41 protein-coding genes (1 of these 41 running past the window's edge) are annotated in these 49,408 nt (G+C 32.7%); 26 read left to right on the forward strand and 15 right to left on the reverse strand.

Annotation, left to right across the window (positions count from 1 at the left end; translation table 11 throughout):
• The 12 genes from VDP25_RS14825 to VDP25_RS14880 form a co-directional block, all read left to right on the forward strand.
• Window positions 1-374: the 3' portion of an acyltransferase gene (locus VDP25_RS14825; RefSeq protein ID WP_334471093.1), read on the forward strand. It extends 229 nt beyond the left edge of the window; the window shows 374 of its 603 coding nt (coding positions 230-603); its start codon lies beyond the left edge, outside the window; it ends in the stop codon at window positions 372-374.
• Window positions 375-518: 144 nt separating this feature from the next.
• A complete protein-coding gene (locus VDP25_RS14830) occupies window positions 519-782 on the forward strand; it encodes an acyl carrier protein (protein WP_334471095.1) in 264 nt (87 codons plus the stop codon).
• Between the two features lie 24 nt (window positions 783-806).
• Window positions 807-2,804 (forward strand): asparagine synthase (glutamine-hydrolyzing), encoded by a 1,998-nt coding sequence (asnB, locus tag VDP25_RS14835; RefSeq protein ID WP_334471097.1) that lies wholly within the window; start codon window positions 807-809, stop codon window positions 2,802-2,804.
• 2 nt (window positions 2,805-2,806) lie between these two features.
• The gene (gene nadE, locus VDP25_RS14840) at window positions 2,807-3,787 is read left to right on the forward strand and encodes an NAD(+) synthase (RefSeq protein ID WP_334471099.1); all 981 of its coding nucleotides are present in this window, start codon (window positions 2,807-2,809) and stop codon (window positions 3,785-3,787) included.
• 12 nt (window positions 3,788-3,799) lie between these two features.
• Complete coding sequence (locus tag VDP25_RS14845) at window positions 3,800-5,257, forward strand: AMP-binding protein (protein WP_334471101.1); 1,458 nt, start codon at window positions 3,800-3,802, stop codon at window positions 5,255-5,257.
• Window positions 5,258-5,449: 192 nt separating this feature from the next.
• Entirely contained in the window at window positions 5,450-7,552 is a 2,103-nt protein-coding gene (gene recG / locus VDP25_RS14850; RefSeq protein WP_334471103.1) for an ATP-dependent DNA helicase RecG, read from the forward strand.
• Window positions 7,553-7,788: 236 nt separating this feature from the next.
• On the forward strand, window positions 7,789-8,265 hold the full coding sequence (locus VDP25_RS14855) for a TlpA family protein disulfide reductase (RefSeq protein WP_334471105.1): 477 nt from the start codon (window positions 7,789-7,791) through the stop codon (window positions 8,263-8,265).
• A 7-nt stretch (window positions 8,266-8,272) separates the two neighbouring features.
• On the forward strand, window positions 8,273-9,016 hold the full coding sequence (locus VDP25_RS14860) for a thioredoxin family protein (RefSeq protein ID WP_334471110.1): 744 nt from the start codon (window positions 8,273-8,275) through the stop codon (window positions 9,014-9,016).
• A 149-nt stretch (window positions 9,017-9,165) separates the two neighbouring features.
• Window positions 9,166-10,029, forward strand: a complete 864-nt coding sequence (locus VDP25_RS14865) for a helix-turn-helix domain-containing protein (protein WP_334471112.1) — start codon at window positions 9,166-9,168, stop codon at window positions 10,027-10,029.
• An 87-nt stretch (window positions 10,030-10,116) separates the two neighbouring features.
• Entirely contained in the window at window positions 10,117-10,317 is a 201-nt protein-coding gene (locus tag VDP25_RS14870; protein WP_215925022.1) for a hypothetical protein, read from the forward strand.
• A gap of 13 nt (window positions 10,318-10,330) precedes the next feature.
• The gene (locus VDP25_RS14875) at window positions 10,331-11,191 is read left to right on the forward strand and encodes an SDR family oxidoreductase (protein ID WP_334471115.1); all 861 of its coding nucleotides are present in this window, start codon (window positions 10,331-10,333) and stop codon (window positions 11,189-11,191) included.
• Between the two features lie 11 nt (window positions 11,192-11,202).
• Entirely contained in the window at window positions 11,203-11,931 is a 729-nt protein-coding gene (locus VDP25_RS14880; RefSeq protein ID WP_334471117.1) for a siderophore-interacting protein, read from the forward strand.
• A gap of 121 nt (window positions 11,932-12,052) precedes the next feature.
• Here VDP25_RS14880 and guaB read toward each other — a convergent pair whose 3' ends face one another.
• The 5 genes from guaB to VDP25_RS14905 form a co-directional block, all read right to left on the reverse strand.
• Complete coding sequence (gene guaB, locus VDP25_RS14885; RefSeq protein WP_334471119.1) at window positions 12,053-13,525, reverse strand: IMP dehydrogenase; 1,473 nt, start codon at window positions 13,523-13,525, stop codon at window positions 12,053-12,055.
• A 97-nt stretch (window positions 13,526-13,622) separates the two neighbouring features.
• Window positions 13,623-15,821 carry a PepSY domain-containing protein gene (locus tag VDP25_RS14890; protein WP_334471121.1) on the reverse strand — a complete coding sequence of 733 codons (2,199 nt, stop codon included), beginning with the start codon at window positions 15,819-15,821 and terminating at the stop codon, window positions 13,623-13,625.
• 10 nt (window positions 15,822-15,831) lie between these two features.
• Window positions 15,832-16,317: a DUF2271 domain-containing protein gene (locus VDP25_RS14895; RefSeq protein ID WP_334471123.1), complete on the reverse strand. Its 486-nt coding sequence runs from the start codon at window positions 16,315-16,317 to the stop codon at window positions 15,832-15,834.
• A gap of 13 nt (window positions 16,318-16,330) precedes the next feature.
• Window positions 16,331-17,803: an ankyrin repeat domain-containing protein gene (locus tag VDP25_RS14900; protein WP_334471124.1), complete on the reverse strand. Its 1,473-nt coding sequence runs from the start codon at window positions 17,801-17,803 to the stop codon at window positions 16,331-16,333.
• Between the two features lie 37 nt (window positions 17,804-17,840).
• Window positions 17,841-18,743, reverse strand: coding sequence for a DUF6607 family protein (locus VDP25_RS14905; RefSeq protein ID WP_334471125.1), 903 nt, complete (start codon window positions 18,741-18,743; stop codon window positions 17,841-17,843).
• A gap of 102 nt (window positions 18,744-18,845) precedes the next feature.
• On the opposite strand from VDP25_RS14905, the gene VDP25_RS14910 reads away from it, so the two are divergent.
• Together VDP25_RS14910 and VDP25_RS14915 are read left to right on the forward strand one after the other, a co-directional pair.
• Window positions 18,846-20,984, forward strand: a complete 2,139-nt coding sequence (locus VDP25_RS14910; protein WP_334471126.1) for a TonB-dependent receptor plug domain-containing protein — start codon at window positions 18,846-18,848, stop codon at window positions 20,982-20,984.
• Between the two features lie 12 nt (window positions 20,985-20,996).
• Window positions 20,997-22,094, forward strand: coding sequence for an HmuY family protein (locus VDP25_RS14915; protein WP_334471127.1), 1,098 nt, complete (start codon window positions 20,997-20,999; stop codon window positions 22,092-22,094).
• Between the two features lie 52 nt (window positions 22,095-22,146).
• On the opposite strand, the gene VDP25_RS14920 is transcribed toward VDP25_RS14915, so the two are convergent.
• The 4 genes from VDP25_RS14920 to VDP25_RS14935 all read right to left on the reverse strand — a co-directional run bounded on the left by VDP25_RS14920 (window position 22,147) and on the right by VDP25_RS14935 (window position 25,594).
• Window positions 22,147-23,010, reverse strand: a complete 864-nt coding sequence (locus tag VDP25_RS14920) for a hydroxymethylglutaryl-CoA lyase (protein ID WP_215925032.1) — start codon at window positions 23,008-23,010, stop codon at window positions 22,147-22,149.
• Window positions 23,011-23,147: 137 nt separating this feature from the next.
• Window positions 23,148-23,897: a hypothetical protein gene (locus VDP25_RS14925; RefSeq protein ID WP_334471129.1), complete on the reverse strand. Its 750-nt coding sequence runs from the start codon at window positions 23,895-23,897 to the stop codon at window positions 23,148-23,150.
• A gap of 4 nt (window positions 23,898-23,901) precedes the next feature.
• On the reverse strand, window positions 23,902-24,519 hold the full coding sequence (locus VDP25_RS14930; RefSeq protein WP_334471163.1) for a LysE family translocator: 618 nt from the start codon (window positions 24,517-24,519) through the stop codon (window positions 23,902-23,904).
• A 46-nt stretch (window positions 24,520-24,565) separates the two neighbouring features.
• Entirely contained in the window at window positions 24,566-25,594 is a 1,029-nt protein-coding gene (locus tag VDP25_RS14935) for a quinone-dependent dihydroorotate dehydrogenase (RefSeq protein WP_334471131.1), read from the reverse strand.
• Window positions 25,595-25,742: 148 nt separating this feature from the next.
• Between VDP25_RS14935 and VDP25_RS14940 the strand changes: the two genes are divergently transcribed.
• The 5 genes from VDP25_RS14940 (at window position 25,743) to pheT (ending at window position 31,366) form a co-directional block, all read left to right on the forward strand.
• Window positions 25,743-26,573 (forward strand): universal stress protein, encoded by an 831-nt coding sequence (locus VDP25_RS14940; RefSeq protein WP_334471133.1) that lies wholly within the window; start codon window positions 25,743-25,745, stop codon window positions 26,571-26,573.
• Window positions 26,574-26,591: 18 nt separating this feature from the next.
• Entirely contained in the window at window positions 26,592-27,821 is a 1,230-nt protein-coding gene (gene pepT, locus VDP25_RS14945; RefSeq protein ID WP_334471135.1) for a peptidase T, read from the forward strand.
• Between the two features lie 98 nt (window positions 27,822-27,919).
• Window positions 27,920-28,375 (forward strand): hypothetical protein, encoded by a 456-nt coding sequence (locus tag VDP25_RS14950; protein WP_215925037.1) that lies wholly within the window; start codon window positions 27,920-27,922, stop codon window positions 28,373-28,375.
• Window positions 28,376-28,422: 47 nt separating this feature from the next.
• Window positions 28,423-28,791: a DUF2200 domain-containing protein gene (locus tag VDP25_RS14955; protein ID WP_334471137.1), complete on the forward strand. Its 369-nt coding sequence runs from the start codon at window positions 28,423-28,425 to the stop codon at window positions 28,789-28,791.
• Between the two features lie 148 nt (window positions 28,792-28,939).
• Complete coding sequence (gene pheT, locus VDP25_RS14960) at window positions 28,940-31,366, forward strand: phenylalanine--tRNA ligase subunit beta (RefSeq protein WP_334471138.1); 2,427 nt, start codon at window positions 28,940-28,942, stop codon at window positions 31,364-31,366.
• A gap of 74 nt (window positions 31,367-31,440) precedes the next feature.
• On the opposite strand, the gene VDP25_RS14965 is transcribed toward pheT, so the two are convergent.
• A complete protein-coding gene (locus tag VDP25_RS14965) occupies window positions 31,441-32,172 on the reverse strand; it encodes a hypothetical protein (protein WP_334471139.1) in 732 nt (243 codons plus the stop codon).
• A 268-nt stretch (window positions 32,173-32,440) separates the two neighbouring features.
• On the opposite strand from VDP25_RS14965, the gene tpx reads away from it, so the two are divergent.
• The 7 genes from tpx (at window position 32,441) to ribB (ending at window position 40,677) form a co-directional block, all read left to right on the forward strand.
• On the forward strand, window positions 32,441-32,941 hold the full coding sequence (gene tpx / locus VDP25_RS14970) for a thiol peroxidase (protein WP_215925041.1): 501 nt from the start codon (window positions 32,441-32,443) through the stop codon (window positions 32,939-32,941).
• Between the two features lie 106 nt (window positions 32,942-33,047).
• Window positions 33,048-33,416 (forward strand): diacylglycerol kinase family protein, encoded by a 369-nt coding sequence (locus tag VDP25_RS14975; protein ID WP_334471141.1) that lies wholly within the window; start codon window positions 33,048-33,050, stop codon window positions 33,414-33,416.
• A 156-nt stretch (window positions 33,417-33,572) separates the two neighbouring features.
• Window positions 33,573-34,346 carry a M15 family metallopeptidase gene (locus VDP25_RS14980; RefSeq protein ID WP_334471143.1) on the forward strand — a complete coding sequence of 258 codons (774 nt, stop codon included), beginning with the start codon at window positions 33,573-33,575 and terminating at the stop codon, window positions 34,344-34,346.
• A 33-nt stretch (window positions 34,347-34,379) separates the two neighbouring features.
• Window positions 34,380-36,833 (forward strand): FtsK/SpoIIIE family DNA translocase, encoded by a 2,454-nt coding sequence (locus tag VDP25_RS14985; protein WP_334471145.1) that lies wholly within the window; start codon window positions 34,380-34,382, stop codon window positions 36,831-36,833.
• 30 nt (window positions 36,834-36,863) lie between these two features.
• A complete protein-coding gene (locus tag VDP25_RS14990) occupies window positions 36,864-37,505 on the forward strand; it encodes a LolA family protein (protein WP_215925045.1) in 642 nt (213 codons plus the stop codon).
• 6 nt (window positions 37,506-37,511) lie between these two features.
• The gene (locus tag VDP25_RS14995) at window positions 37,512-39,497 is read left to right on the forward strand and encodes an LptF/LptG family permease (protein ID WP_334471149.1); all 1,986 of its coding nucleotides are present in this window, start codon (window positions 37,512-37,514) and stop codon (window positions 39,495-39,497) included.
• Window positions 39,498-39,528: 31 nt separating this feature from the next.
• The gene (gene ribB, locus VDP25_RS15000) at window positions 39,529-40,677 is read left to right on the forward strand and encodes a 3,4-dihydroxy-2-butanone-4-phosphate synthase (RefSeq protein ID WP_418637543.1); all 1,149 of its coding nucleotides are present in this window, start codon (window positions 39,529-39,531) and stop codon (window positions 40,675-40,677) included.
• A gap of 87 nt (window positions 40,678-40,764) precedes the next feature.
• Here ribB and VDP25_RS15005 read toward each other — a convergent pair whose 3' ends face one another.
• The 5 genes from VDP25_RS15005 to VDP25_RS15025 form a co-directional block, all read right to left on the reverse strand.
• Window positions 40,765-42,303: a tail fiber domain-containing protein gene (locus VDP25_RS15005; RefSeq protein WP_334471153.1), complete on the reverse strand. Its 1,539-nt coding sequence runs from the start codon at window positions 42,301-42,303 to the stop codon at window positions 40,765-40,767.
• 370 nt (window positions 42,304-42,673) lie between these two features.
• The gene (locus VDP25_RS15010) at window positions 42,674-45,328 is read right to left on the reverse strand and encodes a response regulator (protein WP_334471155.1); all 2,655 of its coding nucleotides are present in this window, start codon (window positions 45,326-45,328) and stop codon (window positions 42,674-42,676) included.
• 626 nt (window positions 45,329-45,954) lie between these two features.
• Window positions 45,955-47,148, reverse strand: coding sequence for a DegT/DnrJ/EryC1/StrS family aminotransferase (locus tag VDP25_RS15015; protein WP_334471157.1), 1,194 nt, complete (start codon window positions 47,146-47,148; stop codon window positions 45,955-45,957).
• 76 nt (window positions 47,149-47,224) lie between these two features.
• Window positions 47,225-47,854 (reverse strand): NAD(P)H-dependent oxidoreductase, encoded by a 630-nt coding sequence (locus tag VDP25_RS15020; protein ID WP_334471159.1) that lies wholly within the window; start codon window positions 47,852-47,854, stop codon window positions 47,225-47,227.
• Window positions 47,855-47,989: 135 nt separating this feature from the next.
• Window positions 47,990-49,408, reverse strand: a 1,419-nt coding sequence (locus VDP25_RS15025) for a T9SS type B sorting domain-containing protein (RefSeq protein ID WP_334471161.1), incomplete at its 5' end; no start/stop codon positions are given.

Genomic DNA, 49,408 nt, shown 5'->3' on the forward strand with positions numbered 1-49,408 from the left:
ACTTACTAGCCTCTGAAGGCATTGACATAAAAGATTTTAGCGGATTATCTCAAGGAGTTAAGATTTACAGTAAAACAGATGATTATTCTGGTAATTCGTTAACAAACCCAACAATTCCTAATACATATAAATCCATGAAAAAAGGAAGAGTTATCATTAACGAGCATTCTATTATTGGTGCCGGCTGTGTTATTCTTCCAAACGTTAGCGTTGGCGAAGGTGCTTCAATTGGTGCTTTATCGCTTATTGTATCAAACTTAGACTCTTGGACCATATATACAGGAAACCCTCTAAAAAAACTCACAAAGCGCTCTAAAAACTTATTGCAAAAAAAAGAGGCTTTTCTTATGCAACTAGAACAAAACAAAAAATAGCTTACGTTTTTAAAAAAATTGATTGCCGAATTTACACTTCAACGTTTAAATCTATTAATTAATCAAAATTAATACCTAAAAACAACTTTGATTACAACATTTATTTACCTTTAATGTACTTTATTTTTTGATTACTAACAACATATGAATCATCACACAATGCATGTAGAAATAGATATTAAAAGCAAGATAAAAGACTACATTATTGAATCTACATTAGACGATGTAGAAAAAATAAAAGACAATACACTTATTTTTGAAGAAGGCATACTTGACTCAATGGGCTTGCTCTTTTTAATTGAATTCTTAAAAGAAGAATTCAACATTGAAACTAGCGACGAAGAGCTTGTTGTTGAAAATTTCGAATCCATTAATAGTATTTTGACTTTTGTAGAAAAAAAGATATAATCTCTAACTTATTATTCACCAATTATGTGTGGAATATCTGGCTTTTACAACTGTAATTTAAGCCCAGACAACAAAGCTGATACATTAAGGCGAATGCTTACAAGAATTAAGCATAGAGGACCTGATGAAAGTGGAATTTACGTGTCTAACAACATTGGACTCGGTAGCGTTCGCTTAAGTATTATTGACTTAGCCACAGGCACAATGCCATTACCTAACGCCAACAATTCTTTATGGATTGTGTTTAATGGTGAAATCTTTAACCACATAGAGCTAAGAGAAGAACTATTAGCAAAAAACCACACCTTTAAAACACAAAGCGACACAGAAGTTATTGTGCATTTATACGAAGAATACGGTCCGGAGTTTCTTAATAAATTAAATGGCCAGTTCGCTATTGCTATTTGGGATAAAACTAAACAAGAATTATTTTTAGCAAGAGACAGAGTTGGTATTAGACCACTGTTTTACACCACTATTGGAAACACTTTTGTATTTGCTTCTGAAATTAAATCCTTTTTAGAATTCCCTGAGTTTCATCCAAAGATTTCCGAAAAAACATTATCAGAATATTTCACATTTTGGACATCATTATCCGCTGACACAATTTTTGAAGGAGTCTCTGAGTTGCCACCAGGAAGCTATATGACCATAAATGCACGTTCAAAATCTATTAAGACGTATTGGACGCTTCCCATCACTAAGCCAAACGCTTACGAATTTAATACCGTCAAAGAAGCTGCAGAAACGTTTGAAACTATATTTACGGATGCTGTAAAATTAAGATTAAGAGCAGATGTTCCTGTTGCAGCCTATTTGAGTGGCGGCTTAGACTCTAGTATTACTACGGCTTTTATAAAAAAAATATCACCAAATAATCTTCGTACTTTTTCAATCGGTTTTACCGAAAAAGATTTTGACGAGTCATCGTATCAAAACATTGCTAGAGATTATTTTGAAACACAACATTCTAGTGTCACCTGCAGCCCTAAAGACATTTCAGATAGCTTTAAAGCTGTCGTTTGGCATGCAGAAGCGCCACTACTGCGTACAGCTCCTACTCCAATGAATTTATTAGCTAAAAGCGTAAGAGCTCAGAATATCAAAGTGGTGATTACTGGAGAAGGCGCAGACGAACTTTTTGGAGGTTATAACATATTTAAAGAAACCAAGATTAAACACTTTTGGGCTAAAGATCCGCAATCTAAGTATCGTCCATTATTGCTAAAAAAACTATATCCATATATTCCACAAATTAGCAAAGCAAATAACAACATATTAAAACTCTTTTTTGGATATAAACTGAGCGAGACGTCCTCACCTATTTATTCGCATTTATTGCGATGGAATAACACCTCTCGCATCAATAATTATTTATCTAAACCCTACCAAGAAGTCATTTCTAATTACCATCCAATTTCTAAAATTGAAGACCAATTAAAAGACCAACTAAACGACTATGACTACCTTACAAAAGCCCAGTGGATTGAAATTAACTTTTTCATGTCTAAATACCTATTGTCATCGCAAGGAGACCGCATGGGAATGGCAAACTCTATAGAAGGTCGCTATCCATTTTTAGACCACAGAGTGATTGAGTTTTGTATGACATTAAATCCAGATCTAAAACTTAAAGGCTTAAATGAAAAATACCTTTTAAAATATATGATGAAAGATAGAATCCCAGAATCCATATTAAACAGATCTAAACAAGCCTATAGAGCACCAATAAGAAGTACTTTCTTTTCTGAAGAGATGCCTCCCTATTTAAGCAGCATGTTATCTGAAGAAAACATTACAGGTTATGGAATTTTTAATCTAGACTTTGTAAATCAGCTCATAAACAAAATGAAACTCAACAAACAAGTTTCTGAAATTGATAATATGGCAATTACAGCTGTTTTATCAACTCAAATATTATATGATCTATTTATTAATAAATCAATTCCAAAACTACAAGAACATGAACTTGTAGTGCTGAATAAAACAATAATAGATTCATCAACGATAACAATAAACTAATTATGAAAACACCAAATAAATCTTTTTCTAAAGACATATTGCATATTGAAAATATTGAAACCGTTTGCAATGACATCATAAAAAAACTAAAAACCGATGTTGCCAAAAAACTGCAACGTAGAGGTGCTGTGATTGGCATTAGCGGAGGCATTGACTCATCTGTTTGTTTGGCATTATCAGCTAAAGCTTTTGGACCAAATAAGGTTACAGCCATCATGCTGCCTGAACAAGACTCAAGTGATGACAGCAGAATACTTGCCGAAAAATTAGCAGCAAAATTTGATGTTACTGACACCTTAGTAGAGGATATTACACAAGCTTTAAATGGTTTTGGCTGCTACCAAAGACGAGATGAAGCTATCGCTAGAGTTATTACTGATTTTAACCCAACTGTTGATAAAGCAAAAATTGAAATAAAACAAGAGGCTGCCTCTAATTTACCACCAGCCTTTTCTGTAACGGTTATAAAACCAAATGGAGAAGTGATAAGTAAATTATTACCCGTTAGAGAATACCTTCAAATTGTAGCATCTACAAACTTTAAACAACGTAGCCGAATGAGCATGCTTTATTATCATGCCGAACGGCTGCATTATGCCGTTATTGGCACTCCAAACAAACACGAAGTAGAACAAGGCTTCTTTGTTAAACATGGTGACGGAGCGGCAGATGTGATGCCTATCGGTCATTTATACAAAACGCAAGTTTATCAAATCGCAAAACACTTGGGAGTGCCTCAAGAAATTATAGACAGAACACCGACCACAGATACCTATACAGCAGAACAAACCCAAGAAGATTTCTTTTATCAAATGCCATTTGAACAAATGGATCTCATGTGGTATGGTTGGGAGAACAACTATTCAGCTGAAGAAGTTAGTAAAGTGATGAACAAAACTAAAGAAGAGATCGAAAGTATCTATAAAAACTTTGAGCGCAAAAAAAAGACTACAGAATACTTAAGAATGCGACCAATATTTTAAAAACCTATTCTTATGAATGTTTTTGATTATCTGTTTGAAACGTCCAAAAATCTTGATAAAGACTTCTTATTAGGCACAAAAGAAACAGCCTCTTTTAAAAAATTATATAACGATAGCCTAAATATTGCATCCTATTTAAACGAAACTATTGGAGAAGGCAAAAACATTCTATTAATAAGCTCTAATTCTTCTTTTTTCATAACCGCTTACTTAGGAATTTTAAAATCCGGAAACACATGTATTCCTATTGATTTCTCTATTGAACAAAGCAATTTAGATTACATTATTGACACCACAGAAAGCAAAACTATTTTTGTAGATAAAATTGCGCAACGCAAATTAGAATGCTCTTCAACGATTAATCTTATAGACGAAACAACACACACACAACTAACTAACAACAAAAAACATACAACAAACACTTCTACAAATTATTTAAACCCAATTGCAGAAATAATATTCACTTCTGGTTCCACAGGAAAACCAAAAGGAGTTATGATTAGTCATCACAATATTATATCTAACACCAATTCTATTATTGAATATCTTAAACTCACCTCTAAAGATATTATGGAAGTTGTATTACCATTTTATTATTGCTATGGCTTATCATTATTACATACACATTTAAAAGTTGGAGGTTCAATTGTTTTAAACAATAATTTCATGTTTTTAGGAACCGTTATCAACGATTTAAAGAATTATAACTGCACTGGCTTTGCAGGAGTACCTAGCCACTTTCAGATTCTACTAAAAAAATCACAATCCTTTAAAACTGAAACGTTCCCAAGTTTACGATACGCAACACAAGCAGGCGGAAAACTACATTCCGTTTTTATTGATGAATTCACCACAGCATTCCCATCTAAGGAATTCTACATCATGTACGGACAAACTGAAGCTACCGCACGCTTATCTTATTTACCTCCAGAATTCATTAAAACAAAAACAGACTCCATAGGAAAAGCCATTCCAAATGTTGAATTAAAAATTGTTAATGAAAAAGGTGAAATTACCAAAACCAATGAAGAAGGCGAATTATTAGCGCGTGGCGAAAACATCATGCTGGGTTATTACAAAGACGAAACAGCAACAAACTTAACTATAGAAAACGGTTGGCTCCACACAGGCGACTTGGCCAAAACCGACAAAGACGGATTTATCTACATCGTCGCTCGAAAAAAAGAAATCCTAAAAGTTCGTGGCAAAAGAGTAAGCCCTAAGGAAATTGAAGAAGTAATTCTATCTACACCTGAAGTCATAGACTGTACAATCTCTGGTTTTGACGACAATCTTTTAGGCGAAGCCATACAAGCCACAATTACACTAAACACACACCATAATGAAGACCAAATAAAAGAAAACATACTTCAAAAATGTGCTAAACATTTAGCAGCTCATAAAATTCCTCAAAAATTTGTTTTTAAAAACACTATACAAATGAGTGCCACTGGTAAGAAAAAGTGTTAAGAAAATCACTAAAACTACAAATATTCAATTTGACAACGTTTTGAGATAAAGCACCTTATTAACGAAAACATTTTCCTGTAATATCAAATTAAAATCTTTGAGCCTTTTCACACCATTAATTTATTTCAATAAAATAATCAAAGAGCCGTTTTGAACTTTTACTTTATAACGAAATAGTTTAATTTCGTTCTTATGAGCGTGAATTTACAAACTCCCATTGATTATCTCAAAGGTGTCGGTCCAAACCGAGCGGATTTGTTGCGCTCAGAGCTGGGCATTCAAACGTATCAAGACCTCATAAATCTTTTTCCTAATCGTTATATAGATCGTACTAGATATTATAAAATAAATGAATTACAGCGTAACAATGCTGAAGTTCAAATCGTTGGTGTCATAACTGGATTTAAAGAAGTGGCCCAAAAACGAGGCAAACGCCTAGTTGCTAACTTTAGAGACGACAGCGGAATAATGGAACTCGTTTGGTTTAGAGGACAGAAATGGATACGAGAAAACCTAAAAACAGGTCAACCTTACGTGATTTTCGGAAAAACCAATTGGTTTAATGGAAAATACAGCATGCCACATCCCGAAATTGAATTACAAGCTGAGCATGAGAGCAACTTGCGTTCTGCCATGCAAGCCATATACCCCTCAACCGAAAAATTATCAAATAAAGGCATCACAAACAAAGTCGTTACCAAAATTATGCAGCAATTGTTTTTGGAATCAAAAGGACGCTTTGTTGAAACCTTGCCTGATTCAGTGATGACTGAATTAAAATTAATTCCAAAATCAGAGGCACTATTTAATATTCATTTTCCGAAGACTCCAGAGCTTCTTGCAAGAGCTCAATTTCGATTAAAATTTGAAGAATTATTTTACATTCAGCTGCAATTAATTATTAAAAATCTCATTCATAAATCAAAAATCAAAGGCTTCTCCTTTGATAAAGTTGGCGACTATTTTAACACCTTTTACAAAAACCATTTACCCTTTGAATTAACCAATGCACAGAAGCGTGTTTTAAAAGAAATTAGACTCGATTTAGGTAGCAATGCACAGATGAATCGACTTTTACAGGGAGATGTAGGCTCTGGTAAAACCATCGTAGCCTTTATGTCAATGCTCATGGGGCTTGACAATGATTTTCAATGCTGCCTAATGGCCCCAACTGCTATTTTGTCAGCTCAGCACTACCAAGGAATAAGTGAACTATGTAAACCACTTAACATCAGTGTTTCATTATTAACGGGTTCAACTAAAACTTCAGATAGAAAGATAATTCATGAAAATCTAGAAAATGGGAATTTACAGATCTTAATTGGCACACACGCACTGCTTGAAGACAAGGTGAAATTCAAAAATTTAGGCCTTGCGATTATAGATGAACAGCACCGATTTGGAGTCGCCCAACGGAGTAAGTTATGGCATAAAAATGAATTACCTCCCAACGTTTTGGTGATGACCGCTACTCCAATTCCAAGAACCTTAGCCATGTCTGTATATGGTGACTTAGACATCTCTGTAATTGATGAATTACCAGCAGGTCGAAAACCTATAAAAACAGTACATCGCTACGACAATAATCGCCTAAAAGTTTTTAAATTCATGAAAGATGAAATCGCTTTAGGAAGACAAATATATATTGTCTACCCCTTAATTCAAGAGAGCGAAAAAATGGATTATAAGGATTTGATGGATGGCTACGAAAGTGTCTCTAGAGAATTTCCTATGCCAGATTATCAAATTTCGATTGTGCATGGTAAAATGAAACCAGCCGACAAAGATTACGAAATGGAACGTTTTGTTAAAGGTGAAACCCAAATTATGGTAGCTACAACCGTCATTGAAGTTGGCGTAAACGTCCCAAATGCATCGGTAATGATTATTGAAAGTGCAGAACGTTTTGGCTTATCGCAATTGCACCAATTACGTGGTCGTGTTGGTCGTGGTGCCGAACAGAGCTACTGTATTTTAATGACGAGCCATAAACTGAGCCAGGATAGTAAAACCAGACTAGAAACCATGGTACGTAGCAGTGATGGCTTTGAAATTGCTGAAGTGGATTTAAAACTGCGTGGACCAGGTGATATTATGGGCACGCAACAAAGCGGTATTTTAAATTTACGTATAGCTGACATTGTTAAAGACAAAGACATCTTAGAACAATCGCGCTATTACGCTAAAAGTATTCTAAAACAAGATCCTAGCCTGGCTGCGCCTGAGCATAAAGTTATTTTGAACACTTACCGACAAATGAGTAAGTATCGTAATATATGGAATTATATAAGTTAAAAAGTGTCAAAACAAACATTTACAACCACTTACTAACACCTTAGTTTTAGAATAAGTAAATTCCATTTTCATATCAATAACTTACCTCAGAAAAACATAAGAAAAATCACTTTTAAATTAAACCTTTTGTAACTGATGGAGTCTAACCAAAAATAATAGAATACATCATTTTGAAGTTATTAAAGTTAAAGCTCCTAAAATCATCACTATATCTCGTTTTAGCACTCAGTTTTTTTATGAGTTGCAATAATACAAACACAGATAAATCATTAAAATCTAACACAACTACGAATCTTAATCAAGACATTCCTGTTTATGATTTTAATCAATTTGAACCCTTAATTTATACGGAATCCGATAAAACCTATCTCATTAATTTTTGGGCGATGTGGTGTGCTCCTTGCGTCAAAGAATTACCATACATTGAGCAATTTGCAGCAAAACATCCTGACGTTGAAGTTATTTTAGTAAGCTTAGATTTCCCAAAAGATATTGAAACAAAGCTTAAGCCATTTTTAAAGAAAAAAAAGATAAGCTCTAAAGTCGTGTTATTAGATGATCCAGATTCTAACACTTGGATAGACAAAATTGACCCTAATTGGTCTGGAGCCATTCCATTTACCATTATGTTCAACAAAGATGAACGCTTATTTTATGAACGTTCATTCGAAAATTTAGAAGACCTAGAAAACCAAATAAACAAACTTAATTAAAACAAACATGAAAAGAATCAGTGTTCTAATTGCCATTATTGGCTTATCTGCAAGTGTACTTGTATCTTGTAAAAATGAAGGAAATACAACAGGAGAACCTTCTGCTGAAAACCAACATAAAGATCATAAAGGAGAACGCCCTCCACATGACGGAGACCGAAAAGGGCCACCAAAAGGAGGTGGTAGTCCAGAACAAACTAAAACTTTAGAAGAAATTGGAGGTTACAACATTGGAGATGTTGCTACGGATTTCAATCTTAAGAACGTAGATGGTTCAATGGTTTCTTTAGCTAGCTTTGAAAACGCAAAAGGTTATATTGTGACATTTACCTGTAACGAATGTCCATTTTCGGTATTATATGAAGACCGTTTAATTGCATTAAACAATAAATATGCACCAAAAGGGTATCCTGTAATTGCCATTAACCCAAATAGTCCTGAAAACGAAAAAGAAGGTTATGAAGCGATGCAAAAACGTTCAGAAGACAAAGGGTTTACATTTCCTTACTTAGTAGATGAAGGTCAAAAAATATATCCTCAATATGGTGCTGTAAGAACACCTCATGTGTTTTTATTAGATGCAGAACGTAAAGTACAATATATTGGTACTATAGATGACAATGCAAAATCACCTGAAGATGTTAAGGTTAACTACGTAAAAGATGCCATTGATGCTTTAGAAAAAGGAGAACAACCAAATCCAAATTACACAAAAGCGATAGGATGTCCTGTAAAAGCTAGCAGAGCCTAAAAGACACACTAAAACAACAGTTATAAAACAGCATCTTCTCGATGCTGTTTTTGTTTTTATAGTACTTATTAAGGGTTCGTTAACTTACATTACTCAACACAATCCATATTAATTACTATTTTTATTCAAAATTCACAAGCAATTCATTAATGAATCATTTCCCTAATATAGCTTTCAAAAGTAGCGAAGGAGCTACAGATATTGAATGCATTCCATTAGCTGAATTATTCTCTCGTATAAAAAAAGACCCTAGTCACAATCCACATCAGCCTCACCGAATTTCCTTTTTTGCCTTATTGATTGTCACAGAAGGTAAAGGTGAACATCAAATTGATTTAAAGACTTACAACATCCAAAAAGGCTCTGTACTTAAAATTGCAAAAGGTCAAGTACATGCTTTTCAAGATAATTTACAGTACGATGGTTATCTGGTCATATTTACAGAGGATTTTATTTTAAAATACTTCTCAAAGTCTTCTATTGAATTTATTTCGCATTTATACAACTATCATATTTCGGATCCATTAGTTGAAAACAGCTCCTTAACCGATTTTTTTTTAGAACAATTAACCCAAGAAATTCAAAGTAAATACACTTATGCTCAAAAAGAAATAGTAGCTAAAATATTAGAACTATTTCTATTAAAACTAGAGCGCGAAACTCATAAAATCTCTGATAAAACGTTTAATAAAAAACATCAAAGCCTTTTTATGAACTTCAAAACTTTAGTTGAAAAACATTATACCAAAACACGAAACGTCAAAGATTACGCACAGTTACTCAACATATCTACAAAACACCTCAACTCTATAGTTAGAGCAAGCACCTTAAATACTGCCAAACATTTTATTGATAATTACGTGATTTTAGAAATTAAGCGTGTTATTTTCAGTAGCTCTTTAAGCCTGAAAGAAGTGGCTTATCAAAATGGATTTGATGAAGTCACCAATTTCTCTAAGTTTTTCAAAAAACACACAGGCCTTTCTCCCAAGGAATTCAAATCCTCACTTTAATCATAAGGTTTCAGATTTACCATTTTTAATAATAGATTTACCTTTTACAACCGTAGTTATATGAAGACCTTTGCTATAAAACATATTATGAGCGACGTTGCAAAATGCCCTACTTGTGGGAGCTATTCTAAAATAAAAGTAAAAGAAGGAGAAACTACATATCAAGCTGTTCAGGATGAAGAAGCTTTTAAAAAAATTCAGCAATTAAAAAAGGCCATGGATAAATTTAAAATGAAAGCCGATCAACTTGAAAAAGAATTAGACCTATTAAAATCTAAACATTCATAAATAAACACCTATTATGAAAATTGCAGTAACATCAGCAAGCGGTCATTTAGGATCTGCCATTGTAAAAGCACTTTTAAAAGCCACTAAAAAAGAAAATGTCATAGCCATAGCTCGAACCACAAAAAAAGCAGAACACTTAGGTGTAGAAGTTAGAAAAGGAGACTACAACAGTCGTGAAGATTTTAATACCGCTTTAAAAGGTATAGATATCATATTGTTAGTTTCGGGTATGGATGAGCCACAAAAACGAATACAACAACACCGCAATGTCATTGAAGCAGCCAAACAAAACGGTGTGCAAAAAATAGTATATACGAGTATTGTAGGTGCTGAAGAAAACAATGCTTTTAGTCCTGTAGTACAAAGCAATCGTCAAACAGAAGAAGACATTCGCAATTCCGGTTTACAATGGGTTATTGGTAGAAATGGCATTTATATTGAACCCGATTTAGAATATATAGATACTTATATAAAAGACGGTGAGATAAGAAATTGTGCAGATCAAGGTAAATGTACGTATACGAGTCGAGAAGAATTAGGATATGCCTATGCTAAAATGTTATTAGAGGACAAGCATAATGGTAATACCTATAATTTAGTTGGTGAAGCGATTTCTCAAAAGCAACTAGCCGATTTTATTAATCAGGTTTATAATACAAATCTTATCTATCATGCTGTTTCTGTAGAAGCTTATAAGACAGATAGAATAGCAGAGCTTGGTGAGTTTCTAGGTACAGTCATAGCAGGAATTTACGAAGGCATTAAAAATGGTGCTAACGATGTGCATTCTGATTATGAAAAAGCTGCTGATAGGCCTCACAAATCGGCTTTAGAATTAATAGAACATCACTATAAAAATCACGTTCAAAACTAAATTTAAGAGTATTGCGTATTTTAGAAAACTTCATAAAAACGGTAATTTTAGAAGAAGCTACTATTACAGAAAAGGTTACACTTTCTAACAAAGCTTATAGAATTCGTCTGCAAGGAGACAGTATTCGTAATGCAACGTTTACACCTGGTGCTTTCTTAAGAATGGCTGTAGGTATAGGCAAAGAAGAACTGTCAATGAAAGACAAAATAAGAAGCTACAGCGTTTGGGATATTGATAAAGAAAAAGGCACATTAGATTTAGCAATTGCCACACATAGTAATGGTGTAGGCTCACAATGGGCAAAGCATTGCAAAGAAGGTGATAGCATTTATTACAAATGGAAGAAAGGTAATTTCATTGCAGATGATTCAGCCGAAAGCTATATCATGATAGGAGATCTTTCTGCTTTGTCTCATTTATACATGATTAACCGAAATATTGGTAAGGATAAGCAAATCATTAGTGTTATCTATAATTCTAATAAAAGTGAATTATTTCCAGATATAGATGGGCATTTTCCTTTTCATTTTTATGAATTACCTGAAAACCCATACCATGAAATCATCACTAAATTAAAGAACATCATCCCTACTCTAAAAGGCAGAACGCTAGTTTATATTGCTGGTGATAGCAGAACCTGTATTGCTTTAAATCATTTTTTTAAAAAAGAATTGCATTGGGACACCAAACGAATAAAAACAAAACCTTTTTGGAACCCTGAAAAACAAGGTCTAGAATAATTCCCAATAAAAAGACGTTAAAACAACCCCTAGATTATTATAGGCACAAAAAAAAACAGCACCTTTAAAGATGCTGTTTTTTTTTGCTAATATATAGATTCCTACTGTCGCAGGAATTTGGTTATCTAGAATAATTTGGTGCTTCCTTAGTAATGGTAACATCATGTGGGTGACTTTCATTAATACCAGAACTTGTGATTTTCACAAAACGTCCGGTTTCTTTTAAAGTGGCAATATCTTTAGCACCACAATAGCCCATTCCTGCTCTAAGTCCACCAATAAACTGATGAATACTTTCTACCAACTCACCTTTATATGGTACACGACCAACAATACCTTCAGGAACTAATTTTTTAATATCATCTTCAACATCCTGGAAATAACGGTCTTTACTTCCTTGTTTCATGGCTTCTACAGATCCCATGCCTCGGTAAGATTTAAATTTACGTCCTTCGTAGATAATCGTTTCTCCTGGACTTTCTTTTGTTCCTGCTAAAAGCGATCCTAACATTACGGTATCTGCACCAGCGGCAATCGCTTTAGGGATATCTCCTGTATAACGAATTCCACCATCAGCAATCACAGGAACTCCTGAACCTTTAATAGCCGCAGCCACTTCTAAAACCGCAGAGAACTGAGGAAAACCGACTCCTGCTACTACTCTAGTGGTACAAATTGAACCTGGTCCAATACCAACTTTCACTGCATCAGCTCCAGCTTCAACTAAATATTTTGCAGCAGCACCAGTAGCGATGTTACCAACTATGACTTCCAATTTTGGAAATTTCTTTTTAATCTCTTTTAACACTGCTACAACACCTTTGGTATGACCATGAGCGGTATCAATAATCACAGCATCAACACCAGCATTTACTAATGCCGAAGCACGTTCTACAGCATCACCTGTAACTCCAATAGCTGCTGCTACACGTAAACGACCGAAAGAATCTTTATTGGCATTTGGCTTTTGCGTCACCTTAGTGATATCTCTAAAGGTAATTAGTCCCTTTAGTTTATAATTATCATCAACAATTAATAATTTTTCAATTTTGTTTTGTTGAAGAATTTTTTCAGCATCTTTTAAAGACGTACCTACAGCTGCAGTGACTAAATTGTCTTTAGTCATAACATCAACAATAGGCTTCTTACTATCGTGTTCAAAACGTAAATCTCTGTTGGTAACAATACCTTTTAATTCGCCATTATCGCCTACAATTGGAATACCTCCAATACCATGCTCTGCCATATTAGACTTCGCATCAAAAACGGTTGCTGTTAATGGTAAGGTCACAGGATCGATAATCATTCCGCTTTCTGCACGCTTTACACGACGAACCTTATCGGCTTGCTGATCAATCGTCATGTTTTTATGCAACACACCTATTCCACCTTCTTGCGCCATGGCAATTGCCATTTTACTTTCGGTAACCGTATCCATTGCTGCAGAAATCACAGGAATGTTAATGGTTATGTTTTTTGTAAATTTAGTTTGAATACTAACTTCGCGAGGAAGAACTTCTGAAAATGCTGGAACTAAGAGTACGTCATCATAAGTAAGACCTTCTCCAACAATTTTATTTTCGTGTGCTGTCATGGCAATTAAAATTTAATTGCACGCAAAAGTACAATTAATATTGACAAATTATAAGATATTTAAAGGCTATTTGCAACACTTAACAATCTATTAATAATCAATAACAATCCATTTTAAGCTGATCATTGTTTTCAAATGTACTTAACGGTTTGTCTAAGTGTGTTGTAGTGATGGTATGCAACACCTCTAAAACGCGATTTTGCATGGCTACAGAACCACAAATCATTACCACTCCACCTGTATTTAAAACACGGCTTAATAAGTCTTGATGCTCTAAAATTAAATCTTGAACGTAAATTTTATCTTTCTGCTCTTGTGAATAGGCAATATGAAAACTAGATAAGTTTTTCTTACTAAATGCCGAATCGATAATGTTTTCGTAAATATTTAGAGAATCTTGTGTGCGTCCTCCCCAAAATAAATGGTTCTTTGTTTTAATATGATTCTCATTAATCATTCCTAAAAACGGTGCAATTCCGGTACCGTTGGCTATCATTACCACTTCTTTTACATCGGTTGGAAAATGAAAATCTAAGTTTCGTTTAACTTGCGCTTTAACGATTTCATTGACTTTTAAGTTGTTGAAATAATTAGAACAGACCCCAAATTCGTGTTTTTTAATACTTAAAATGATATCATTTTCTATTTTACCAATAGAATATTGACGTTCAATAAAATCGGCTTCCGGATATAAAGACAACAAATCACCAGACTCAAATTTCACCTTTTTATGAGGTCGTAATTGCACTAAAAACGAATCGTCCTTATTGGGTTCTGATTTATTAATAACCTTAAACTCCTTTAATTTTCTCAAATTGATTTGAGGTTTTTGAAACTTAATCTTTAAATCGTGATTTGTACGCTCATTCCATTGCTTAATCCATATTTTATAAGCTTCAAAGGATTGATTGTTAATTTTGAAAAGCGGAAGGTATTCCTCAAAATTGTCTTGCTTTTGAAACATCTCATCCACTTCTATGGCATATTTACAATAGTCAGGATACATAAGCGATCCAAAACCAACAACAGCATAGTGAACCGTTTGCTTCTGCTGCAGTTTTTGAAATAATTTTTCAAAATTTGAAGCACTTGTTGGTGCTTCACCTTCCCCGTAAGTCGATGCAAAAACAATGATATATTTCGCGTTTTTATATTCTGAATACGCGTTTAAAGCTGTAATAAAAACCGAATGACCTTCTGCGATTAAAGCGTCATAAAATAGCTTGGCAGAATTAAAGGTATTGCCGGTTTCAGAACCAACTAAAATGATATAGTCTGCCTCATCTTTTTTGAATTTATTCTTAATTTTCGCTGTTTCTTTTCGTCGTTTTAACGTCATGGCAAAGCCAGAATACATAAAGAATAAAATGGCCAAACTCGCTAAGAACAATACCACTGACCAAAGGATAGTCCCTTGACCTGTATGTAAAATTAAGCTCCAATTAGACGCTAATGCTACAAATGACGTGTTTTGGTTACTGACGATAGCTCCTGTATATTGATTAACTAAAATTTCCTTATCCGATAATTTAACGGTGAAATAATCTTCAATATCATCAGAAAATGGAAACTCAACATAGCTTACATCTTCAAGTTTTATGTTTTGAAATGTTTGAAACTCTAAGATGTCTAATTTGTTTTCAACATCATCTTGCTCAGGATAGTTGTGTGATATTTTAGAATCTGGAAGTAAATCAAATTTTTCAAGCGATAGAAATACACCTGTCAGTGTAATAATTACAATAGGAATTAAAGCATATCGACCTATAACAACATGGTAATATTGATCAAAGTTTTCTCTAACCACTTTAGAAAAGAAACGTTTGATACCACCTTGACGTTTTAATATGAGTTGAATTCCTGTTACTGAAATCAGCAATAACAAAAAGGACACGACACCTATTAAAACACGACCTGTTGTTTTTAGAAACAGTGAACGATGAAGGTTAGTGGCGAATTCATAAATGGGTGCTTTCTTTATAATATCACCTAATTTTTCGCCTGTAATGGGATTAATATAAAAGGTTTCACTGTCTCCTTCTTTGGTAATGACTGAGGCACTTACAAAATCATTTTTATCGACTTCGAGTGTAAATACCTCATCATATTCTTGCTGTAACACATTTAAGGTTTCAGCAAGAGACCTATCGTTTGCCCCAGAAACAGCATACGGTTGCAACTGATTTGTAATGGGTTCAAACGCTAAAATAGCACCTGTTACCGATGCTATTAAAATAAACAAAGAAGACATAACAGCCAATACTAGATGACTGTATCTCCAGATGGAAATGGTCATAGTATCGGTTTTATTGAGGCATCATTCGGATGTAACGAATAAATCCTTTTCCTTCTACTTTAGATTTTACGGTTTCTGAAGTCAACTCAAATTCTACATCACTTTCGTAATACTCTTGGTCTTCAACAGCGGTTTCAAATCTTAACTTGTAACCTTTATCTAATTTGTCATTATCAATTTCAATGACACTTATAGCACGTTCGCCTCCGCTAATAGTTGCTCCTGTAATGGCATCGATATCTGGCCTTCTTTTCCCATAATAGTCCCACCACGATTCAATGGTATTGTACCACTCATCATCATCTCCTTTAACGTTTAAGGTTTCTACATAGTCGCCTTCAGGATTTAATAATGAAATGACAATATAGGCTCCTTCTCCTGTATAATTTGTCATTTGAATCATACATTTATACTTTGCTGATTCTGTAAAATTAGTAAACGATACTAAACTAAAAGCTACAATACCTAATAATGCTATAATACGTATATTCTTCATCTTAAAAATTCTATTACTTTAAAAATTCTATTGAAATATTGTTTTTCTTTAACAACTCATTTTCTTTTGCCAAATCATAAGCAGATTCCTCAAAATCTGTAACAATTTGCTTTTTTGCACCGTGTTTTAGTAAAAATTTTAGAACTGAATTGTCCTGTGCTTTCATTGCTGCGATATGTAACGCGGTATTACCTTCATTATTTTTCGCATTAATATCTTGATCCATTGTTATTGCAATTTCTAAAAGCTCAATACTATTCTTTTCTACAGCCAAATGATACCATGTATTGCCATTTTTCTGAACCGTAGTTAAATCGACTTTATTCTTTTTAAGTACTTCCATCTTTTGAATAAACTGCTCTTTATTTCGCTTAGAGTATGACTCTACTAAATAATATACAAGGTTATTACCATCAGCATCAATAATAGTCGTATCATATCCTTTTTCAATTAAATATGTAACCATATCTGGGGAATTTCCTTTTAACGCTAATGATAATGCTGATTGGCCATGTTTATTAATTGTATTAATAGTTTTCAATTTCTCGACTAAGGCTTTAACGACGATTAAATCATTTCTAGAAGCCGCATTCATAACCGCATTATTTCCTTTAAGGTCTTTAGTACTTACATCTAACCCTTTTTCTAATAAGAAATTTATAATTTCTAAGTCTTTACTTCTAGAAGCTAAAACGTGTAAAGGAGTAATTCCTTCTTCATTAGATACATTTGGGTTTAAACCAATACGTTCTAAATACTTATAGACTTCAATACCATTAGCTGATCCTCTAGTACCATTTGCTGCAAATATAAAGGCTTCATCAGTACCTTTAATTCCTTTCTTTAAAAGAGAATTCATTAACGCTATATGACCCGTTTTAGCTGCATAATTAAAAATACCATTCCCTGCTTTGTCAACACTATTAATATCTAAACCTTTAGATTGGAAATAGGTCATTAATTTAAAATCCTTATCATATGGTGCTGCAAGTAATAAAGCATTAGCTCCATTAGGGTTTGTTTTCTTTATTAATTCTGCATCATACTTTGTTAATATGTCATAGACTGCCGTATTTGCTTGTCCTGAAGCTGCTGCAAAATTAATAATGGTATTCCCTTTATCGTCTGTTATATTAGTTTTTGCCCCATTTTCTAATAGATATTCCACCAATTTAGCATTGCCTTTATAAGCTGCCCAAAACGCATAGGTTCTACCATCGTGAGTTAGTTTATTGACATCATTTCCCTTTTGAGAAATCATATAAGTAATGGTCTCTAAAGGTGCGTCTTGCAAGGTTGCATAAACCACACCATCAAAATTGTTAGCATTAGCTTCAGCAGGATTATTGCCTTCTTTTATTTTTTGCTTTACAGTTTCTACCGTTGGCTGAGTTCCCCAAAATTCACGATCTAAAAAGATATTCTTACTCTGTGCAAAAGTGGATAACGACAATGCTAAAAAAAGCATAACTACTATCGATTTCATTGTTTTCATATATATGATTGATTTATTTTAAACTTATTTATTTTACAAAAGATTCTATAATACGATTAATTTCTTTTTTAGCTGTTATTTCATCATCTAATAAGTATTTAAACAACACTTTATTATCCACTTTTTCAGCCAAGGTTAAATCTTTATTTCTGCCATAAACTGCATCCCATTTTGTTCTTACCAAAGCCCATTTATCTTGTTGTGCTTTCCACCAATCTTGTGACGCTTGACATCTACTATCGTCTACTTTTTTATAGGTATTATACCCTTTTTCCTTAGCAATAATCACGTCTTCTTTTCCTGCTTCTCGTAACACTTTCTCATTATCTTGATCGTGTACCCAACCAAAATCTGTAATCTCGTGACGGTTACCTCTTAATGTAATATTGTAATCGTTACGTTTGGTGTATTCACGTCTTGGCAATGGTGCTGTTGTCTTATTTTCCCAATAGTGCTTACCATCGACATGAACCCAAGTTCCTGAACCTTCATAACGTGGACTATCATCTACCTGAAACACTTTCTGCGTCCACTGCCCTTTTACATCATCCTTGGATTTTTTTTCAAAGGTCCAATTATTATCTCCATTATACATATAAAACTCTTGATTTTGAAATAACCAATCTTGTCTCCAGTGTTTTACAATATGTGGACTATCAGGTCGTCCGACTTGCAATAAATGTTGAATTGAAATTTTATCATCTTCATCTTCTATAGCAAAAGCGTACTCTAAGCCTTTATCAACTTTGGTTTCTGAAGGTCTATAAAGCGAATCATTACTATAGTTGAAGGTCTCCGTAAAATTGAACGTTACTTCAAAACAACCACACATCGCTTTAATGGCTTCTTGATCTAGAGTTTTCTTCTTTTGTGCATTACTACTTAAAGTAAATGCTAATACAATGGCTAAAACGGGTACTACTTTTTTCATATTTAAAAGATAAATGATGTGTTTAAAAATTATTTAAAAAAAACTATTCTTATTTAGAATGAATTAAAATAAGATTTTATATTTGCGACAAATTTATCAAGAATGAGTCTAAATAAAAATAAAATCACAATTTATTTTTCAATAATTTTCTTTTCATGGGCTTTCTCCCAAAAAAGAGAAACCACAGTTGATAGTACCAAAACAGAATCTTTAGATGAAGTTGTTGTAACAGGCCAATATAATCCCACCTCAATAAAAAAATCTGTACATAATGTCATTGTGATTAATAGAAAGCAGATAGAACAAGTTGCGGCTAACAATCTGGCCGATTTATTAAATTTCAATCTTAACCTTACTATTATTCCTAATGCACAAACAGGACGCTCTACGATTTCGTTCTTTGGCTTAGATTCACAATATTTCAACATTTTAGTAGATAACATTCCACTAGTTAGTGACAATGGCTTAGGAAATGATATTGATTTAACCCAAATTAATCTTGACGACATTGAACGTATTGAGATTGTTGAAGGCGCCATGGGTGTTGAATATGGTGCGAATGCTGTTTCAGGAGTAATTAATATCATTACCAAAAAATCTATAACTAACGATTGGCGTATTCAAGCCTATATACAAGAAGAAACCGTAAGTGACGAGTATGCTTGGTTTGATGAAGGCAGACATATACAATCTTTTAGTGTGGCTCATAACATAAATGAGAAATGGATGGCTAAAATTGGAGCTAACCGAAATGATTTTGCCGGATTTTTCAACCAACGTCAAGGGCAAGATTACTACCAAAATGATGGGCTTAGAGGCTACGAATGGTTACCAAAACAGCAATTAAACACCAATGCTTTAATTAATTATAAAGGCAATAATTTTAGAGTACTATACAAGTTTGAATACTTTAACGAGCAAATTAATTACTATGATGCCGCCGTAAGAGCGAATATAGATACTCAAAATCAAACTAGTAATCCATCGGCTACAGATCGCATATTTACCACCAACCGCTTTGTAAACAACTTAAATATTGATGGTAACCTCAACTCTGGAGCTAACTATAACGTAGCACTCTCCTATCAGCAGCAAGAACGCGACTTAAACGAATTTAACTATTTTATATTAAGTAAAGAACGTAGTAATGAAAGTGACGAAACCTACCAATCTAGTAAAGTCGTATTTTCTAAAGGTACTATAGACAACTTAGTAAAAAGTGATTTTTATAATTTCCAACTCGGTTATGAAGCGCGTTATATAGAAGGCTTTGACACGCAAGCTACAGGCGATGTCACCCAACAAGATAAAACCAACACACAGACTAATTCTGCCATTTTTGGATCTTCAGAATTAAGCTTTTCAAATAAATTCTCTTTACGTCCTGGTGTACGCTATGAATATAATTCCCTTTTTAAATCGAAATTAATGGGCTCTTTAAGTGCGCGTTATTTAATGGATCATGGTTTTGAACTTAGAGCCAACGTTGGTACCTCTTATAGAACTCCTAATTTTGAAGAATTATACTACTACTTTGTAGATTCCAATCATGATGTTCAAGGGAATGAAAATTTAAATCCTGAAAATGGTTTTTCTGCCTTTGTGAATCTAAAAAAGCGAAGTTGGCTTAATGAGCTTTCTTTAGTTAACAACCTAAAGTTAAGCTATGTCGATGTTTCAGATAGAATTGATTTGGCTGTGGTTAATACCACTCCTTTACAGTATCAATTTATAAATATTGATAAATTCAAACTGTGGAGTCTTTCATTAGAAAACACATTGAAAGTCGACAATTTAGCATTCAATTTAGGTGCCACGTTTCAAGGTATTTCTAGAATAAATAACAATGAGGTCAATGGCAATGATGATTTTCTGTACAATTTTCAAATCAACACTAGTGCATCCTATTTTGTAGAACCTTGGAATACCTCATTCAGCTTACTATTAAAATACAACGGAGAACAAGAGCAATACATTGCATCTGGTTCTGATACGGATGGAAACTCGACCTTCTCAAAAGTAACAACAGACGCATATAGTTGGCTAGACGCCTCTGTAAAAAAATCCTTTTTAAACAACAAAATCAATATAACACTTGGTGGACGCAACTTATTAGATGTCACTAGTGTAAACGTAAGTAATACTGCTACTGGTGGCACACACACAACTAACAGCAATGCCTTATTATTAGGCTACGGAAGATCTTTTTATTTAAAACTATTGTATAACCTAAATTTTTAAACACTACATATTATGACAAATAAATTTTTAAAATTGGCTTTATGCCTATGTATTATTGCATTTTCTAGCTGTAGTAGCGACGACGACGTTTCTGGTCCACTTACTATTGTGATTGACGGTGCTTCTATCGCTCCAGAAGTTGGAGGTCCTAATCAACAAAACCAAGTTTATATTGACTTAAGTACAAATACAAAGACAGCTGTTCAACGTGATTCTTGGGACTTAGGATTTTATACAGGTTCAGATTTCAGAGTTACCATAAACGGTTCAATTGAAATGGCAGCTGCTAAACTTAGTACAACAGATATTAATGCTATTAGTTCCACCACACAAGAAGTAATTGACTTACAGCCTGCAGTCGCAGTTGGTACATTTGACAGTACTAATATAACTTATGTAGATGGGTTTGATGGTAATATCAATGATACCGCTATAGCGCCAATCTCTTCTACTGATTCTGAAAACTATGTCTATTTAATAAATCTTGGTAATGAAGTTGGTACAACAACACCTGAAACTGGTTCTGTTGCTTTAAAAGGAGAAGAGAGAGGTTGGAAAAAAATACGTATTCTGCAAGATGCCAATAATTACGTACTTCAATATGCAGATTTGGACGCCACTACACACGAGGAAATCACAATTTCTAAAGACAGCAACTTTAACTTTACATTTTTTAGTTTTAATACAGAGAGTATTGTTAGCGTTGAACCAGCATCTTCAAATTGGGATTTAAACTTTACAACCTTTACCGATGAAGTTTTCGCCGGAGCAGATAGTTATGGTGCGTATTTCTATGGAGATTTTGTAGCTTCAAATAACTTAGCTAACGTAGATGTTTATATGATAGATACTGAAGAAAATACGGAACTATCTTATGACAATTTTACGTTAAGTGATGTTACGACTTCTAATTTCTCTAACGACCAAAGAAGCATTGGGAGTAGTTGGAGAAATGGTGGTGGACCAGGTTCATTACCTTCTCTTAAAGATAACGTCTTTTATATAATTAACGATACAGATGGTAATCTTTACAAATTAAAATTCTTAGCCTTAACTAATGCAGAAGGTGAGCGTGGTCATCCTGAATTTGTATATAGTTTATTACAGTAAACTTTTAAAATAGATATTAAAAAAGCCTTCATTTAAAAATGAAGGCTTTTTTTTAATGATACATGCTAAAAATCTTAGTTGCTTCATTATAAGAACTCTCAAAACACATCGCATTGAGGTCGTGAGCTTTTTTCTGAGTAAAATACGATAACATTTTTTCGGTTGGCATATTCCCTGTAAGATCATCTTTTGCCATTGGGCAACCACCAAACCCTTGTATGGCGCCATCAAAACGTCGGCAACCAGCATTATATGCAGCATCTACCTTTTCGAACCAAGTTGTTGGTGTGGTATGCAAATGTGCACCAAATTCTATATTTGAATATTCGGGGATTAAATTTGAAAATAAATAGTTGATATTCTCTGGATCTGAACTTCCAATAGTATCACTCAAAGATAAAATACCAACTCCCATTTTAGATAAGCGTTCCGTCCACTCCCCTACGATATCTACATTCCAAGGATCACCATAAGGGTTTCCAAAACCCATTGAAATATAAACCACAACTTGCTTATTGCTTTTGTCTGCAACCTCTAAAATTTCAGACAAGGTCACTACAGATTGTGCTATGGTTTTATGAGTATTACGCATCTGAAAGTTCTCTGATATTGAAAATGGAAATCCTAAATAGTCGATTTCAGAATGCACCGAAGCATCATTTGCTCCCCTTGTATTTGCTATAATAGCGAGCAATTTACTTTCCGTTTTACTCAGATCTAATTGTGCTAAAACTTCGGCCGTATCAACCATTTGCGGAATCGCTTTGGGCGATACAAAACTTCCGAAATCAATAGTATCAAAACCAACACGAAGTAAAGATTGAATGTATTGTACCTTCTTTTCTGTAGGTATAAAAGCCTTAATGCCTTGCATGGCATCTCTTGGACATTCTATTATTTTAACCGTTTTATTCATTGGTTCAAATATACATTAATTGAAATTGAAATTGAACTCGAAATAAAATTTGAAGTTAAAACTTTAAAGCTTTGATTATAATATAAATGGTATTTATCAGTATTGATAAGAGGTTTCGTTTCTGTCTATTATTTTTATTAATTGAATAGCATTTCTCCTAAAAAGCCAAACCATATTGCAAAACCTAAAATTCCGCCAACTAATCCTGATACTATAAACGAAAAACGATATTTAATAGGAATAATTTTAAAAATAACATAAAACGAAATTGTTAAACCTATTATTAAACTTATCGTTGGAATGACCCATTCATTACACCCCAAATATCTTGATATTTTAAATTCATCTGCATGAAAACTCGACTTAGAAAGACATATTACACTATAAGATGCTTGCGCATAATTAAACACTTCTCGAAGTGCAAATAATGACATAAAAACAGCTAACCAATCCATAAGTTTAAATTGGTCTTTCCTTTTTTTTCGCCTAAAAAATAAAATCAATAAACCAATAAAACTAGTAAGTAAGGTTTGTAAAGGTCCTCCTAAAGCTACATACAAAGCATGAGTATCTGGTATAGAAGGATACTTTTTATCTAAAACCAAACTAAGGGCTTCAACTTTTGACTTTATATCTGTTGGCCAAGACCCGTAAGTATCATAGTCATATTCGGCGACTATATTATTGAGCTCTTTTAATGCAGGATCTTTCAAATAACCTTTCTGAAAATAATTCATACTTCCGTAATCTAAAGCTATATCATAACCAAAGTATTTAGCTACAGCAATATGACCAAACTCATGAGAAAGTGTTCCGATAATGGTAAATAGAATAAATGAACAAAAAACAACAAGCGAAAACTTAGGAAGAAAATGGAATCTTAGCATGACACTAAGTTAAAATAAAAACCGCAATTCCTACAAAAACTACAATCTGAAGCCATTTTAAAACGAAACCTGAGTTTTTATGTTTTAAGGTATAGGTTTTAATTTTTCCGGCTAGCAAAGCAATTATTGAAAATATAAGAAATGACACCAACATAAAAAGGCCTCCCAAAATATAAAATTGCCAAATGGTATTCATTGAATCACTAAATAAAAACCCAGGAAAAAAGGCTAAAAAGAAAATAGTCACTTTGGGGTTGAGGACATTCATAAAAAAACCTTGAACAAATAATTGTTTTAAGCTCTTCTTAGGCACATGTTCGGAATTAAGATTAAGACTAGTATCAGATTTATAAACTTTGTAAGCGAGATACAATAGGTAAAGCGAGCCTAAAATTTTAATCCCTAAAAATAGGTTTTCATTTGCTGCGATTATGGCTGAAACACCAAATGCTAATAAGGTGGTATGGATAATGCAACCTGTAATTAGACCGCAAACGGTTGCCATTCCATAAGATTTACCATGACTAATACTTTGCACTAAAACATAGATATTATCTGGTCCTGGCGAAATTGCCAATACTGATGACGCTAATGCGAATGATATGAGAATGTCGTAATTCAGAATATCTTGATTATGGTTTTAAATTACGCTAGTTCTAACAAACAGTCTACTTCAATAAAGCTTTATTAATCCGTTTTATTAAACTCGGCCCTTCATAAATAAAACCCGTATACACCTGAACCAAATCGGCTCCTGCCGCTATTTTTTCTAAAGCATCTTCTGCAGTATGAATACCTCCTACTCCAATAATTGGAAATGCTTTGTTGCTTTTTTTTGCTAAATACTGAATGACTTTAGTCGATTTATCTTTAATTGGTTGTCCGCTTAAACCACCATTACCAATTTCTGTAAGACGAGCATCGCTTGCTTTTAAACCTGTTCTGTCAACAGATGTATTGCTAGCAATTACACCATCGAGGTTGGTTTCTGCAATCAACTCTATAATTTCATCCAGTTGCACATTGTTTAAGTCTGGTGCTATTTTAAGAAGAATAGGCTTCTGTTTACTAAATGTAGCATTGGCCTTTTGTACGGTAGAAATTAGTTCTAACAAATAATCTTTATCGTTAAGTTTTGCATGGCTTCCAACGTTTGGACAACTGACGTTAAGTACAAAATAATCGACATAAGGATGTAAGGCATTAAAGCATTCTAAATAATCTTTGGTATAATCATCCGGAAGTGTTTGGGTGTTTTTTCCAATATTTCCACCGATTATAAGTTGTCCTTTATTCTTTTTAAGTTGTGTTATTGCTGCTTCTAAACCTTCATTATTAAAACCCATTCGGTTAATAATGCCTTTATCATCTTTTAGTCTGAATAAGCGTTTTTTAGGATTTCCTTCTTGTGCTTTTGGAGTTACCGTTCCTATTTCAATAAAACCGAATCCAAAATTGGCCAATTCATTATATAAAACCGCATTTTTATCAAAACCTGCAGCTAAACCAACGGGGTTTTTAAATTTCAGACCAAACAACTCTCGTTCTAATCGTTTATCTTCAATTAGGTATAAAGATCTGAATAGGCTTTTAATTCCTGGTAGTTTTGATACATTTCGAATTAACGAAAAGGTAAAATAATGCACTTTTTCAGGATCAAAAAGGAATAAAATAGGTCTGACTAAAACTTTGTACATGAGAACGATTTTGCTTTACAAAAATAAACAACTCCACGTTAAAACAAACCATAATTTAAGCTATTAATTTTAACAGAAACTGTTATATATCATTATTTATGCTTAAGTTTTTTACTAACTTTGAAATCCAAACAAAAATCAAATTATCATGAAAAAAATTATAGTTCCAGTCGATTTTTCTAAACACTCAGAATACGCATTAGAAACAGGTGCTGCATTAGCAAAACAAAACAATTCAGAATTAATTGTTATGCACATGCTAGAAATGTCAGAATCTATTTTTTCTGCCTCAAGTGACGAACGCGGTGAAGAGAATGCATTTATGCTAATGGTTGCTAACAAAAATTTTGAAGCATTTTTAGACCAACCATATCTCGAAGGCGTTGAAGTAACACCAATGGTTAAATATCATAAAGTTTTAAAAGAAGTTGCAGCTGTTGCAGCCGATGTTAATGCCGATTTAATTGTTATGGGTTCTAGAGGACACAGTGACCATGATGGTATTTTTACAGGTTCTAATACAGAAAAAGTAGTACGTTACAGTAACACACCTGTACTAGTTGTAAAATCTAAGCCATCAACTGTAAGTTTTGAAAATATTGTTTTAGCTACTGATTTTTCTGAAGAAAGTGTTCCGGCAGTTAAAAAAGCACAAGAATTACTATCTAAATTAGGTAAAAAAACAGCTTTATTACACATTAATACTCCTAATTTAGGATTCTTAAGCACAGATGAAATTGACGCTAAAATTGCTGCATTTTTCAACAAAGCCAATCTAAAAGAAACAGATGTGACTGTGGCTCGTATTTCAGATCATAACGTTGAAGACGGTATATTAAGTTTTTCTAAAAGAAACAAAACAGATGCTGTAGCAATGATTACACATGGCAGAAAAGGATTAAGTCATTTCTTTGGAGGTAGTATTTCTGAAGACGTAGTTAATCACAGTAAACTTCCTGTTATCACCTTTAAACTTTAATTCTATAATAAAAACTTCATGCAGCATATTATAAACCGTTTTATTAGTTATGTAACTATAGACACGGAATCCGACCCAAATTCTGAAACTACGCCAAGTACCGAAAAGCAGTGGAATTTAGCCAATAAATTGGTTGAAGAATTAAAAGAAATTGGCCTAAGCGATGTAACCATTGATGAGAATGCATACATTATGGCAACCTTACCAAGCAATGTAGATCATCAGGTACCAACTATTGGATTTATTTCACATTTTGATACCTCTCCAGATTTTACAGGAGCAAATGTAAAACCTCAAATTATTGAAGATTATGATGGTAAAGACATTGTTCTCAACGCCGAGGAAAATATCATTTTATCTCCAGATTATTTTGAAGATTTACTAATGTATAAAGGTCAGACCTTAATTACAACAGATGGTACAACACTTTTAGGAGCAGATGATAAAGCCGGAATTACAGAGATTGTTTCTGCAATGGAATACCTTATTAATCATCCTGAGATTAAGCATGGAAAAATAAGAATTGGGTTTACACCAGATGAAGAAATTGGTAGAGGAGCACATAAATTTGATGTTGAAAAATTCGGCGCAGATTGGGCTTATACCATGGATGGTAGCCAAGTTGGTGAATTAGAATATGAAAATTTTAATGCTGCTGGAGCAAAAATCACTGTAAAAGGTAAGATTGTTCATCCTGGATATGCTAAAGGCAAAATGATCAATTCTATGTATTATGCTTCAGAATTTATTAATACTTTACCAAGATTAGAAACGCCAGAACATACAGAAGGTTACGAAGGTTTTTTCCATTTACATAACATGGAAGGCGAAGTTGAAGAAACAATTCTTCAATATATTATTAGAGATCACGACAAAGATAAATTTGAAGCACGAAAAGCTTTATTAGAAAAAATTGTTTTTGATTTAAATACAAAATACGAAAGTGAGGTTTTTAAAATTGAAATTAAAGACCAGTACTTCAACATGAAAGAGAAAGTAGAGCCTGTAATGCATATTGTAGATATTGCAGAAGAAGCTATGAAAGCTGTTGGAGTGACTCCGTTAATAAAAGCAATACGTGGCGGAACTGATGGTTCTCAACTCTCTTATATGGGATTACCTTGCCCAAATATTTTTGCTGGAGGTCATAATTTCCATGGTCGTTATGAATATGTTCCTGTAGAAAGTATTCAAAAAGCAGTAGACGTTATTTGCAAAATTGCTGAACTTACAGCTAAACAAAACTAGTCTCCGCTTTAACCTTTTATATTAGTTAGTAGTATTGACTTAATTTTTTATTAAGTTTACTACTAACTTTTTTATTGTAATACTTTCTGTTATCTCTTATGAAAAAAATAGCATTCGTCATATTCTTCTGCTTTCTGCTAATCGGTTGTAGCAAACTATTAGGTGAGGAAGTCGCCAGACTAGAAATAAACAAAACAAGTAATACCGAACTTTACCCAAAAGAAGCCGCTCTTAGCCTTTCAAAAGGTGAAAAAATTTCATTTTGGACAGATACAGATGTTGTATATGAAGATGATGTTGCTCTTATATATACCGTTGAAATATGGAAAGATTCTGTCAACATAGGAGGATTAAAATTAGATGCTTTAAAAACAAACCCAACAGTAATGGAACTTAGAAAAACAATAGGAAATAAAACATCTTGGAGTTTTTCTGGTAAGATGAAACATATAACTATAAAGGAAACAGGCAACTATACGTTTAAAGCTATTTTGAACTCCTCTGATAATCCATCCTTAAAAATTAACAAAGCAGAACTCGTATTAAAAAAATAACTATTGAATTTACTATTAGCTTTCTTTTCTTTATAAAAGTAAATATTATGAGTATAACAACACCAGAACACGATGCGCGTGTAGCAAAATTAACATTTGCATCTGTTTACCCACACTACATCACAAAAGTTGAGAAGAAAGGCAGAACAATTGAAGAATTGCACCAAGTAATAGAATGGTTAACTGGTTTTGACAACAAAAAACTACAAGAGCTTATTGAAAAAAAAGTCACTTTTAAAACCTTCTTCGAAAAAGCAAAACTAAACCCAAATGCACATCTAATTAAAGGTGTAATCTGCGGCTACAGAATTGAAAACATAGACACTCAATTAACACGAGAAGTAAGGTATTTAGACAAACTTGTAGATGAATTAGCCAAAGGACGTAAGATGGAAAAGATTTTGCGTAGCGCTTAAATGGCTTTGCTATACTTGAAAAAATTGCTATAACCCTAAATGCTCGCTTACAAAACCATTCTATCTTCATTTTTTGATTAAATTTTAATAAGGGATGTTTCATTACAAATCAACTATTACTATCTTTGCACCCTGATTAAATAGACACATGAAAATTTCTTACAACTGGCTTAAACAGTTTATAAAAACCGATTGGGACGCTGAAAAAACAGGCGAATTACTTACTGATCTAGGTTTAGAAATAGAAGGTATTGATACCTTCGAATCTGTAAAAGGCGGATTAAAAGGTATTGTTGTTGGTGAGGTATTAACCTGCGAACAACATCCAAATGCAGACCGACTAAAAGTAACAACTGTAAATATTGGTACAGATACTCCCTTACAAATTGTTTGTGGTGCACCAAATGTAGCAGCAGGACAAAAAGTCCCTGTAGCAACTATAGGTACTACATTATACACTGAAGAAGGAGAAGCTTGGAAAATTAAAAAAGGTAAAATTCGTGGTGAAGAAAGTCATGGAATGATTTGTGCTGAAGACGAATTAGGCCTTGGCAAATCTCACGACGGCATAATGGTTTTGGATGCCGATATAAAAGTTGGAACTCCTGCCGCTGAAATCTTTAAAGTAGAAAATGATCAAGTTTTTGAAATTGGCTTAACACCAAATAGAGCTGATGCTATGAGTCATTATGGTGTGGCACGAGACCTAAAAGCTGGTTTGTTACAAAAAGAAATTTCTTTAGAGCTCATTACTCCTTCAGTAAGCTCATATCATGTTGATGCTAGAGCACTTAAAATAGATGTAGACGTAAAAGATTACGTAAAAGCACCTCGTTATTGCGGTGTTACTATTTCTGGTTTAAAAGTTGAAACATCACCTGCTTGGTTGCAAAATCGTTTAAAATCTATTGGCTTATCTCCTATTAATAACATAGTAGATATTACAAATTACGTATTACACGAACTTGGTCAACCATTACACGCATTTGATGCAGATAAAATTGCAGATAAAAAAATTGAAGTTAGAACCTGTAAAGCTGGTACAAAATTTACAACCTTAGATGGTGTTGAGCGCGAATTACACGAAGACGATTTAATGATTTGCGATTCTAACAAACCAATGTGTATTGCTGGTGTTTTTGGAGGTATTGATTCTGGTGTTACAGAAAACACAACACGTATCTTCCTAGAAAGCGCTTATTTTAATCCTATTAGTGTTCGTAAAACGGCGAAGCGCCACGGTTTAAATACAGATTCGTCTTTTAGATTTGAACGCGGAATAGATCCTAATCTTACTGAATATGCACTTAAACGTGCTGCTTTATTAATTCTAGAAATTGCTGGTGGAGAAATTACTAGCGATATTGTTGACGCCTACCCAAAAAAAATAAAAGATTTTGAAGTTCGGTTAAGTTTCGATAATGCTGAAAAATTAATTGGTGAAAGAATTCCTGAAGAAACTATAAAAAGTATTCTGTCTTCTCTAGATATTAAAATAAATAATGTTACAGAAGCAGGTGTAGGATTAACAGTTCCTGCCTTCAGAAATGATGTACAACGTGAAGCTGATATTATTGAAGAAATCTTAAGAGTTTACGGTTACAACAATATAGCAACAACAACTAAATTAAATGCTTCAATATCTAATTCGTCTAAATTTGAAGATTATAAACTTCAAAATATTATAGGTAACCAATTGGCTTCTCAAGGGTTCTTTGAGATTATGGCTAATTCTTTAACATCACCTAAATATATAGAATTAAGCGAGGACTTAAATGAAGCGCATAATGTAAAAATGCTAAATCCTCTCAGTAACGATTTGGAAGTAATGCGCCAATCTTTATTGTTTTCTGGATTAGAAGCTTTAGCTCACAATATTAATAGAAAACGTGACGATTTAAAATTATTTGAATTCGGAAAAACATATCATCAATACTCAGAGGCCAGAGAAGAACACAAGCATTTATCAATTTTTGTGACTGGAAACAAATCTGAAGAACGTTGGAATGCGCCTACAACCCCAAGTGACTTCTTTTATTTAAAAGGTACTATAGAAGTCGTTTTACAACGCTTAGGTTTAACAAGGTTAAAATCGGCACCAGTTACATCTGATATTTTTAGTGAAGGGATGAGTCTTTCTATTGGAAAGAAAAAATTGGTAGATTTTGGTTTGGTTAAAAAATCTGTTTTAAAACATTTTAGTATTTCTCAGAAGGTATTATATGCCGACTTTAATTGGGATAACGTTTTAGAAATGGCACAGCATAATAAAATTAAGTTTAATGCTATTCCTAAGTATCCTGAAGTTAAACGTGATTTTGCTTTATTATTAGACAACAAAGTTACTTTTAAAGAAATTGACACTATAGCTAAACAAACAGAAAAGCAATTACTTAAAAGTGTAAATCTATTTGATGTTTATGAAGGTAAGAACTTACCAGAAGGCAAAAAGAGTTACGCTATTAGCTTTATCTTACAAGACGAACACAAGACGCTTAATGATAAACAAATTGACAAAATAATGTCTAAGCTTCAAGCTAATTTTGAAAAACAGCTTGGTGCTGAGTTACGATAACACACACAAGTAAGTCAATAAAAAAAGCCCTTAAAATTAAATTTTAAGGGCTTTTTAATATTCTACATATTTTATTAAAGATCAATGACATCCTTTGTCTTTTTTTTCTTCGGCTTAAATCTAAGTCTAAGCTTTTTAAAACTGATTTCTATATAATAAAGTAAGGCATAAAAGAAAACAGCACCACCAGACATTTCTAAGAACTCTTCAAAATTATACATTAATGCATAGGTTAAGGTATCCTCGCCATGTATTTCTGCATGCATGCCGCCAAGCATTTCCATACCAACTGCCCCACCAATGAATAGGACAGCAGCCAAAATAAAAAGCTTCAAAATCTTTTTAGGTAAATGCATCATAAACTTAAAATAAGCTATACCAAGAATAATAACTAAAGCCAAATACGGTATAAACCACGCAAAATAAAGTAAACCAGACGTATTAAATAAAGCTTCCATTGGTGCTCTAAGCTGCTCATGTATCTGTATCATTTCATCTAAAGAAATAAATACAAAAATAGCCGACATGCCTACCCAATGCCAAAAATAGCTGCCTTTAGCTTTATTTCCCATAGCGATAAATGCTAATAAAATGGCATCACCTAATAGTACTAAAGCAGAAAAATAAGTGGGCAAATTAGCTTCTAAATTTACATTTAAGAGTTTTACTAATAAACGTGTCGCCTTAGCATCCATTCCTGATGTATTAAATAATAAATAAACAGAAAACAAACTTCCTATTACTAATATTGCAATCGCAATAAACAAGTTCCTAAGAATCTTAGCTTTTCTTACCTTTAATTTCATATTAAAATGAGTTTTATCTAGACAAATAGGGAGTTTGCCTTAAGAATAATTAATTTTTAATCAATAAATTGAACTAACGAAGATATATTTTTTGAATGATAGCACTCTATATTTTATTCAAACAGTCTATAACTTCGTTAAAATGTGTTATTCCGGACAAACTTAATATCAGCAAAACACTAATCAATAAATTTCAAATATTTTACGTTCTTTAATATAATTACGCTTTAAAGTTGCTATTTTTAACATTCACTAAAAATTAAAGAAAATGGCAAATATAACCTTAGGCGGAAACCCTATAGAAACTTCAGGAAACCTACCTTCTGTTGGTAGCAAAGCTCCTGATTTTAAACTTACTGCAACAGATTTATCTACAAAGTCTTTAACGGATTATAATGGAAGTCGATTAATATTAAATATATTTCCTAGTGTAGATACAGGAACTTGTGCCCAATCTGTAAGAACATTTAATGAAAAGGCTAGTCAATTAGAAAACACAAAAGTACTCTGCATATCTAAAGATTTACCATTTGCATTAGCTCGTTTTTGTGGAGCAGAAGGCTTGGACAATGTAGAAACGCTTTCCGATTTTAAAACAGGTGATTTTGGAAATGATTACGGAATAACGTTTAAAACAGGACCTTTAGAAACCTTATTATCGCGTTGTATTGTAGTCATTGAAAAAGACGGAACAATTTTACACTCAGAACAGGTCGCTGAAATTAAGGATGAACCTAATTATACAGCAGCTTTAGACGCTTTAAAATAGCACTTAAGCAGACCTTAAATAGGCTATATTAATCTTATTATCACACTCGCAAATTTCCCTTAGTTGCTAAAAAAAAGCACTAGGAACAAATTAGTATTACTAACTCATGCAAAAAAAAGAACCTTTTATAATAAATAGAATTAAAAGTGTTGGGTATGCCTTTAAAGGTATGTTGATATTAATTAAAACAGAAGCAAGTATCAAAGTGCAATTTACTATTGCTATTCTGATAACTATTGCTGGTTTTTATTTTGAAATATCAAAAACAGAATGGATTGCACAATTAGTTATGATTGCGATGGTAATGAGTGTTGAAGGGATGAATACAGCTATTGAATATATAGCAGATTTTATTCACCCAGAATACCATAAAAAAATAGGATTAATAAAAGATGTTGCTGCTGGAGCTGTTTTTTTTGCAGGTATAATCTCTGTAATTATTGCTGGTATAATCTATATTCCTAAGTTTCTTTAAGATCAACTTTTCTTTTATATGACATCTTGAAATTAAATTGAACCTCTAATTACCATTCAAATATTACTCTCGTTTCCATACCAAAAGCAATAAGATAAACGTTTCATATTTGTATTTTTGTCCAATTCAAATTCAACACCATATTTAAGACTTAAAATGAAATCATTATTTGCAACATTTTCTATTGTATTAGTTTGGGTAAGTTGCAATTTAAAGAACAAAGAAGACAATAGCGTTAAGACCGTTAATATCCTAAAAGACACTATTAAACCTATTGAAAAATCTAAGTCTGGTCTCACTAAAGCGTATGTATTAGGGAAATTTAATTATAAAACCGACAGTACATTTACAAAAGTGAGTTTAGAACATTCAGCAAAAACGTTATACCTTAATAAGGTGGTTTATGCTGATTATATAAAAATGTATAAGGCAGCAAAAAAAGAGGGTATTGATTTAACCATTTTATCTGGAACCCGAAATTTTAATGAACAAAAAAACATTTGGGAACGCAAATGGAAAAAGTATAAAACTCTAGATCCAATTACACGTGCTCAAAAAATTTTAGAATATAGTGCTATGCCTTCTTCATCTCGTCATCATTGGGGAACGGATTTAGACCTAAATAGTTTAAGTAATTCGTATTTTAGCAGCGGAAAAGGGAAAGTCACTTATAATTGGCTACAAGCTAATGCTAATAATTATGGGTTTTATCAAGTTTATACCAATAAAGAAAATGGAAGAACAGGTTGTAATCTTGAAAAATGGCATTGGTCCTATTTACCTTTGGCAAGTCGGTATTTAGATTTTTACAATACTAATGTCACTATTAGCGATATTAGTGGATTTGAAGGTTCAGAACTTGCTAGAGATTTAAACATTATAGAAGACTATATTAATGGTATTTCTAAAAAAGCGAAAGAATATAAATAAATAATAGATTTCCGAAGTATTAGGAAAGTTAACATGGCAAAAAAAACAATAAAAAAGAAAACCACCACTAAAGCAAAGCCTAAAGCAAAAGCAAAACTAAAAAGGCCTTCGTTTCAGCTAACCAATCAGCATAAACTGATATTGGGTAGCTTTCTTATTATAATGGGTATACTTCTTTTTGTCTCATTTTTATCTTTTGTTTTTACAGGCAAAGAAGACCAAAGCGTACTTCATAGTTTTCCTGAGCGTTCTACAGAATATAAAAACTGGGCAAGCCAACTTGGTGCTTGGGTTAGTGAATTCTTTATAACTCAAGGTTTTGGTTTACCTTCCTTTATTTTTGCTGGGTTATTATTTCTTTCTGGCGTTTATGTAACTTTAAACCTAAAAAAATCTAAACTTAGAAAACATTGGATTTGGGGAACACTCATTGTAATATGGTTATCTGTTCTTTTTGGTTTTTTTACACATAAATACGACCTTCTTGGTGGTACAATTGGTTTTGAAATGAATCAATTCTTTCAAGATTATATTGGTAAAATTGGAACTGCACTTTTATTACTTCTTGGGCTTATTACATATTTAGCTATCAGATTTAAAATTACTGGAGACACTATTGTAAATAGTTTTAAACGCGCTCAAAGTTCAATTAAAGAAGATTTAAAATCCGAAAAAGAGACTAAAGAACCAGCAGTAATCTTTGACAATAATTTAACCGAAGAAGCAGAAGCCATTAAATCTGCCTTCGAAATTCCATTAGAAAATACAGAACCTACCATTAATAAATATTCTAAACCAAAATCGAAAACAGAAGATAGAGCTGAAAAGCTTACGATGGAAGTTACAGAAAAACCTAAAGAAGAAACCGTAGATGTTCCAGATTTAGTAGATGTTCCAGAGTTAAAAGTAGAAGTAGAAACTGTTGAAGAAGAAAAATCTGAATCTGATAATTTAGCAGATAAATTGGTTGAAGATTTTGGGCAATTTGATCCTACACTAGAGTTAGGTAAGTATCAATTTCCAACTTTAGACCTATTAAAAAAATATGATAACGAAGGGATTTCAATAGACCAAGAAGAGCTTGAAGAAAATAAAAACAGAATTGTAGAAACATTACTAAACTACAAAATTGGTATTACAAGTATTAAAGCTACCATTGGCCCAACAGTTACACTTTATGAAATTGTTCCTGATGCAGGAATTAGGATTTCAAAAATCAAAAATTTAGAAGACGACATTGCACTTTCGCTTGCGGCATTAGGTATTAGAATTATTGCTCCAATTCCAGGAAAAGGAACTATTGGTATTGAGGTTCCAAATAAAAATTCGACTATTGTATCAATGCGCTCTGTAATTGCATCGCAAAAATTCCAAAAATCCGAAATGCAACTACCAATCGCATTTGGAAAAACGATTAGCAACGAAACCTTTGTTGTAGATTTAGCCAAAATGCCACACATGCTTATGGCTGGTGCTACTGGTCAGGGTAAATCGGTAGGTTTAAATGCTGTTTTAACCTCACTACTCTATAAAAAACATCCCGCTGAAGTAAAATTTGTATTGGTCGATCCTAAAAAAGTTGAGCTCACACTTTTCAATAAAATTGAACGCCATTATTTAGCAAAACTACCCGATAGTGAAGATGCAATTATTACAGATAACACTAAGGTTATTAACACCTTAAATTCGCTTTGTATAGAAATGGATAACCGTTATGAAATGCTTAAAAATGCATTTTGTAGAAACATTGCAGAATATAACGCTAAGTTTAAAGCTAGAAAATTAAATCCAAATGATGGTCACGCCTTTTTACCTTATATCGTTTTAGTGGTAGATGAGTTTGCCGATTTAATTATGACCGCAGGTAAGGAAGTAGAAACACCTATTGCAAGATTAGCACAATTGGCACGAGCAATTGGAATACATTTAATCATTGCAACACAACGTCCTTCTGTTAACGTTATTACTGGTATTATTAAAGCCAATTTCCCAGCACGTATTGCGTTTAGAGTAACTAGTAAAATTGATTCTCGTACCATTTTAGATGGTTCCGGAGCAGATCAATTAATTGGTCGTGGAGATATGTTATATACACAAGGAAACGAATTAATAAGAATTCAATGTGCTTTTGTAGACACACCAGAAGTTGAAAAAATCACAGAATTTATAGGCTCACAAAAAGCTTATCCAGACGCACATTTATTACCAGAGTATGTTGGTGAAGAAGGTGGCACAAATCTTGATATAGATATATCTGATAGAGATAAATTGTTTAGAGAAGCAGCAGAACTTATTGTAACAGCACAACAAGGTTCGGCGTCTTTATTACAACGAAAACTAAAACTAGGTTATAACAGAGCTGGTAGAATTATAGATCAATTAGAAGCTGCTGGTATTGTTGGCAATTTTGAAGGTAGTAAAGCTCGTCAAGTTTTAGTACCAGACTTAGTGGCTTTAGATCAATTACTAGAAAACGAAAAACAATAAAAAAACTTAAATAGACTTAAAAAAGATAAAATGAAAAACTTAATTCTAATAACATTTTTAACACTAGGATTTACTGTATTTGCACAAAATGATAACAAAGCCGAAGCTTTATTAAACGAAGTGAGCACTAAAATAAAAAGCTATAAAAACATCAGTTTAGATTTTAAATACGAATTAAATAATCTTAGCGAAAATGTAAAACAAGAAACCCGTGGCGATGTTGTTATTGAAGGTGAAAAATACAAACTTAACATTTTAGGTGTTACGCGTATTTTTGACGGAAAAACATTATATACAATAAGTCCTGAAGATGAAGAGGTAACAATTTCATCAGACAATACCGAAGATGAAAGCACCATAACACCAAGCAAAATGTTATCCTTTTATGAAAATGGATATACTTATAAAATGGATATTATTCAAAATGTAAGAGGAAGAAAAATTCAATATATAAAGTTAAATCCTATGGATACTAATTCTGAAATAAAACACGTCTTATTAGGAATTGATGCCACAACAAAACACATATATAATCTGATTGAAGTTGGTAAAAATGGAACAAAAACAACATTAACTGTTAATTCTTTTAAAACCGACCAACCTATTTCAAAAACCTTATTTACATTTGACAAAAGTAAATACAGTGATTACTTTATCAATAAAATAGACTAAGGTTTAATGAAAATATTAGATAGGTACATACTTATCACATTTCTAAAGACGTTTTTTAGCGTCTTTATTATATTCATGTTTATCTTTATTTTGCAAGGTGTTTGGCTATATATCGCAGAACTTGCTGGTAAAGATTTAGACATTACTGTGACTGCGAAATTTATTTTGTACTATATGCCAAAGCTAATTCCTTTGGTGGTACCTCTAACCATTTTGTTATCCTCTATAATGGTTTTTGGGAACTTTGCAGAAAATTACGAGTTCGCTGCTATGAAATCTACAGGCATCTCGCTACAACGAGCCATGCGAAGTTTAAGCGTGTTTATTGTTGCGCTTGGAGTTGGATGCTTCTTTTTTGCCAACAACGTTATTCCTTGGGGAGAATATAACTTCTATAACTTAAGACGAAATATTGCAAAAGTAAAACCAGCATTAGCGATTGCTGAAGGTCAATTTAATGAAATTGGTAACATTAATATTAAAGTCGAAGAAAAGTATGGTGACAGAGGTCAATTTCTAAAAGGAGTTGTTATTCATAAAAAAAATCCCGCACGTTCAGGGAATTATACCGTTATTATCGCAGAAAAAGGGGAATTAAAAAGTAGTCCTGACTCCAATATTCTTCAACTTGAATTAATAAACGGAAATTATTACGAAGAAGTAATCAATAAAAACTCAAAGAAAAACCTAAATAAACCACATGTTAGGAGCTATTTCGAAAACTATTTATTTAATGTAGATTTAGAAATATTAAATTCTGAAGACTTAGAAGAAAAAAGTCACAACGATAGGTACAATATGCTTAATGTAAGTCAATTATTAAGGCAAATTGATACACTCGAAAAAAAGAAAAACAAGGATTATTCAGATCTATCAAACACCCTGTATAACAGAAGTACTTATGCCTCATTAGGTACAAATATAAATACGACAAAAACCGATACTATTTTTAAAGGCGAAAGCATCTTAGACCTTTATAATACCACTCAAAAAATCCAAATTGTAAACTTGGCCTTAAGTTCTTCAAATAGTACAAGACAAATTATAGATGCAAATACCAAATCTTTTGAAAAATCTTCTTTTTGGCTAAATGATCATATTATAGCTTTACACGATAAATTTGTTTTAGCCTTTGCTTGTGTTATACTCTTCTTTGTTGGTGCACCACTTGGAGCTTTAATTCGTAAAGGCGGACTAGGCTTACCAATGGTTGTTGCCATTGTGTTATTTTTAGCCTATCATTTCTTTAATATTTTCGCTAAAAACAGTGCAGAAAAAGGCGGTTTAGATCCCATAATTGGTGCGTGGTTATCAACGGCCGTTATGTTACCTCTAAGTATTTACTTAACAACACGAGCTACAAATGACAAAGGTGTTTTTCAATTTGACGTTATTTTAGTTCCTTTAAAACGTTTGTTTACATCAAAAAATGAGCTTCAACTTTCTGAAAGTGATACCAAAACTTATAATTATTATAAAAAATACTCAATTGAAGAACTGGTAAGTATTATAAAAAAGCAAGATGAATTTGATATCGATAAAAAACCAAAAGAGATTGCTTTACATAGTTTATTAAATCGTAAAATTTCACTTGAAAGTTTAAAATCTGAAGGTCTAGAAATTCCTGATAAACTTATAAAAGCCCGTGTTTTATTGAAAGATTATAAAGATTACTCTAAAACGAGTTTAATTAGCTATTCTACAGGAGTCATTCTATTAGTATTATATTTTGTATTTAGAAATAATAATCTAGCTCAAATTGCAGAAGCCTCATTAAGCTTAAGTATTATTGCGTTACTATTTTTTGCTATTTATGTTATTGTAGATGCTTTTGTATATTCAAAATTCTATAAAACTATTGATCAAAAAGGCAAACGCATCAACCCATTAATTCTTATTCTTACGCTGCCTCTATATCCTTTAAAGTATATAATGTTAAGAAACCGAATTTCGCAAGACTTCTATCTAAGCTGTCTTCAAAATATAAAATAACTGTATCTTTACTTCATCTAAAAAAATCATAATGATAACTAAAACCAAACATACAAAAATGAGCCTAAACACTATAGAAGAAGCCATTGAAGACATAAGACAAGGCAAGGTTATTATTGTTGTAGATGATGAAAATCGTGAAAACGAAGGAGACTTTTTGGCTGCAGCAGAAAAAGTAACTCCGGAGATGATAAATTTTATGGCTACACATGGTCGTGGTTTAATTTGTGCTCCACTTACAGAACACCGTTGTGAAGATTTAGAATTAAACATGATGGTAAGAAATAACACAGACCCAATGGAAACTGCTTTTACAGTTTCTGTAGATTTAAGAGGTAATGGTGTAAGTACGGGTATTTCTGCAAGCGATAGAGCAAAAACGGTACAAGCTTTAGTAAAAAAAGACACCAAGGCTTTTGAATTAGCAAGACCAGGTCATATTTTCCCTTTAGTTGCTAAAGAAGGTGGTGTTTTAAGACGAACTGGCCATACAGAAGCAGCCATAGATTTTGCGCGTTTAGCTGGTTTTGAACCTGCAGGAGTTATTGTAGAGATAATGAATGAAGATGGTACAATGGCACGCTTACCACAATTAATGAAAGTGGCCAAAAAGTTTGATTTAAAAATTGTATCTATTGAAGATTTGGTGGCTTATCGAATGGAATATGATTCTTTAATTGAAAAGAAAGAAGACTTTGATATTGAAACACGTTTTGGTAAATTTAGATTGAGAGCTTATTTACAAACAACCAATAACCAAATTCATATTGCTTTAACAAAAGGAACTTGGAAATCTGACGAGCCAATTTTAACACGTGTTAATGCTACTTTAGTAAACAATGATATTTTAGGTACTTTAACAAATAATGCAGACAAAAAGCTAGATGATATGTTTAATGTAATTAATACAGCTGGTAAAGGCGCTATTATATTTATTAATCAACAAGCTGAGTCTATGAACTTACTAACACGCCTTTCTATTCTTAAAGAAAACCAAGTTGAAGGTAAATTAGTTAAAGCTCCAAGTATTGGTATGGACACTAAAGATTTTGGTATTGGTGCTCAAATACTACACGATCTAAAAATAAGCAAGCTCAAATTAATATCCAACAGCTTACAAACTAAACGTGTTGGGATGATTGGTTATGGTTTAGAGATTGTTGAATATGTAGAATATTAAAAATAAGAAAGCCACTCCCTACAGTGACTTTCTAAATATTCTCAAAATATGAGAACTTCTCAAACATTGAGACTTATTATAAAAAAATTAATTTTTGTTTTTTACTAAGGATTTAAGTGCATTTAATTCTCTTTCTAAGCGATCAATTTTGTCAAGTTTTTGATTTTGTTTTTCAATAAGTAATTGTTGCTCTTGAATTGCTTTTACAAGCACAGGGATTAAATCACTATAATAAACTCCTAAATTTTCATTTTCTTTTCTAACCATTGTTTTTTCATCTTCTGCATATTCATAATCGTATGTTGAAACAACTTCAGGAATAATGGTTAATAGCTGTTGCGCAGAGAATCCTATCTTATTCTTATCATCAATACTATTCTTCCATTGGTATTTTATGGTTTCTAACTGTAAGATTTCATTAAGCCCGTAATTAAGCGGCTTTATATTTTTCTTTAGCTTTATATCACTAGTTTGAATAGTTCCATTTATAGACCAAACACTATTCCAACGTTGTGCAGAATTCCCAAGATTAAAAGGAGATGTTGAACTCATTGGGTAGTATGGCAAAAAACTACCATACACAGACATATGCAAGTTACCTGAGTCCATAATATATTCCGTAGATCCTAATTGTACCGCTGTTCCATTAGTACTTCCTTGATAAAAAGAAGCCACATAATCTACGACAACTCCATTTGGCATGACATCTCCGTTATTGTTTAATCCGCCTGGATTAAAAGTATTAGACCCAATGAAAACAACATCTCTATCAGCATCTAAAAATAAAGCATAAGCTCTATTTTCAGACTCAACTCTAAAATCTGAATTGGTACCAAGTTGATTAAAAATAGCCGAACCTCTAACATCTACAGTAGCACCAGGATACTCAGTACCAATACCAACTCTATTTGTTCCTCCATTTACAAAAAACATACTAGCGTTATTATTAGATTCTACTCTAAAATCAAAATCACCACTGTCTTCATTAAAAATAGCAGCCCCTCTTGTATCTAAAGCAGCATTTGGAGCAATTGTTCCTATACCTACTCGATTGGTACTTGCATCTACAAAAAGTGTTGTATTATCTACACTAAGGTCTCCATTATTATCGTTTTGTAGAAACAATTCTGTATTAGAATTTGTAATTACCTCGTTTCCGTCTAACCTTAATGAATTAGCTATCTCAAGGACACCTGTATTTGCAACTCCAGTAGCATCCGTAACATTTGTAAACTCTACTCTACCTGAGCTTACCTGAAAATCACCATTTGTTGCATATATTATTCTACCAGCACCTGGACCTCCTTGATTATAAGCTTGGTTTAAGGTATTTCCACCACCTAATAAAGGAGTCCAAATACCATTCCAGTAATAATAACCTACTCCGCTTCCTCCTGTGACAGTCGGATTGGTATTCCATATTAATAAACTTGTTGTAGGTGAAGCGATTGGCGTAGTAGCATTGGTAACATTTACTAAACTTACACGCGGTATTAACAATCCACGATCTAAAGAACTAATATCTAATGCTGATGATGCATCTGGATTTGTTGTACCTATGCCAACTTGAGCATAAGATAGCACTGTTAGTAAACAAAAACTGATAATAATGGCTGTTTTTTTCATGGTTGGTTATTTTGATGGTGAACTTATTCTTTGCTAAAATGTGTGCTTTTTATAATCTTATTTTTATGTACTATGTTTAAATTATAAATACCTTTTTCTAAAAGGTTAACATTTATATATATTTTATTTGATGACAATTTTTCAATATTGCCCACAAGCTTTTCATTAGTCATAAAGCTATTAATGAAGGGTTAAAAATTTTAATTAGTAAGGAAGGGTATTACAATTGTAAAGTTAGTTGAGACGTAACTATCTAACTATAAGACATGTAACAAACACTATAATTTATGTAACATCTCAATGAATACAAGCGCTACGAGCCATGAAGTGCATTAAATTTAGCTCAATAAATGGAAAAATATAAGACTAATTATTGCTTAGAAATAAATTCTGTTGGAGTACAACCATACATTTCTTTAAAACATTTTGCAAAATAAGAATGGTCATTAAAACCCACCGAATATCCAATCTCAGAAACATTTGCATCGCTCTTTTTAAGCAAGTCTGCTGCTAATTTTAAACGTTGAGAACGCACAAATTCTGTTGCAGACAAACCTGTAAGTGCTTTTAATTTTCGGTGTAATTGCATACGACTCATACCTAATGCTTTACTGAAATCTGCTGCGCTAAAAGTTGGTTCTGTTATGTTTTCATCAATAACAGTGTTTAGCTTTTCTAGAAATTGAGCATCAAAACTATTAATAGCTATCTCTGTTGGTTTTAACACCAATTCTTGACTATAGCGCTCACGAAGTTTTAACCTTGAATTGATTAAATTTTTCACTCTTATTTCTAATGCTTTTGTTTTAAAGGGTTTCGTAATATAATCATCTGCACCAGTTTCTAAACCTTTAAACGTATCTGTATCTTCCGTTTTTGCTGTTAATAAAATAATTGGGATATGACTTGTTCGTTCGTCTTGTTTAAGAATTTCAGATAATTGGAAGCCATTTAATTTTGGCATCATTACATCAGATATAATAATATCTGGGACTAACGCAATAGCCTTTTCTACTCCTATTTCGCCATTAGAAGCCTCAACCACTTGATAGCTGTCTTTAAAAACCGATTTAACAAAAATTCGTATATCCTCATGATCATCTACAATCAATAAAATAGGACGGTTCTCATCTATAACCTCTTTAACTGCTGCTTTTTCTACTTTAATTGTATCCTCTTTTTGTTTAATCATTGAAGGATTGGTAAAAGCATCTGCGAAATCACTGGGCTTAAATTGTGACTTAAGAATGGGCAAATAAACTTTAAATAGTATTGTTTTATTAGAAGTATTTTCTACAGTAATTTCTCCATAAGATAAGTTAACAATCTCTTTTACTAATGATAAACCTATGCCAACTCCTTCTGTATTTTCATCTGCTTGATAAAAACGGTTAAAGATATTATCAACCTGCTTTTTGGTTAATAAATTACCTTTATTCTCTACCTGCAGTTGTAATGTATCATCTAGAACTAATGCATTAAAATTTATAGCACTATTTTCAGGTGCGTATTTAAAAGCATTAGACAGTAAATTTATAACCGTTTTTTCAATAACATCTTTATCAAACCAAACGTTATTTAATTCATCTATATTAATAGTATAGTTTATGTGTTTCTGAGTGGCTTGATGTTGAAAAGAAGATGCCATAGATTTTAACAAAACAGATAAATCTCCTTGACTTACTTTTAGTTTTAAATGACCAGCCTCTAACTTAGATAGATCCAACAATTGATCTACCAAATTGAGTAATCTATCCGAATTACGTTGAATCATTTCAAAATCAGTTCTATCTTCTTCTGTAAGGTTTGAACTGTTTAAGCGCTTATCTATTGGTCCAGATATTAGGGTTAATGGTGTACGAAACTCGTGAGATATATTGGCGAATAATTTTGATTTAAAATCATCGAGTTCTTTTAATTTTTTTGTGGTTTTTTGTCGGTTTTGAAATAGAACAAAAAAGAATAATCCCGCTATTGTTGTTAATCCCAAACCTCCTAAATAAAGATTGCGCTGATTAGTTTTCTGTTCTTCAGATAATTTTTTTTGCGATTTTAATAGTATGATTTCTCGCTCTTTTTTAGCCGCTTGATATTTAGCATCTAATTCAATCGCATTTTTACTATTCTCCTCTTTAAATATAGAATCCTTAAATACAAACGCTTTCTGCATATTCACAAACGCATTTTTATAATCGTTCTTTAACTCATATAAATAAGCATAATCTTTATATAAATTCTTTCTTCTATCGTCGGTAGAAAAACCATGCGTTTTAAAAATAGCGGCTGCAGAATCTAAATATTTCAACCCTTTGTCTGGCTGGTTAAATCTTCTAAAAACAGAACCTAACCCATAATAAGCTTCACTGATTTTTACAGAATCATTTGATTTTTTAATAACTTCTAATCTTTTCTTATAATTAATCTCAGCTGCTTTATAATCTTTGCTCGAAGCATCTATAGATGCCAATGTATAATACACATTCGCAATAAATTTGTAATTCTTTTCTTTTTGATAATATTCTAGGACCTTATTAACGTATATCCTTGCTGTATCTAAATGTTCCTTCGTATCTCTTGCCTGGGACATAAATCCGTGCCACTCACCCAACCTATATTTTGTAAGGTTAATTAATTTTTCGTCGTTAGTCTCCTCCGCAAGATTTATCGCCTCCAATATATAATCCTTAGCCTTTAAAACTCCTGGCATCGTCAACCTGAATTTAGAGATTTCTGCACGATAAATTTTCGTCATTATGTAGTCCTCAGTAATGACCTTCTCTATTTGATATAATGAATCTATTTTATTGAAAAAAATTAAGGCAACATCATCTTTTTGTTGTTTGTAAAACAATTTACCTTGCTGTAAAAAAGCTTTACTTAATAAATCTTTATCACGTAATCTAAGCGCTATTTTTTCGGTAGTCTTCGCGTATATTTTACTAGAATCACGATTTTTATTCTCAATAAGTTTTGAAATATTTAAATTAAGTTGTGCTTGATGTTGACTAATTTCTGTGTCTGACAAAAGAACTTTTAATGAATCTAACTTCTTTTGGTTTTGCCCATAGAAAACAAATGATATGAGTAAGAAAATAATAAAAAGCTGATATTTCATAAAATATATTATTATACACTTAAAGATACGCAATATTATGAAAATGAATAATTTAAGATTATAATATTTGTAACACGATTTGTTACATACTTTATAACATGGGGAATTTTATCCTATAGTGTTAGTGTTTGATAACTTTGATTTTAACTTCCCTTTCCGCATTAAATAATGTAATTAAACAAATAATTACACCTATAGATATAGCACTATAATTACCACAGAATAGACTCTTAATTGAAAATTAATAAGCTTATGTACGCTGTTTTACATACATATTATGTGCGATTAAATTGTAAGATTAAGGTGCCTCATTGGCATTATAAAACCTTGGCCTAATATTTAAATAATACTTTTTTGCTTAAATTCTATAATACGCTGTCTTACAGATTTTACACCACCAACAACCAACTTTAATTAGATAAAGCAGATTAAAAATAATGCCTCTCATTTTTTAACAGCTATATAAATAAGAATTAAGCGTTTAAATACCTAGACTAATTGTAAAAATGGTCGGAAATAAAATATAGTTGGTAATTTTAAAAAATACTTTTGATAGCTTTTGCCATTTTTTCAGCACGTTCATTAACTTCTTCTTCTGTCCAAGACAATTTAATTAAACAAGAAATATTTCGAGATATATAATGGTCAGACTGTTCAAAGGTTTTTGTTTGTAGATAGGCTAAACCTTCTTTAACTTCATTAGAAATAGGGAATAAAGATTTTAAATCTTTAAGATGATCCCATTTTCTAATATAATGCCAATTGTTTTGGTAATAATTCCAACATGCATCAATGCCGTTTTCTTTAAATGCGGCCATAACCTTTTGAGCAGATTCTGCATCTGGTAAGAAAAAATTTAAAAATGCATAACTTTCTTCTCCCCCTTTTGGAACCCGTCTAAAAGTAACACCTGGAACTCTAGCTAATGCATTTCTTAAAATTGTATAATTGCGCTTTTGAATAGCTATAAACTCAGGTAAACGTCTCACTTGTGCCAATCCTACAGCAGCATGCAACTCTGAAATTCTAAAATTATAACCTAAAAAAGGATGGGTTTCTGCACCTCTGTCATGACCTATATGGTCATGGCCATGGTCACTGTAATGATCGGCATTAATATAATAATCTTTATTATTGGTTACAACAGCGCCACCTTCACCACAAGTTATCGTTTTTACAAAGTCAAAAGAAAAACAGCCTAAGTCCGCAATGCTTCCTAATGGTTGCCCTTTATATGTACCTCCAATAGCTTGACATGCATCTTCAACAAAAACCAGATTATGATTATCACAGATTGATTTTAAAGCATCCATATTTGCCATGCTTCCACACATCTGTACTACCATTACTGCTTTTGTTTTTGGAGTAATCGCAGCCTCAACAGCTTTTGGATCTAGTGTCAAAGTATCATCTATATCAACTAAAACGGGAATAGCTCCTAGCATCATAATAGCTTCAAAACTCGCAACAAATGTAAACGTAGGCATAATCACTTCGTCTCCTGCTCCCACTCCAGCTGATGCTAAGGCTACAGAAACGGCTGCGGTTCCACTTGATACTAATTGTACATGATTAGATTCAAATGTTTTTTCTAATTCAGCTTCTAACTCTTTAGCTTTCCAATGGCCATTTCTCATACCATCAAAACCATAGCGCATTAAAACACCATTGTCTAAAACATCATTTACTTCGTTTCGTTCTAAATCGCTAAATAATTCGAATCCAGGCATAGATTGTAATAAATATTAAAAGTTGAATTTAAGCTAACAAATATACAGTTTTGAGATTTTTATTTTCATAAAAAAATTACAATTCTATAATGGTTTCAGATAAATCCTTTCTTACTTTTTTAAAGTCCGCAAACATATCATCATTGGCTCTATATCCTACTGGTAGAAGTAACACAGACTTAAGACCTAAAGCATCTATTCCTAATATTTCATCTAAATCATTGGAAATAAATCCTTCCATTGGGCAACTATCAATTTCTTCTACAGCACAGACTGTCATTAAGTTTCCTAACGCAATATAAGCCTGTTTGGTTGCCCAATCTATCTTTTTAATACTAGGCATTTGATTAATTGTTGACTTTAATTGTGATTTAAAAGGATATAAAACAGAATCTGGAGTATTTCTTATGGCTTTTATGGTGTCAAAATGTGCTTCAATATCATTATCATCAATTTCTGCCTGAATACAAAGCACTAATAAATGAGAAGCATCTACAACTTGACGTTGGCCATAGGAGACATCGACTAAACGTTCTCTAATAATTTTATCTTCAACTACTATTAATTTTAAAGTTTGTAAACCATACGACAAAGCTGTTAAATTAAAAGCTTCTTTTAGTGTATTCAACTTTTCTTCTGAAAGTGATTTAGTAACATCAAACTTTTTAGTAGCGTAGCGCCATTTTAACTTTTCTATGATAGACATATCATTTTTTTTGTAAAAATACGGAATAAACTTATGAGTTGGTTTGCGCGAATTAAAAGTCTATTTACTTAAAAAGCTGAATGATTTTATTTTTTGTCATTCAGCTTTTTAAGTAATGTTCTTAATAAAATACAGTTATTTTTTTAAGGTAAAATGCGCTTTGTATTCTTTACGTTCATTAGTTATTGGTTCGTTGTACTCTACTCTAAACCAATAGTCGCTTGTTGGTAATGCGTTACCATTATACGTTCCGTTCCAACCGTTTCCATCTGGACTCAATTGTTTTAATAATTTTCCGTAACGGTCAAATATATAAATTTTTGCACTACTTCCAATACCTTCGATGTTCCAAGTTTCATTTTTACCATCTCCATTAGGTGTAAAATACAATGGATAGTCAATAACAAACTTTGGTTCTGTTGTTAAACCACAACCATTTTTGTCTCTTGCCGTAATATGATGTTGGCCTGCAGATACATTAGTGAAAAGCCCCTCATCTTGCCATGCTCCTCCATCTAAACTGTATTCATAATCTCCACTTCCACTTGCCGTAGCTTGTAAAACATGATTTTCTGCAAATGCTTGTGTTAGTAAATCGATAACCAGTGCTGGTGGCTCACTTACTATAACCTCTGTACTTAATTCACTCTCACAAAATGTACTGTCATTAATTACCTTTACACTATAAGTTCCTCCTTGGGTTGGCATTATACTTGGTCCTGTTTCCCCTACGATTGCCGTACCATTATAACTCCACTCAAAACTATATGCTGTGGCTGATAAGCCTGTATCTAAGACTAATGGATCTAAGACTTCTGACCCATTGGTATTTAAACATAAGGTATAACTCTGATTAAAACCAAACTCTGGTAATGGATTAACTTGTAAAGTCACCTCGGCTATAGCATAACATATAGAAGTATCATCTCCTGCTACATCTGGTGTGTCATTATCTACTCTTGCATAAATAACTTGTGGATTAACGACATTTTCATACAACGTTGGTAATGGATTCACCTTATTATTAGCATCCTCTTCTGTCGCGTAATACGTTACAATATAATTTAAAGGATCTTGACCATCTAAGACCTCTGCATCTTGAAATGTCAAATCAAACTGTCTACTATCGTTTGTCGTATCCCCATCCGTTTCCATATTATCATCACACTCTTCAAAAAGAATTGCTTCCATATCTGGGTTGGCCTGTGCCGCTTCTTGCACTTCAATATTAAAACTTTGTGTACTGATTGAACAACCTGTAATAGTATTAGTAATGGTTACAAAGATTTGTTGTGGGTTACTAAGGTTAGGATATAGACTTACAATACCATTCATTCCTAATTCTGCATCTAATAGACTTTCATGATAGCTCACTGTAAATTGTGTGGCATCTTGTCCGTTTAAGATTTCTGCATCTTTAGTTGTTAAATCAAAGTTATCAAATCCGTCTGTATTCAATTCACATTGTATAAAGTCTGTTACAGCAACTACTGATGGTAATGGATGCACTACAATCGTAAAGTCTACTAAGGCATAACAACCGGTAGCATCCTT

The organism is Winogradskyella sp. ECml5-4, assembly GCF_036903175.1.
GTDB lineage: Bacteria > Bacteroidota > Bacteroidia > Flavobacteriales > Flavobacteriaceae > Winogradskyella > Winogradskyella damuponensis.

What these genes read in the sequence shown, in the direction of transcription:
- VDP25_RS14900 (WP_334471124.1), bottom strand. Translation starts at nt 17,803, where the DNA reads ATGAAATCGATAGTAGTTATGCTTTTTTTAGCATTGTCGTTATCCACT.
- VDP25_RS14920 (WP_215925032.1), bottom strand. Translation starts at nt 23,010, where the DNA reads ATGAATAAAACGGTTAAAATAATAGAATGTCCAAGAGATGCCATGCAA.
- VDP25_RS14935 (WP_334471131.1), bottom strand. Translation starts at nt 25,594, where the DNA reads ATGTACAAAGTTTTAGTCAGACCTATTTTATTCCTTTTTGATCCTGAA.
- pheT (WP_334471138.1), top strand. Translation starts at nt 28,940, where the DNA reads ATGAAAATTTCTTACAACTGGCTTAAACAGTTTATAAAAACCGATTGG.
- VDP25_RS14965 (WP_334471139.1), bottom strand. Translation starts at nt 32,172, where the DNA reads ATGAAATTAAAGGTAAGAAAAGCTAAGATTCTTAGGAACTTGTTTATT.
- VDP25_RS14990 (WP_215925045.1), top strand. Translation starts at nt 36,864, where the DNA reads ATGAAAAACTTAATTCTAATAACATTTTTAACACTAGGATTTACTGTA.
- VDP25_RS14925 (WP_334471129.1), bottom strand. Translation starts at nt 23,897, where the DNA reads ATGCTAAGATTCCATTTTCTTCCTAAGTTTTCGCTTGTTGTTTTTTGT.
- tpx (WP_215925041.1), top strand. Translation starts at nt 32,441, where the DNA reads ATGGCAAATATAACCTTAGGCGGAAACCCTATAGAAACTTCAGGAAAC.
- VDP25_RS14950 (WP_215925037.1), top strand. Translation starts at nt 27,920, where the DNA reads ATGAAAAAAATAGCATTCGTCATATTCTTCTGCTTTCTGCTAATCGGT.
- VDP25_RS14910 (WP_334471126.1), top strand. Translation starts at nt 18,846, where the DNA reads ATGAGTCTAAATAAAAATAAAATCACAATTTATTTTTCAATAATTTTC.
- VDP25_RS14860 (WP_334471110.1), top strand. Translation starts at nt 8,273, where the DNA reads ATGAAAAGAATCAGTGTTCTAATTGCCATTATTGGCTTATCTGCAAGT.
- VDP25_RS14940 (WP_334471133.1), top strand. Translation starts at nt 25,743, where the DNA reads ATGAAAAAAATTATAGTTCCAGTCGATTTTTCTAAACACTCAGAATAC.
- guaB (WP_334471119.1), bottom strand. Translation starts at nt 13,525, where the DNA reads ATGACAGCACACGAAAATAAAATTGTTGGAGAAGGTCTTACTTATGAT.
- VDP25_RS14955 (WP_334471137.1), top strand. Translation starts at nt 28,423, where the DNA reads ATGAGTATAACAACACCAGAACACGATGCGCGTGTAGCAAAATTAACA.
- VDP25_RS14890 (WP_334471121.1), bottom strand. Translation starts at nt 15,821, where the DNA reads ATGACCATTTCCATCTGGAGATACAGTCATCTAGTATTGGCTGTTATG.
- VDP25_RS14975 (WP_334471141.1), top strand. Translation starts at nt 33,048, where the DNA reads ATGCAAAAAAAAGAACCTTTTATAATAAATAGAATTAAAAGTGTTGGG.
- VDP25_RS14905 (WP_334471125.1), bottom strand. Translation starts at nt 18,743, where the DNA reads ATGAAAAAAGTAGTACCCGTTTTAGCCATTGTATTAGCATTTACTTTA.
- VDP25_RS15005 (WP_334471153.1), bottom strand. Translation starts at nt 42,303, where the DNA reads ATGAAAAAAACAGCCATTATTATCAGTTTTTGTTTACTAACAGTGCTA.
- VDP25_RS14985 (WP_334471145.1), top strand. Translation starts at nt 34,380, where the DNA reads ATGGCAAAAAAAACAATAAAAAAGAAAACCACCACTAAAGCAAAGCCT.
- VDP25_RS15015 (WP_334471157.1), bottom strand. Translation starts at nt 47,148, where the DNA reads ATGCCTGGATTCGAATTATTTAGCGATTTAGAACGAAACGAAGTAAAT.
- VDP25_RS14895 (WP_334471123.1), bottom strand. Translation starts at nt 16,317, where the DNA reads ATGAAGAATATACGTATTATAGCATTATTAGGTATTGTAGCTTTTAGT.
- VDP25_RS14875 (WP_334471115.1), top strand. Translation starts at nt 10,331, where the DNA reads ATGAAAATTGCAGTAACATCAGCAAGCGGTCATTTAGGATCTGCCATT.
- VDP25_RS14980 (WP_334471143.1), top strand. Translation starts at nt 33,573, where the DNA reads ATGAAATCATTATTTGCAACATTTTCTATTGTATTAGTTTGGGTAAGT.
- VDP25_RS14995 (WP_334471149.1), top strand. Translation starts at nt 37,512, where the DNA reads ATGAAAATATTAGATAGGTACATACTTATCACATTTCTAAAGACGTTT.
- VDP25_RS14830 (WP_334471095.1), top strand. Translation starts at nt 519, where the DNA reads ATGAATCATCACACAATGCATGTAGAAATAGATATTAAAAGCAAGATA.
- VDP25_RS14915 (WP_334471127.1), top strand. Translation starts at nt 20,997, where the DNA reads ATGACAAATAAATTTTTAAAATTGGCTTTATGCCTATGTATTATTGCA.
- VDP25_RS14845 (WP_334471101.1), top strand. Translation starts at nt 3,800, where the DNA reads ATGAATGTTTTTGATTATCTGTTTGAAACGTCCAAAAATCTTGATAAA.
- pepT (WP_334471135.1), top strand. Translation starts at nt 26,592, where the DNA reads ATGCAGCATATTATAAACCGTTTTATTAGTTATGTAACTATAGACACG.
- asnB (WP_334471097.1), top strand. Translation starts at nt 807, where the DNA reads ATGTGTGGAATATCTGGCTTTTACAACTGTAATTTAAGCCCAGACAAC.
- VDP25_RS15020 (WP_334471159.1), bottom strand. Translation starts at nt 47,854, where the DNA reads ATGTCTATCATAGAAAAGTTAAAATGGCGCTACGCTACTAAAAAGTTT.
- recG (WP_334471103.1), top strand. Translation starts at nt 5,450, where the DNA reads ATGAGCGTGAATTTACAAACTCCCATTGATTATCTCAAAGGTGTCGGT.
- VDP25_RS14870 (WP_215925022.1), top strand. Translation starts at nt 10,117, where the DNA reads ATGAGCGACGTTGCAAAATGCCCTACTTGTGGGAGCTATTCTAAAATA.
- nadE (WP_334471099.1), top strand. Translation starts at nt 2,807, where the DNA reads ATGAAAACACCAAATAAATCTTTTTCTAAAGACATATTGCATATTGAA.
- VDP25_RS14865 (WP_334471112.1), top strand. Translation starts at nt 9,166, where the DNA reads ATGAATCATTTCCCTAATATAGCTTTCAAAAGTAGCGAAGGAGCTACA.
- VDP25_RS14855 (WP_334471105.1), top strand. Translation starts at nt 7,789, where the DNA reads ATGAGTTGCAATAATACAAACACAGATAAATCATTAAAATCTAACACA.
- ribB (WP_418637543.1), top strand. Translation starts at nt 39,529, where the DNA reads ATGATAACTAAAACCAAACATACAAAAATGAGCCTAAACACTATAGAA.